Genomic DNA, 57,304 nt, shown 5'->3' with positions numbered 1-57,304 from the left:
GCGTTCCAGATCTGGCGGCGCGCTTCGATCCAGGCCGCCTCTTCCTCGAGCCCGCGCAGGCCGAGCCTGCAGGTCCGCACACGCCCGACCTTCTCCGTCGTAACCAGCCCCGCCTGCTCCAAGACGCCGACGTGCTTCTTCATGCCCGTGAGGGTCATGTGGAACTTCTCTGCAAGCTCCGTGATCGAAGCATCCGCACTCCCGAGCTGCTCCAGAACGCCGCGTCGAGTGGCGTCCGAGAGCGCGGCAAAGGAGGCATCAAGGCGAGCTGTCGAAAACTGAACCATCTAGTTCAGTGTCTAGCACACGGATCGGCGTCATGCAAGGGGGCCGAGATCGGCCGCCAGGTGATCGGCGAGCAGCAGACCTTCCAAACGTCCGCCGTGGGCGGCGAGGCGACGATTGTGATATCTTTCACCCGTCCATTAGGGACGTTGCGGCGGGAGGTGTGGCGGAGACTTCGTCATGGAAACCGTCGTAATGTGTACCCGGCATCCGTGGAACAAGGGCGTCCTTGTCGGTCAAAAGCCGCCACTCCTTAAAATGTCTGGTCGATCCGCGTTCGCCTTGAAATGAGCGGGGCGATCCGTGAGCTAACCCTCTTCAATCTCGCCATCGACAGCAAGCTTCGTGCGTGCGATCTCGTTAGGCTGCGGGTCGAAGACCCGTGGTCGGGAAGCTCAACTCGAGATCGCGCGACCATCATTCAGAAGAAAACAAAGCGGTCAGTGCAATTCGAGGTCACAGAGCAGACAAAGATTGCATCGGTGGCGTGGCTCCCGTTTGTCCGCAGGTGCGGAGGTAGCTACTTTTTTCCGAGTCGTCGCGAGAGATCGGAGCATCTGTCCACAAGGCAGTACGCCCGTATCGTCCATAGATGGGTCGCCAGCATTGGCCTAGATAGCAGTGCCTATCCTTGAACACGCGCTCACGGACCGTTCGCGTTACAGCATATGCGCCGACGAGACGCGGCCAGTCCTCGCCGAACGGGACTTCGGCCGTCTGGTCCGTCGTTGTCGCGAAACCATCGAGTGAGATATTGAGATCAACACGAACTGCCAGTGCAGTCCTCCTTGCGAGTGGTTGCACCATAACCGCCCCTACATTCAGGGATGAACACTAAGGCAAGTGCCTTTTTATCCTTGACCGGTGCCCTCGACTCAATTTACTAAGGCGTATGCCTTACCATTCAACTCCCCTCGACCTCGCCTTTCACGCCCTCAGCGATCCGACCCGCCGCGCTGTGGTGTCGCGGCTGGTCGAGGGCGAGTTGCCGGTCAGCACCCTGGCCGAGCCTTTCAACATGGCGCTGCCCTCCTTCGCCCAGCATCTCAAGGTGCTGGAAGATTGCGGGCTGATCGCCAGCGAGAAGCGCGGGCGCAGCCGCTGGTGCCGGCTGGTGCAGGCGCGGTTCGACGAGGCGGCGGACTGGATGGAAGCGGAGCGCCGGCGCTGGGCCGAGCGGTTGGATGGGCTGGAAGTCTACTTGGACAAGACGGAAGAGGAGGATGATGAAGATGGCAAACCTGTTTGACGCTTGGTCGCTTAATCGAGAAATCGTGCTGGTGAAGCTGCTGCATCACCCACGCGACAAGGTCTTTGCCGCCTGGATGGACCCCAGGGCGCTAGCCGAATGGTACGGTCCGGCCGGCCTTAGAATAGAGAGCCACGAGGCCGATATCCGCGAGGGTGGGGTCTGGCGGTTCGACATGGTGGGCGTGTTCGAGGGCCATGAGCAGCGCTTCCCGAACCTCATGCGCTTTCTGGAGATCGTGCCAAACGAGCGGATCGTGATGGACTATGGCACGCCCGATCCCGCCGACCCCGACCGTTTCCGCACTACGGTGACCTTCGATGAGCAGGCCAACGGCAAGACGGTCCTGACAATGCGCCAGCTCCATCCCAGCTCCGAGCGGCGTCAGGTCGTCATCGGCTTCGGCGCGGTCGAATACGGGCTGCAGACGCTGGATGGCCTCGCAGCCTGGCTGGACGGCTGAGCGTTGGCCAATCAGCGCCGTGCGCCCGCGCATTTCTCCGTTTGATGTTGTTGTGGGCTCCACCGAAGGCGCAATGACTTCAACGGGCTAAATCCGGCGAACGCCTGGGCGGCTTCGTGCCATGGGCGGACATTCTCGCTTTCCGCGAAGAAACCAGCTAAACGTGTAGCAACTAAATTGCAAGGTTGCGAGCGGTGGCAAGAAAAGCGGAGTACACTGTGTTCCGCCGGGTGCGAAAGCGATCGGCGACGAATTGCAACGCCGAACCGGCATTTGTCCCACAGTGATCGGTACCCCAGAGCCCGCCTTGAATACCGGGTGGCGCGAAGAGCTAGATGCGGCCCTGCCCTCGCTCAAAGAGGTGCAGTTTCGGATCGAAGAGGTGTTGGCTGGAGGCGCGGTATCGATCGCCGCCACCAGCCGGTGCGCTGTCTCGCTGGCGACACTCCCCGCCGTCGCGAAGCATCATCCCTCGGCCTGCATTGTGTGGTTCGATTCACATGGCGATCTAAACCCACCAGAGGCTAGCACTACCGGATATCTCGGCGGTCTGGCGTTTGCGGGACCGCTCGGCCTTTGGGATTCGGGGCTTGGTGCAGGTTTGAGCTTGGACCAGGTCGTTCTCGTCGGTCAGCGTGACCTTGATCCTTACGAGCTGAATCTGATCGCGAAACATGGTATTCCGCACATCAAGCCAGGTGTCGATCTCGCCATCGAGCTTAGGACCGCTATCGCTGGCCGTTCCGTCTATGCCCACCTCGACTGCGATGTTTTGGAGCCGGGCATTGTGCCGACAGACTACGAACACGAAGGCGGCTTGTCGCTGGATGATCTGCGCGTCTGCTGCAAGGTGATCGCAGAACACCACTTCGTCGGTATAGAAATTGCGGAGTTCCAGAACTCGTGGAAGGCTGACGGCCCGCCGGTATCGCCGAGCGCTCTACTCGATGCCATGGAGCCAGTTTTGACGATTGGCCCTAACTGAGTGAACGGCAGTTTTGGGCCCAAAAGCAGAGGGAGTGCTCCGGTTCGGGCCGACAGGCGACCAACTGCTCTTCAGCAATGCGCCATGTGTGGACGTATATGGACCCCGCCCGATTGCAACGGTTGACCAAGATCAGGATCGACGGTCACTGCGCTTTGACCTCATCCGGCCACTGCCGGCGAACCTCATGCCCGTTCTTCCCCGATCGTGAGAACCTCCAACGTACTCTCCATGGAGAAACGCCCTTTGCTCGTCCATGGAAAGCGGATCACCGATCAACGCGACAGGACAACGTGGGAGCAAGACACCGGTTACCGCTCTTCGCCATTTTAGGAGAACCTGTGCTCCTTGCTTTTGAACGGTGAGGCGAACAGCGTTTGGCCCACCGAAATCGAACGATCGCCTTCCGTACGTACGACAAGCGACGGGAGTTCCGGTAAGTCAAGATGGACAACCGTGTCCGCGCCCAGCCTTTCAATGTGCCGCACGACGCCGTGCCACTTTCCATCCGTCGTGGAAAGCGAAATGTGCTCAGGACGGATGCCATAGGTCTTGCAGCTCTCACGCTTGGCCGCCTCACCCTCGAAGAGGTTCATCTTGGGCGAGCCGATGAAGCCTGCAACGAACGGCGTGGCCGGATTGTTGTAGAGAGCCATCGGTGTTCCGACTTGCTCGATCGTTCCGCCGTTGAGCACGACAATCTTGTCGGCCATGGTCATCGCCTCGACCTGATCGTGCGTTACATAGATCATCGTTGCGCCAAGTTTGGCGTGCAGCTCAGTCAGCTCCATACGCATCTGCGCCCGCAACGAAGCGTCGAGGTTTGACAAGGGCTCATCGAACAAGAAGACCTTTGGATTGCGGATGATGGCGCGACCGATTGCGACGCGCTGCCGTTGTCCCCCCGAAAGCGCCTTGGGCTTTCGATCCAACAGATGGGAAAGCTGAAGAATGTCGGCGGTCTGCTTGACCTTTTCCGCGATCTCAGCCTTGGGCCGTTTGGCAAGCGACAGGCCGAAGCCGATATTCTCCGCCACGGTCAGATGAGGATAAAGGGCATAGGACTGGAAGACCATGGCGATGCCGCGCTGGGAGGGCTCGGCATCGGTAACGTCCTTGCCGTCGATGAATACCTTTCCCGAGCTCGACGTCTCAAGTCCTGAAATGATCCTCAGCAAAGTCGATTTTCCGCAACCTGAAGGACCGACGAAGACGCAGAATTCCCCCGCATCGATCGTGAGATCGACGCCCTTCATCACATCCAGGCTACCGAAGCTCTTGCGGACATTGTCAAGCACGACGCTGGTCATGGCCTATCCTTTCACTGCGCCGGCGGTCATCCCCGCCACGATCTGCCGGTTGAAGAACACAAAAACGATGAGAGGCGGAATGGTCACCAGCAGGATGTTCATGAACAAGAGGTTGAATTGGGTCTGGAACTGCCCCTGGAAATTATAGAGGGTGAGCTGGACCGTTACGTTTTCCCGGCCCGGCAGGTAGTAAAGCGGATTCGTGAAGTCGTTGAAGATGGCGATGGACTGCACGACGATGACGGTGACGGTCACCGGCTTCAATAGCGGGAGGACGACCCGGAAGAAAATCTGGAGCGGTTTGGCGCCGTCAATGATCGCCGCTTCATCGAGATCGCGCGGTATCGTCGCGATGAAGCTTCTAAACAGCAGCACCGTAAATGCGAGGCCATAAGCGACCTGGATCAGGATCATACCTGAGATCGACTTGAAAAGGCCAAGCGACTGCAGCACCCAGATGGTCGGCACGACTGCGGGCGGGATCATCAGCCCCGCTAGAACGCAACCATAGATCACCGTATTCCAACGCGAGGGGCGGCGTTGCAGAACGTATCCCACCATTGCACCGAACAGCACGAGAAGCGTGACCGCAACCACCGTGATAACGGTTGAATTGAAGTAGGCCAGCAGCAGCATGTAGTTGCGGGCCTGGAGCACCTCGATGAAGTTTTCCCAGAGGCGCCATTCAACAGGCAGGCTGAACCTCAACGACGCCGCGTCCTGCTTTGTCTTGGCGGCTGTAATGAAGATGAACAGGAAGGGGAGGACGAAGACCACGCCCGAAGCGGCAAGGGCTACGACCCCTGTGTAAAGTTGGCGACGCTTCACAGATCCACCTCTTTGCGATTGAACCAAGCTGTGAGGGGCAAAACGATCAGTCCGATAAGGACGAACAAGATGACGTTTCCGGCCGTCGACAGCCCGTAGAAGCCCGCCTGGTACTGCTTGTAGATGACGCTCGCCAGAACATCTGAGGAAAAGCCAGGTCCGCCGCGGGTCATTGCCCAGATCAGATCGAAGCTGCGCAGTCCGCCGATCAGCGATAGCGTCACGACCGTAACAGTTGCGGGCTTCACCAATGGGATGGTCACACGGAAGAACATCTGACGGCCGGTGGCGCCATCGATTCTGGCCGCCTCATAGTAGTCCGGACTGATGGATGCGAGCCCGGCGATATAGATGACCGTGGCGAGCCCTATGCCTTTCCAGAGATCGACGAAGACGATGGAATAGAGCGCCAGTGCCGGATCCGTCAGCCAGCCAGGACCATGAATGCCCACGGCGGCAAGCGCCACATTGATAAGACCCCGGGTGGGGTGCATGAGCATGGAAAAGGTGATGCCGACGCCGATGGTCGACACAAGAACTGGAAAGAAAATGACTGTGCGCAGGAAGCCCTGTGCCCACAGACCTGATGTCAACAGCACTGCCAGAAGCAAGCCAAGTACGGTCTTCGCGCCTGATGTCAGCACCGCGTAGATGACAGTATTGACGAGGCCCTGGACCAGGAACGGTTCACGGAAAAACTGCCGGTAATTTTCCAGACCAATGAACTGCGTGGTGAAGAGGTCCCACCGGGTGAGGCTGAACCAGAAAGAGGCAATCGTCGGCGCCAGAAAAAGGACGGTGAAAATCACAGCCGCTGGCAGGACGAACCAGTAGGGGTAAGGCGATCTGCGCGTAACCATGGGGGCTCCTTGAGCACCCCACCCGGACGAGCACCGGGTGGGGATTGGCTGGGAGGTTACTACCAGTTGGGCAGGCCGAGCTGCTTGGCCTGCTTTTCGACGTCCTGGTCGTAGAGAGCTGCTGCGTCGTTGGCGGACCGAATTCCCGTTCCGACTTCAACCGTGATCTGCTCGAGCGCCGGCCCCTTTACCGGCGAAAGAAACTCCAGCGCAGGCGCGGCGCGTCCTTCAATTTCGAAATAGGGCAACATGTCAGAAACGACCGGCGGAATGTCCTTCGGGAGCTCGCAACCCTTGACCAGATACGGGCCAGAGGGAACAGCCTTTGCCATGAGATCACACGCCTCCTTGGTGCCGATCCAGTCGAGAAACTTCTTGGCTTCCTCGACATGCTCTGACTTTGCCGAAACATAAAACGCAGAAGGCATCCACACCGTCAGCCCGTTCTTTGCCGCATCGGTGCCGGGTTGAGCGAAGAAGCCAAGATCTCTCAAATTGTCAGGAAAGTTCTGTTGAATGTTGCCGATGCCGAAGGTCAGATTGGGATAGTGTGCAGCCTCACCTGTGGCTACCATTCGCATTCCGTCGTCGAACGTCGCAGCACCGAAATCAGCATTGAGCAGGCCGGCTTTCGCAACCTCCTCAAGGTGCTCGAAGCCGCGCATGGCAGCCGGCGTGTTCGCATACTTGACCTTGTTGGCGGTATAGTCGGAAGCAAAATTCGGAACCTCCGCCTGGACATTGAAATAGTCGGCAAGGACGAAGAGCTGCGAAGTCCAAGTGGTGCCATACGTCTGCGCTACGGCCACCTTGCCGGCGGCCTTGATTTTCTCATTGTTGGCCATGAACTCCGCCCATGTCTTAGGTGGCGTGAGGCCGAGCTCTGCATAGATCTTTCGGTTGTAGAAAATGCCGCCACCCATGGCCGGGCCAAACGGCGTTCCACGCACGTGTCCATCGGGACTGGTGACCACTTTCTTGAAGCTGTCGAGGATTCCAGCCTGCGATGGGAGGTCAGAGAGATCTGCCAGCGTCTCTTGCGGCTTCAGTGCCTGAAAAAGCGAACCGCCATTGTACTGAAAGATGTCGGCCATCTCGCCCGTCGCGAGACGTGTCTTGATGATGTTGTCTCCTTCCGATCCTCCAGCACGCTGCTCCACGTCAAAGCTCACATCCGGATGCTTTTCCCTATAGGCCTTCGAGACGGCATCGAATGAGGCGATCGTTTCGGGATTGGTATCGATCAGGATGCTGAGCGTTACATCGGCGTGAGCAACGCCAGTGGCCAGCGACATGATGCTTGCGGCAAGGATGCTGCACTTCGTCATTCTCATAGTCATTTCCTCCTCCTGAAGACCGGAATGATTTGGGCTGCTGGCTTGCGGGCAAAGCCCGCAAGCGTTTCTATCAAATCGAAAACGTGATGGTGTGCTCTCCCTTGCCGAGCCTGACCTCCTGGCCCGGCGCGACCAGTTCACCGTGCGCAGTCAGCGCATCGCGATCCTCCCTGCCCTTAAGACGCGCAGTCACGCCTTCTGGCAAGGAAAGGAGGCAGGTGACGGCGCTCCCCTCCACACTCCATCCGGCCTCGATGCGTCCGAAGCGAGTGTCGTGCCAGGCCGAAACCGGCGAGAGCGCCGGAAGAATTGCGGGATCGAAGGCTATCTCCTCGAAGCCTGGCTTGTCTTCCAGCGGCTTTATGCCGGCGACATCTTCGAAGAGCCATTGGCACACAGCGCCGTAGGCATAGTGGTTATAGCTGTTCATGTCAGGATCGTAGATCGTGCCGTCTTCGGCGAGTGCATCCCATCGCTCCCAAATCGAGGTTGCACCGTGCTCCACCTGATACAGCCAGCCGGGGACCTTGCGGTTCAGAAACATCTTCTCCGCCAGGTCCATCATCCCAAGACGCGTAAGGGCGGGCAGCACGGCGGGTGTTCCAATGAAACCCGTGCCGATGACGCCATCGGTCTCTTCCGAGACCCGGCGGAAATATTCACGACCGGCCTCTTCATACTCCGGCGGTACGAGACCGTAGAGGAACGCCAAAGCCCAGGAGGTCTGATCGTTATGCGCTATGCGACCGGATGGCGAAAAGAATTCGTGCTTGAAGGCCGATCTGATTTCACCCGCGCGCGCATCAAGACGCGCCGCTTCGGTGCCCTTCCCGATTGTGCGGGCAATCTTTGCGGTCAATTGCGTCGAAATGAAATGGTAGAGCGTCGCGGCACAATCGTCCGCCACCGTCGGACGCGGCTTGCGGTTGTCGCCGACCGGCTGCAGCCAGTCGCCAAAGGTGAAACCATGATCCCCCCAAACCGCGGGAGGACGGATAATCGGTCCGTCGGAAATGCCCCAGAGATAGTCCAGCCAACGCAGCATGGCCGGGAAGCATTCCTCGAGAACAGAGGCGTCGCCATAATGCAGGTAGAGTTGCCACGGGATGATGACGATTGCGTCGCCCCAGCCTGTCGACCCCGCCCAATCCCCGCGCCCGTCGATTGGGTGAAGCCGAGTTGGGTCAGGCGAAAAGTGAGAAACCGCGCCGTCGGCGCGCTGGTCGTGCACCACGTCGCGAAGATATTTGACGAGGAATGAGCCGCTGTCGGCAAGCCAGCAAGCCGTGCCGGCAAAGACTTGCGCATCGCCCGTCCAGCCGAGCCGTTCGTCGCGCTGCGGGCAATCCGTCGGAACCTCGATGAAATTCGAGCGGTGCGACCAGATGGTGTTCTCGACGAGGCGATTGACCGCAGCAATGCCTGAGGTAAAGCCGCCCGTGCTTACTGGCACGGATGTAACAGGGATCATGGTGATGGCCACCAGTTCCGCCCGACCTGTCACGGTGATGCGAGCATATCGGAAGCCCATGAAAGTAAAGAGCGGTGCATAGACCTCTTCGTCTACTCCCTTGAGCGTGTAGCGCAGCTCGGCACGTGCGCTGCGATAATTGCGATTGTCAAAAAACCTGTCGGGTCCGAGCACTTCCGAATGCTCGACACGAATCTGCGCGCCCGCCTCTCCCTTTACATGGATGCGGATGTAGGCGCCGGCGTTTTGGCCGAAATCATAAACGGTTCGCCCGTCGGTCTCGGCCCAGCTTTCGACAGGGGAACGCCCATCAAGCTCCTTGACCGCCCTCGTCTCGTGCGGAACCAGCAATTGCTTATCGAAGGCCAGCACCTCCACGCCGTAGGCATCCTTCGGTTCGATGCGTGCGTCGTAATCCTCGCCGAAATAGATGCCGTTGCGGATAACTGGCGTGTAGCCGCTCTTCCAGCTCTCGTCCGTAGCTACCAGCGGCTTTCCAGCTGCGCTCAATTCAGCAATCGCCGCCGTTCGCTCGCCCCAGCAGTTAAATATCGGATTGGACGCCCACATGAGCTGGCTCCGGTACCAACCGTCACCCAGCCAGATCTCGATGCGATTGCGGCCCGACTTGAGCAGATCCGTGACATCATAGGCCTGAAATGCGATCCGGTCATCGTAGCAGGTCCAACCAGGCGTCAGGAGATCGTCCCCCACGCGGTGTCCATTGATGAAGGCACGGTAAAGCCCGAGCGCGGAAATGCGCAATTTCGCTCCGGCCGGTACAGCTTCCAGCGAAAATTCTCTGGAAATGAACGTGCCTGCGGTCGCCTGCCCGCCATCGCATGAGGGCGCAATCATCGATGCGGTAAACTGGAACTGTGAGCCCGCAAGGCTGTTGGCCACGGCGACGCCGTGGTCCGAGACAATCTTCATCATGCAACCTCCTCAACCGCCTGTCCTCCGGCGGACTAAATATCCTTGTGTATATCGTTCTATGTATATCATTCTACACTCTCGATTGCCGTGCAAGGGTTTTTATGCCTATAATTTCGGAAAAGCAGAAAACGAGACACTTTATAATGACAAATCAGTTAGTTGACGCGCCGCACGAGAGGATCACCATCCGCCATGTGGCAAAGGATGCGGGTGTATCCGTCGCGGCGGTCTCCAAAGTGCTACGCAACGCCTATGGCGTCAGCGACATTCTGCGGCACAAGGTCGAGACGTCGATCGAGAAGCTGAATTACCGCCCCTCTGTTGCCGCTCGAGGAATGCGCGGTCGCACGTACACGATCGGCGTTCTCGTGATAGAACTGTCCAACACGTTCCTGGCCGGCGTTATTGAAAGCGCCAACACGACGTTGTCGGAAAGCAGCTACAAATCGCTCATCGGGCTCGGGCGCTCAGCAAGCCCGATCGAGGCTTCGATGATCGAATCCATGATCGACAATCGGATGGATGGGGTGTTAATCGTAGCCCCGCGGATTTCTGGAAAGGTCCTCGAGCGCTACGCCCGTCAAATCCCCATCGTTGTGATCGCGCATCACGAGCCCCAGGCTGAAACCTACGACACCGTCAACTCCGACGATCGGAAGGGTGGATACCTGGCAGTCGAAGCTGCACTGCGCCAAGGTCATCGCGACATAGCCATGCTGAGCTATGATCTCCTGGACTCGCCTGCGTCGGTCGTCGCCGTTCAGCGCGAAATGGGCTATGTGGAAGCAATGAAGCAAGCCGGCCTGCAAAGCCGGATCATTCGGTTGCCGCCTGTTGCGACGGATCGAAAGGTCGCGATCAATAATTTCCTGTCAGCACAAGATCGCCCCCGCGCGGTATTCGTCTGGTCGGATCTTGATGCCGTCCCACTGCTCAACGCGGCCCGAACCAATGGCATACGCGTTCCCGAAGACCTCGCCATCGTCGGCTACGACAATTCTCCGTTCGCCGCCATACCTCTCGTCGGGCTGACCAGCGTAGACCAAAACGCCGCTCAACTGGGTCGCACGGCTGCGGAGACGCTCCTGAGCCGTATCGACGGCCGCGAAGATGTTCGACACGTGCTGATCGAACCTCACGTGGAGATACGCGGCAGTATATGATGCTTGGCAAATCCACACCAAGAGCGGTCGGTCGAGCCGGCCACAATTTCTCACCGAGAAAGAACGCGCACTTTTGCGTGGTTCGCTTGGACGGTGACACTCGAGACGGTAGCGGACAAACCGGCGTGCGACTTAGCCTCACGACTATTGCAGGGTGCTTCCACCGCGCATCCGGTTCTCGAACGAAGCAACGAGCGAGATCCCTTGCTCCAGGAGAATGGTCGCCGCTCTCAGCTCACGTGGCGAGAGATCGCTGACAAGTCCGCGGATCGTGTGCGCAAGACAGCTCGAATTGGCGGCATAGCGGATGTCACCAATTTCTTGTGCCTGTCCTGCAGTCTCTTCCAGCGCTTCTGCGACCATCGACATAATGTTCGATCGTTCCCGCAGCGTCATTTCGTCAAGTGTCTTGCCAGGTTCCTGCATCGAGAGCTCCCAAACGCACATAGCCGCCAAGCGGCCTTGCAGCCGCTACATAATCTTTCTCATTGGCGGGCATGTAAGGCGAGGATCGCCTGACCCTTAAATGGACACCGAGGCGCGTCGAGACAAGGCATGGCTTCCATGCAGCCGGCGCATTCAAAAACCACGATCACAGGCGAGATCGCCGCCATCGATGCCTGCCGCCTCCAGAAGCAGGTGAACCCGAGGAAGTTCGGCAGGACGAACCTTCGTTTCGATGCGAACCGCCGCCTGTGCGCAAGCGTATCGTGGGGCTTTCGAAAGCTCATTAAGACGCTATGCTGTCATCGAGGCGCCAGCGCGAGACTTTCATGATGGAACAACATCAAAGCCACCTGCAGGAACGGATAACGATCGTCGGCGACCTTGAGGCCGCTTCTTTCATTCCCTGGATTCGCCGTCACGCGGCAAAGCTTGGCCTGTCGCAGGCCATATCGCACACCAGTGCCAATCGGGTCGAACTGGAAGTCGCCGGGCCGGTAGAATTGATCGATATGATGGAGATGGGGTGCTCGCTCGGGCCCATTGATGTCTGGGTGGAAACGATACTCCGCACGCCGGTCGTGAACGACGAAAATCAGGGATAGCGGCGACCGTTTGATTTTCCACTGCCCCTTATTTAATCAGCGTTGCCAATGCGAAATTATTATGCAAACGTGATGGTCGCCTGCAACAAGCCAGGGATCTTGGCGTCGTGCCTGACGCAGGCAATATATTGATAATGCTAAGAAAGTTTAGCTATGCAATCCGATACGACGGGCATTTGGACGCCAGTCGCCCTTTCCGCGGATTTGCCGTCAGGAACGGTAATGCCGGCACGCACGTCAGCCGGATCGATCGCCCTCTGGAGAAGTGATTCGGGGCGCCCTGCAGCTTCGGCAGATCGCTGTCCTCATCGTGGCATGCGTCTCTCACATGGCTTTGTCCGCGGCGAGGCTCTGTCCTGCATCTATCATGGCTGGAGTTACGCACAGGCAGGAAACTGTCTGCGTATTCCGGCGCATCCCGGCCTTACGCCGCCGGAAACGATCCGCGTCGCAACACAACAGATCGAGGAAGCCGACGGGGTGATCTGGGTGGCCGTTGGAGAACCCACGGATCAACCGCCACGATTTGACGGCTTCGTTCCCCTACGCTCGTTGACAGCTCAGGCCGGCATTGCTGCTATCGAGGCTGCGGCCGGCGCAAAGAAGAATGCCAACGGCTTTCTTCGCCAGTCGCTTCATTCGGAAGAGATCGGTTTTTTGCTCGTCGAACAGGAGCCTGATCAGACGCTCGTTCATGTCTTTATCGGGGACAATGCTACTCCCTTGAACCGCATCTTAGCGTCACGCGCCGCGGAAGCCTTGCGCCGGAAAGCCGAGGGTGTCCAGACGAACGGGATCAGCGCATGACACAGGGAGCTATGCTCAACGAGTGGTACCCCGTCGGCCTCTTCAGCCAACTAAGCAAGAGTGCATACAAAACCGCCTTGATGGGCGAACCGATCGAGGTCTCGATCGCAGCCGACGGTAATGCAAAGGTGACGTCTCACACGGGGCGCGAGTTGCCTATCCGCGTTCGCTACGGACACGTTTGGTCGTCTCTTGGCGCTCCCCAGAAGGAGCTCTTCGCCATCCCCGAGGCCGACCAGCCGGGTCGCCGGTTTGTCGATGTCGGCGTCGTGCGGGTGCGCTGCTCACCGCTTCGCGCGGTCGAAAACTTTCTCGACATTGCGCATTTCCCGTTCGTGCACACGGATATCCTTGGCGCAGAGCCGCACACGGAGGTTCAGAACTACAAGGTCGAAATCCGGGACGTCGAGGACGAGGTCTGGGCAACCCAGGTGAAGTTCTATCAGCCGCAGGCAGCAAAGTCGGCAAGCGGCGGCATCACTACGGAATACATGTATCGTGTGCCAGCCCCGACCTGCTCGGTGCTCTACAAGACCTGCCCGCCCCGCCCCAGCGAGTGGGATGTCATCACCCTCTTTGTGCAACCCTTGGCAGAGGATCTATGCGACGTTTGGCCGTGGATGGCACTGTTTGACGACGACACGTCGATGACCGACCTCATTCACTTTCAGCAGACGATCTTCCTGCAGGACCGATCGATCCTGGAAAACCAGATCCCGCGTCTTCTACCGCTCGATCCCGGGATGGAGATCCCCACACGTGCCGACCTGACGTCGGTCGCGTATCGACGCTGGCTGAAACGGCACAACTACATCTATGGCGCACAGCTGGTGGCGCAATGAAGCTCTACGATTACATCCTTTCTCCCAGTTGCTACAAAGTGCGCCTGATGGCGGCACTCACAGGCGTTAAGCTCGATATCAGACCGGTGGATTTTCATCCGGGCGGCGAGCACCGCGGCCCCGAACTCATGGCGCTCAACCCTGCCGGCTCCATCCCGATCCTGGAAGACGGTAATCTTCTTCTGACAGAATCATCGGCGATGCTGGTTTATCTGGCCGCAAAAAGCGCGCCTGAATGGTTGGGTGGCGCAACAGCCGACGAAGCCGCGCGAGTGCAGCAGTGGCTTTCCTTCTCGCATCGGCTGACCGCGAGCCTTGGTGGCGCACGTCTTCATGAGATGTTGCGACGCCCGGGAAATATCGCGACGCTTCAGGCGCAGGGCATCGCGGCGCTGCGCGAACTGGAAGCGGGGCTCGTCGAACAGAGCCTGTGCGGCAAGCGGTTCCTCGCGTCAGATCGCCCGACAGTGGCCGACATCGCCTGCTTCCCCTATGTCGCGCTCGCGCCGGACGGTGGCGTTTCGCTCGATCCCTATCCCGCGATACGCCTCTGGTCCCGTGCCGTACGCGCGCTCGACGCGTTCATCGAGATGCCAGGCATACACCGGCTGCACGAGTTGAAGCCCGAGCCACAGATCGCACCGGGCGAGGAATAAGATGGCCGGCTACCTCTTAAAGAACTGTGCAGCCGTCATCGTCAACGACAACAGGGGGCCGACGGTCCATCGCAATGTCGATATTCTGACGACTGGCCCGGCGATAAAGGCCATCGGCGAAAATCTCGACCAGAGCGAACTGCCGTTCGGCACCACGGTTCAAGACGCCTCGGGCTGGTTCGTCTATCCAGGGCTCGTCAATACGCACCATCACTTCTTCCAGTGCTTCGTGCGCAACCGCGCAGATCTCGATTGGACAAAGCTTTCCGTCATCGAGTGGCTTGACCGCATCTATCCGATCTTCTCGCGGCTGAATGAGGATTGCTTCTATCATTCCTCGGTGACCGCGATGGCCGAGATGATCAAGCATGGCTGTACCACGGCCTTCGATCACCAGTATTGCTTCCCACGGCATGCCGGCAAGCGGCTGATCGACCGTCAGTTCGAGGCAGCAGATCTCCTGGGCATGCGTTTCCATGCCGGTCGTGGCGGCAACACCTTGCCGAAGTCCGAAGGCTCGACCATTCCGGATGCCATGCTGGAGACGACGGACGAGTTCATTGGTGATTGCGCACGCCTGATCGACACCTACCACGACGCCAGCCCCTTCAGCATGCGCCAGGTGGTGGTGGCACCCTGCCAGCCGGTCAATTGCTACCGTGAGACCTTCGTCGAGTCGGTCGCATTGGCACGCGATCGCGGCGTCCAGATGCATACGCATGTTGGCGAGGGCGAAAGTGCGGTCATCGCGGCCCGCCATGGAATGCGCACCGTCGATTATTGCGCGGAACTCGGCTTTGCCGGTCCGGATGCCTTCTACGCCCATTGCTGGGAGTTGACGCACGACGAACTTCACAAGATGGCAACAAGCGGCACCGGCGTCTCACATTGCCCTGAGCCGGTCTATCTGGTCGGTGCCGAGGTGACCGATATTCCCGCCATGGCGGCATTCGGCATGCGCGTCGGACTCGGTTGCGACGGAGCAGCCTCGAACGACAATTCAAACCTGATGCATTGCGTGCACTCTGCCTACATGCTGCAGTGCCTGACCGCATCAACGCGCCAGCATCCCGTTCCGCCTCCGGCCGATTTCCTCGGTTACGCAACAACTGGCGGGGCTGCCCTGCTCGGCCGTCGCGACATTGGTCGACTTGCGCCAGGTATGGCCGCTGACCTCTTTGCTATCGACACCCGGCGGATGGATTACGTCGGAACACGACACGATCCGCTGAGCCTGATTGCCAAGGTCGGCATCGGCATGCCGACGGATCTGACGATGATCAACGGCCGCATCGTCTGGCAGAAGGGCGAATTCGTGGGGCTTGATGAAGCTCGGCTGTTTGCCGAGGCCGAGGCAGCTCTCGCAACCGTGGAATTCTAGAACACCAAAAAGGGGAACCAAACCATGACACAGATCACTCGCAGAACATTGATGCAGGGAGCAGCAGCTGTCGGCCTCGCCGGTGCCTTTGGAGGTCGTTCGGCGCTGGCAGCCGATGAACCGCTCGGCATCACGCTTGTCGTCCCTTCGCCGATCGGCGACGTCGGCTGGGGGCACGCGCTTGCCGCCGGCCTTGAGCCGATCAAGGCCGCCTATGGCGACAAGGTCAAGGTGACTGTCGTTGAGAATATTCCGGAGGGCCCGGATGCCGACCGGATCATGAACAAGACGGTCGCAGACGGGAACAAATTCCTGATCGCAGGCTCCTTCGGATATCAGAACGGTGCCTTGCAGATCGCTCGTCGCAATCCTCAAGTCACCGTACTGCATGCATCGGGCTTCCAGGTGGCTCCCAACTTCTCACCCTTCGCGGCCAAGTATTTCCAAGGAACCTATCTGCTCGGCATGGCTGCTGCTGCGCTTTCCAAGACCGGCAAGCTCGGTTCGGTTTCCGCCTTCGCGATCCCCGAGTTGATCACCTCCATCAACGCGTTCACGCTGGGTGCTCAGGCAGTAAACCCCGATATCGAGGTTTCCGTCGTCTGGGTGAACTCCTGGTTCGACCCGGCCAAGGAGCAGGAAGCGGCCAAGGCCCTGATCGCACAAAAATGTGACGTGATCTTCTCCAATGCGCAGGACACACCTTCTGTTATTTCGGCATGTGAGGAAGCCGGCGTCTATTCCTTCAACCTCAACTCGTCGATGAAGAGCTACGCCCCGAAGACCTACCTCGGATGCGTTTCGACCGACTGGTCGCCGTTCTTCAAGGCCTCAGTCGATGCTCATCTCGCCGGCACATTCAAGGGCGCCAATACCTTCCTTGGTGTCGCGGACAAGGTTGTCGAGGTCGTTGACTGGAGCCCCTCGATCCCGGCCGATACGATGACCAAGATCAAGGCCGCAGAGACAAAGATCGCCGATGGAAGCCTTTCGCCTTTCACCGGGCCGATCACCAAGGCCGACGGCAGCGAAGTCGTGGCCTCCGGCAAAACCATGACGGAGGCCGAAATCGTCGCCATGGATTGGCACGTCAAGGGCGTGACCACGCCTCTGCCGAAGTAAGCCATGACGGCACCACTCCTATCGCTTCGCGGCATCTCGAAGAGCTATGGCCAGATTCATGCCAACCAGGGCATCGATCTGGACGTAGCACCGCGGTCGATCCATGCAGTTCTCGGGGAAAACGGGGCCGGCAAATCGACGCTGATGAAGATGATCTACGGCGTCGAGCAGCCAGACAGCGGAACCGTTGTCTGGGAGGGAGAGCCCTTGACCTTCGCCTCGCCTGCAGAGGCAAGGCGCAAGGGGATTGGCATGGTCTTCCAGCACTTTTCGCTGTTCGAGACGCTGACTGTCGTGGAAAACATTCAGCTGGTCGTTGCAGGCAAGAAAGCCGACCTCATAGAACGCATCCGCGCGTTGGGCCGTGACTTCGGCCTTCAGGTCGATCCACTCGCCCATGTGCATGTACTCTCCGTGGGCGAGCGGCAGCGCGTGGAGATCATCCGCAGCCTGATGACCAATCCACGGCTGCTGATCCTCGACGAGCCCACATCCGTTTTACCTCCACAGTTGGTCGAAAAGCTCTTCGATACCTTGCGCCGGCTGCGCGACGGCGGCGTATCGATCCTCTTCATTTCGCACAAACTCGAGGAGATCCGCGCCATCTGCGACAGGGCGACGATCCTGCGCGGCGGGCGTGTCACCGGACATGTCGATCCGCGCGAACACGACGCCCATGATCTTGCCCGGATGATGATCGGTCGCGACATGCCCGAACCGATGCCAGCGGTGCCGCTGTCTGGCGGCGAGAAGCGACTTGAGATCATCGGCCTGGACCATCGCCCCGACGATCCCTTCGCCGTGCCCCTGTCCGACATCACGCTTACGGTGCGTGCCGGCGAGATCATCGGCATTGCGGGCGTCTCGGGCAACGGGCAGAGCGAGCTCGCCTCGCTGATCTCCGGCGAGGCCGTTTTACCGAAAGAACAGCGCGACAGAATCTATATGATGGGGCAGGACGTGGGCAGGCTCGATGCAGCTGCCCGGCGCCAGCTCGGATTTGCATTCGTTCCGGAGGATCGGCTGGGGCGCGGTGCGGTCCCTGAAATGTCGCTCGTTCTCAACAGCTTGCTGACGGCTCACCCTTTGAACCTCTTGCGGCACGGCTTGATCGACAAGGGGAAGGCAACCGCCTTCACCAGTGATTGCATTCGCCAGTACGATGTCCGCACCCTCGGCCCGGATGCCGAAGCGGGTGCTCTTTCGGGCGGCAATCTGCAGAAGTTCATCGTCGGTCGGGAAATCATGCTGGCGCCCAAGCTGCTCTTCGTCGCGCAACCGACCTGGGGCGTCGATATCGGTGCCGCCTCCGCCGTGCGCCGGCGACTGGTCGCATTGCGCAACGAGGGCACGGCCATTCTCGTCATTTCCGAGGAACTTGAGGAGCTCTTCGAGCTCTGTGATTTCATCCAGGTTCTGTACCACGGCACGCTGAGCCCGCCGCTCGTAACGCGCGATACCCGGCCCGAGGACATTGGCCGCTACATGATCGGCGCACGGCCCGCCGCCGAGAAAGTCATCGCATGAGCGCCTTGTCCGCTACCTTTTTGCCCACGCTTGTCCGCCGGGAGCGCGCTTCGCTTGCGGCAACCTTGGCTGCACCCTTCATCGCCTTGTCGGTGACCACCGTGCTCAATCTTGGCCTCTACGTGCTGATGGGCCGCAATCCGGTCGATGTATTTTATGCAATGCTTCTCGAACCGTTCCTCTCCTGGGCATCGTTTTCGGAAGTGCTGTTGAAAGCCGGCCCACTTCTGCTCATCGCCCAGGGTCTGGCGATCGGCTTTCGCGCCAAGGTCTTCAACATCGGCGCCGAGGGCCAGTTCATTCTGGGCGCCATTTTCGCCTCCGCAATCCCCATCTGGTTTCCTGAGGCAACCGGGCAGTGGATATGGCCGCTGATGCTGATCCTCGGCGTGCTCGGCGGTGCCTTGTGGGCTTCTTTGACGGCATTCTGGCGCGTGAGGCTCAATGCAAACGAGATCCTCGTTTCGCTGATGCTCAGTCTCGTCGCCGCACAGCTTCTGAATTACCTGCTTCTGGGACCCTGGAAGGACCCGAACGGCTTCAACTTCCCTCAATCCGTGATGTTCCAGTATGACGCGATGGTGCCGATCCTGATTTCCGGGACGCGCGTCAATGTTTCCCTCTTGATCACCATCGCCCTTTCATTGGCTGCCTGGGTCTTCATGCAGAAGAGCTTTGCCGGATACAAGCTCCAGGTCGGCGGCCTGGCGCCGCGCGCGGCCGGCTATGCCGGGTTCAAGGAGAGCCGAGCAATATGGTTATCCCTGTTGATCGGCGGCTGCGCAGCGGGCCTTGCCGGCGCAGCCGAGGTCGCGGGCCCCCTGGGGCAGCTGCAGCGATCGATCTCGACCGGCTACGGCTATTCCGCCATCATCGTTGCCTACCTCGGCGGCCTGCATCCGATCGGCATTGTCGTCTCCGCCTTGTTCATGGCAGCGCTCTATATCGGCGGCGACAACGCCATGGTGTCGGCAAACCTGCCGATCGCTGCTGTGCGTGTTTTCCAGGGCAGCCTCCTGCTCGCCTATCTGGTTGCCATCGCCTTCGTTCGGTATCGTTTCGAGTGGCGGCGGGCCGCCTATCGGGGTCAGCCATGAACGCCATCGAGTTCATTCTTGCCGGCATGCTGGCGGCTGCGACGCCGTTTCTCCTCGCCGCGCTCGGCGAGTTGGTGGTCGAGCGTGCCGGGGTCCTCAACCTTGGCGTGGAAGGACTGATGGCTCTCGGGGCAGCGCTCGCGTTCATCGTCGTCTATCACGGTGGAGGGCATTTTCTGGGGTTCGTGGCTGCGGGACTTGGCAGCGCTGTCCTCGCCCTGATCTTCGCGGCCATCACTCTTGGCTTTCGCGCCAACCAGGTGGCAACGGGTCTGGCGATCGGCATCCTTGGCCAGGGTCTCTCCGCGCTGTTCGGAAAGACCTATGAGAGCCTGACGGTCAAAGGGCTCCCGAAACTCTCAATCCCTGGGCTGTCGGACATTCCAATTGTCGGCGGGCTCTTCGTTCAGGACATCGTCGTGTGGCTGTCGATTGCAGCAACAGTCACCATCTGGGCGATGTTTGCCTATTCGAAGATCGGCCTCGTTGTGCGCGCCGTCGGTGAAAATCCCAAGGCCGCCCACGCCATTGGCTATCACGTCATCGCCGTTCGATTTGCTGCCGTCGCCTTTGGCGGCGCGATGGCCGGCTTTGCTGGCGCCTATGCGGCAATTGTCTACACCCCGCTCTGGGCGGACGGGATGATCGCCGGACGTGGCTGGATCGCTATCGCACTCGTCGTCTTCGGAACCTGGCTTACCGGTCGGATTTTCCTCGGAGCATGCCTCTTTGGGGCCGTATCACTCATGAGCCTGGCGGCCCAGGCGACGGGGCTGAATGTTCCATCGCAGCTGTTGGCGAGCCTGCCCTATCTCGTCACCATCATCGTGCTCGGCATCATTTCGGCAGATCGTCGCCTGCTGAAGCTGAACGGCGTCGCCTCGCTCGGCGAACCCTTCGAACGTTAGGCATAACGCAAAGCCAGTTACAAAGTTGCGCGCCCTGAGAGGGATCAGCTGCGATGGAACTGCAGCAGTTCGGTGTCGGCCGAATAGATGTAGCGATCCTGCTCATGTCCGAGACGAAGTCGGCGCGAGAAGCGTCGGTTCGGGTGGACTTGTCGAAGACCCGAATATGCGGTGCGATCTTCTTGCCGACTGAGCCATAGGAGCTGTCAGCCACCAGACAGTGCGGCTTCAAGCCGAAGCGCCCCTTACGCCCCAAAGTCACTTCACCCACTTGGAATCGCTCGTGCCACTTGGTTCGGGCACCGCAGCAAACTTTGCAACAAAACCGATACAAGTGAAGATCGCTCCCGGGAAACTTGCAAAAAACGCGTCGGCTCGTTAGTCACATAGTTCGCGAGGAACATTGTCAATTTTGGTTGGTGAGAGGACAGAAATCGTGGCGCAGACAAAGATGGGAACCGGCGGTCGCAAAGCGCTTTGGGCCACCGTGGCAGTGATCGCGCTCGCAGCCGCCGGCGTGACCGCCGGCAAGTTCATGCTCGCAAGGGCGGCCGACAGGTTTCTTATCGAGCGCGGCGGCAAGGCGACTTCGGTCGAAGCGGATTTTCTCGGACGCATTCATATGCGCGACGTCACGCTGCCCTTCGCCAACGGCGGCAGTGTGCGCGTCGCTGCGATTGACGGTAGGCCGACGATCTTCTTCCTAAGCGGCAAGCTCGAGGTGAAAGGTCTGGAGCTCGACCTGGCGATGGGCAAGCTCTCCGTGCCGCAAGCGAGCGTCGAGGAACCCGATTTCGTCGCTGACGCCCTGGTCAAGACCGGCGATCAAACTAACTTGACGCCGCAAAAACGCATTGAACGTTTTGCCGCAAAGCGTGTCTTGGCGGCGGAGGTTGCAGTTAGCCAAGTGGCCGCCGGTTCCGAACAAAAGACCGTCTACAAGGACGTCGCTTTGGACGACATTGCCGGCGGTCGCGTGGCGCGCTATTCCGCCAGTGGGGCGAGCTTCGGGTTTGCGCTGGAGATCCCGGATGGCGAGGGCGCAACGAAGCGAGAGGAGATGAACGGCTCGATGGGTGCCGTGGCCGGCAAGGATTTTGACGCAGCCTTCCTCGCCCGGATGTACATGGAAAAAGCTGGTCCTGACGACAAGGAACCAAAACCGCTTTATGGCCCGATCTCGGTCAAGAATCTCGTCTTTTCGGACAGCAAGTCGCGTTTCGGCTACGACGAGGTGCGCAGCAACGGCTTGAGTGTCCGCATGCCGGCCGAGCCACTTCTTGAAACACTTCAGAAGCTGCAATCGGCCAATCCCGAGGCACTGCCGCCCGCCGAGCGCCAGGCATTTTTCAAACGCGTCCTTTCCCTTGCCGACATCATCGGCAAGGGCGACTTCGAGATGCTCGGTCTCAAGATGGAGGTGCCCGAAAAGGATGGCGGCAACGCGAGCAAGACGATCAAGCTCGCCATCGACAAGATGGCGTTCCAGCTCGATGGGCGCACCTTCGACGGCGCCATCCACGGCGTTTCCATGGGCGAAGGCGCCGATTACGCCAAGTTCTCAGAAGCGAGCATCAACGGCTTCTCCTGGGATCCAACCATGGAGGCGCTGACGAAGCTGGTGGGACTGGACGAAGAGCAGCTCGAGAACTTCCCTCTCACCACGCTCATGCCGGAATTCGGAACGATCCGGGTGGTGGGACTGGACGTCGACATGCCTGGTTCTAAGGTGGCAAGTGCGCCGGACAGTGTCGGCGAGGACGAACAAAGCGCAAACGGCAGCGAAACAGATCCATCTGCAAGCGCCGAGCCGTCGCCTGACGCAGATTCGGCGAACGAGGCCGACAACCAAGACGATCCACTGAACGAAGCACTGGCCGACCAAGCTGCTGTGCCTTCCATTCCCGAACGCATCCGGTTCACGCTCGACAGCTATGAACTGGCATTGGCCAAGCCACGCAACGGTATCCCGACGGATGTCCGCATCAGCTATCGGGACCTCGGCGTGCCGGTTCCGGCAGACACCCAGGACGAGGGTTCCAACGCGTTGCGCAAACTGGGCTTTGACAGGCTGGTCTTTTCTTCCAACGTAGAGCTAGCTTGGGATGAGCCGAATGAGAACCTCCTCGTCAAGGAGATCTCGTTGAGCGGCAAGGATATGGGCGGCTTTTCCTTCTCTGGACTAATGGGCGGTGCCACCAAGGACTTCTTCTCCGGCGACACGACCGCAGCTCAGATGGCACTCTTCGGCCTCACGGCCCGCGAGGCGACACTCAAGATCGAGGACAAGGGGATCATGGCCAAGGGCATCAAGCTCTATGCCGATGAGAACGGCATGACTGAAGACAGCGTGCGCGGCATCCTTGTCCTGATGACGACCGCCGGCTTGCAACAGTTTGCGTCCACTCAGCCGAAGTTGCAGGAGGTCGCGACCGCACTTTCGCAGTTCATCACCAAGCCGGGAACATTCACGCTGACGGTCAAGGCGAAGGACACCGCTGGTATCGGTGCGCTCGAATTGGCCGGCGCCGCAGAGAACCCCGCACTTCTTCTCGAGAAGGTCGATCTCGAAGCCACTGCGCAGTAAAACAACAACAGGCCAATCGGCCAAAGAGATCTGCCTTGCTCCCGCTTTTGGAGTCAGGGGCTCGGCGCGAAAACGCGCCGAGGCTCCCAACCAGCGACCTTGCGCCAAGGCGCTCACGCAAACATGTGTCCGGCAGCCAAAGCAGCTTATGAAACTGTGAGGCTCTTAGGCCCTGGCGTCGCCGGCTTTGGCAAGGTTGCCCGCACTGAGAGGCAATTTCGCAAAGGAGCTGCCGGTTTCGGTTCGAAACAGGTGAAAGCGCGCAGGTTCGACGACGAGAGCAAGCGATGAACGGTCTTTGATCGTAACATGATCCGGCAGGTGGACGATTGTGGCCGTCCTGCTACCCTCGACCATTCCATACACATAGGTGTCGGTGCCGATGCTTTCTGCATAATCGACGTCCAAGCGGATCGGATATCCGTCTGCGCCCTTGCCTTTAGCGAGTTCGAAATGACTCGGCCGGACGCCGAGGATCACAGCCTCGCCGACTGTCGCCGCCCCGAGCTCGGCTGGAATTTCCAGACGGCCAAAGCCCGGAACGTCGACTACGAGATGCCCCGAACCTGCGCCGGCAAGCGTTCCTTCGAAGAAATTCATCTGCGGCGAACCGATGAAGCCTGCGACGAACTTGTTGGCAGGAGCTTCGAAGAGCTCCAGCGGAGTGCCGACCTGCTCGACCCGTCCTGCATTGAGGACGACGATGCGGTCCGCCATGGTCATCGCTTCGATCTGATCATGCGTGACATAGACCATTGTTGCGCCGAGCCGCTTGTGAAGGCGGCTGATCTCCCCTCGTGTCTGCACGCGAAGCGCGGCATCCAAGTTGGACAGCGGCTCGTCGAAAAGAAACAACTTGGGGTTCCTGACAATCGCCCGACCGATCGCCACCCGTTGCCGCTGGCCGCCTGAGAGCTGCTTCGGCCGTCGGTCGAGAAGAGGCTCGATTGCCAGCATTCTTGCCGCTTCGATCACACGTTGGTCGATCTCGCCCCGACTCATCTTGAGGTTCTCGAGACCGAAGGAAAGGTTCTTCGCAACGGTCATGTGCGGGTAGAGAGCATAGGATTGAAATACCATCGCGATCCCGCGATCCCCGGGTGATGCCGCCGTCACATCGTTGTCGCCAATGATGACCTGGCCCGCGGACACGCTTTCGAGGCCGGCAATGAGGCGAAGCAACGTTGACTTGCCGCAACCGGAAGGACCGACGAGCACGACGAATTCGCCCTCGCCCACATCGAGATCCACACCATGAAGGATTGCGTGATGGCCGAAGCTCTTCTTGACGTCCTTCAACTTGAGACCGGCCATGAATTCATTCCTTTGTGCTGCATCTGGAGGCAACCACGGGCGCACCGAGCGGTCGAATGCCGTCCCTTCAGGTGGTGGCAGTTTGCGTGGAAGCAATTAGTTCGTCAAGATGACGAACGTAATTTTCTACGATACGGTCAGATCGGCTCTTCCCCCCGCAGATAGGATTTTCTCGGGCGAACCCTCATCCTGGACGGCTTGCGCCCGCTCCATCTGATCGTGGGGAGGTGTCGACTACCTTCATGTTCGTCGGCGCTTGTACCGTCATCACGCCGGCCTCGTCAGCTGGTACAACGAGTGTTTGCGACTGGCACGGAAGAGGCCTGAAAATCAGAGTGGCGGCGGTGGGAGACGCCGCTGCTCCGGCAGGGTCTGCGGCGAGAAGAGCAGATTGTGGACATGGTTCAGACCAATCGCCAACGCGCCCAGCAGTGTTGCCCTGCCACCGAGAACACTGGCCTTGACGTCGATGGCACGACGGCTGGCTTTCGTAATGCCTTGCCGAACACGTTCGGCAATCAGCGGATGGCGCCCGATGCTGCCGCCGAGAACGACGGTCTTCGGGTCGACGATCGCATTGACGGAAACGACGAGGAGCGCAGCGATGTCCGATACCTTGCCGATCACCTCGACGGCGCGCGGGTCGTCTTCTTCGGCAAGCGCCAGAATATCGCGCACCGAAGTATCCTTCGCGCCTCCCAAGCGGGCGTAGAGCGCGCTGATCCCTTGGGCCGCGATCGCGCATTCCAAGGCGCCGCGCTCAAGGCTGTCTTCGGCGTACGGGTCTGCGCCGAACGGTATGTAGGAGATTTCGCCTGCCGCGCCGCTCGCACCGCGCATCAGCTTGCCGTCCTGCAGGACGCCCAGTCCGATACCTGTCCCCAGCGATATGAAAGCGACGGAATCGATTGCGGTCGCGCATCCCTGCCAGGACTCCCCGATGACAGCTGCGTTGACATCGTTTTCAAGGACGACAGGACAGCCCAGCCTGTCGCTCAGCGTCCGGCCGATATCGATTCCACTGATATCGACCAGATTCGGCGCCATGGAGAGCGCGCCGGTGACCGGGTCGACAACACCCGGCGTCGCAATTGCCGTTACGAGCACACGCTCCCGGGCGATACCCATGTCCGCAAGCATTTTCGACAGCATCGCGTCCACCTGATCGATCAGGTAATAACCACCGCGGCGATCGGATGGGTAGTCGATTTCGCCGACAACGCTTCCGCCAATATTACCGAGCACGATACGCGTTGTCGTCGCCCCCATGTCGATACCGACGGCATATCCGGCGTCGCCATTGACCTCATAGGTAATGGCGGTGCGGCCAATGCGCCCGCTTGTGACGCCCTTTTCCCGGACCCACCCGCCTTCCTCCAGCGTCCGGATGACCTCGGACATCGTCTGCTTCGAGAGACCCGTAATCTTGGAGAGCTCCGCACGCGACGTGGGGCCGGCGTGAAGCAGAACATCCATGACGGCGCGGACAGAAATCTGCCGCAATACGGGAGGCGCGTTTTCGGTTAGTGCCATCGTCGAGCTATCCCGCCAGATCCGTCTTCATCGTTGTACCGGTGATTTGCTTCTTCCATGAAAGCCCGCCGATTTCAAACTGCTTGTTGACAGTCCTCCGACGCGGCAATAATAAATTCGTCAACCTGCCGAACAAATATCGCAGAGGACTGAGTTTGTCAAATATTTCAACCATTGCGTCTGGCTTGCGACAGGCACATCAGCCCTGCCGGGCAGACGGTGCGGGCGTCGTTGCCGGTGTCGATCTGGGTGGAACGAAAATCCTGGTGGGTCTAGCCGATCTTGAAGGGCGGATTTTGGCAAAGGCCGAAGAACCGACGGAACATGGTTCCGAGGCACCAGTCTTGAGGCAAATTCCACGGATGATCCTGTCTCTGCTGCAACAGCATCGGGAACCAGGCCCTCTGCTTAAGGCCGTGGTCGGCGTACCGAGCGCGGTATCGCCGTCGACAGGGCTCGCTTCACTTTCTCCCCATCTGGCAATTCCATCGGATCGGCCACTTGCCGTGCTCCTCGCGCAGGCACTGCCCTGCCCTGTCGTGGTCGAGAACGACGTCAACCTCGCAGCTTACGCTGAGGCCACTCTCGGCAAGGGACGCAATCGCGATTCCCTCGCATTCGTCGCCTTCGGAACCGGTGTCGGCATGGGGCTCGTCGTCGGTGGAATGCTTTTCCGCGGCCAACATGGACGGGCGGGGGAACTTGGCTTGCTGCCACTCGGTGCCAATCCGCACCAGACGGCACCGTACGCCCGCGCCGGCCTCTTTGAGGACCAGGTCGATTCGCCCGCAGTGCGCAGCCTCTATGGCGATGGCACCTTACCGGTGGCCGAGATCTTCGCTCGCGCCACAGCCGGAGATGCGCAAGCTGCCGCGGTCATCGAGACGCTCGCGAAATCCGCTTCGGTTGGCATAGCTTCCGTGCAAGCTCTCTTCGATCCCGCCCTCATCGTGCTGGGTGGCGGCATTGGCTCGCGACGGGAATTTGTCAGCGCTGTTACACGGCATGTATCGGTGTTGCTGCCATTTGCGACGCAGATAGAGGCAACTGGCGTTGGCCCGGAGGCCGGCATGCTCGGAGCTCTCATGCTCGGTCTCAACGACCTTGCAAGCATTGAAAATCTTGGACAACGGGAGGTCGTCCAATGAGCGCGCCACAACAAGTGAAGCAACAAGTTCTGGCGCCGCTCGCGGACGGACAGCTTCGTTCCACTGCGCCTGTGCTCGTCCCCTTCATGGCTCCGCGTCTGCAGGGCGATTGCCGCCCGGAAGGCAAGATCGAGCTTTCACTTTGGGGCGCCGGCAAACTGGCAAATCTGACTTTTACTGGATGGAGCGCCCCCTTTACCTATGCCCCGAACCGCGTTGAAACGCATGATGGGGGACTCTATGTGGCCCAATCGGCGCCAGCACTTTTCTTGAAGGGCGCAAAGCTGCGGACCTTTATCCCCGCCCGGCGCTGCGCCTGGTGGGGCAGTGTGGCAAGACGCGAACCGGTGGAGCGGACAGGCAGTCGCCGTATTGCCCGTACCGGTTGGGGCGTCGCCATCGCCGAGCAGAGATCCAGCGGGATATTCGTGACCGCCGGCGCGACGATGGAGGAGGCACTGGCAGCTCTCAAGCTGGAAGAGACACAACTGATCGCCGAGGCGAATGCCTATGTAACGCGCTGCGATGCTATGCCGGAAACGGATCCTTTGATGCGCAGCATGATCTCGCAGAGCCTGCATGCCGCCCTCTCCAGTATACGGCAGGACGAGCATGGCGCCTTTGCCGGCCTTGCGGCTGGCCAGGCCTATAGCGCGCCGGCTCGCACATACTATCGTGACGGTTATTGGACGCTCCAGGCCCTCCTCGACCGGGAACCTGAGGCGGTCCGCGCTCAGATCGACCTTCTTGCACGGGGCGTCCAGCCGAACGGAGAAGCGCCGAGCGGCGTCATCCTGACAGGTCCCGGACAGGCCGAAGAATGGGAGAAAGTACGGCAAACGCATCCAAGGATCAAAGAGGAGCACCTTCGGCCTGGCGATTGGTGGAGCGATCACTTCGACAGCCCGCTCTTCTTTGTCTTGGCGATCGGCGACTATGTCAGGACAACCGGTGACAGTTCCCCCCTTACCCTCTATTGGGACAAGGTGGTGACGATCTTCGATCGCTATTGCGGGTTCGACGCGGCAGGAAACGGCTTGCCGATAAAGCCACGCCACGATCGCGACTGGGCCGACAACGTTTATCGCCATGGCTATGTTGCCTATGATCTCGGCCTTTGGATCGGCGCGCTCGACGTCATCGCGCAGCATGGCGTGTCGCTTGATGAGGCGGTTGCATCGAGGGCGGCTGCCATGGCGCAAAAGGCACGCGCTTCGCTAGACCAGGCACTGTTGCAGCCCAGCGGCACCTACGCAGACTACGGGACAAAAACGGATTTTGTCGAAGATCACCTGACGCTTGACAGCCTGACGCTGCTTCGCTTCAAAGCGGTCTCTCCCGAAAGAGCAAAGAGCGTACTTGCCCGCGTCCAGCAGACCCTGGAAAGTCGCAATAACAACAAACAGCCCTACGGCGATTGGGGCGTGCTTTGCGCCTTCCCGCCATTCAAGCGTCCGAAAGATACGCGCGAGAAGTCCTATTTCGCTTACCGCTATCACAATGGTTCGGACTGGCCCTATCTTTCAGGCCTCTATGCGGAGCAACTCCTGGCCCATGGCTTGGACGGCGCCGACTACCCGCTCTTGCGGTGGTGGAAGACCTGCCTTGAGGAGGGTTGGATGGGCGCCGTCGAATATTTCTCGCCTCCTTGGGGTCGCGGCTCGCTGCTTCAGGGATGGAGCAGCATGCCGGCGGCCGCCGCACTTTTCTACAAGCACAAATTACCGGCGACAGTCGGTTAGGTTCCCCAACTGGCCGCCCTCACGGGCGGCCTTTTTTTGTTGTGGGAAGCGTCATACAGAAAAGCCGCCTTGAGGCGGCTTTTGAAGTTCAGTTGGTGTGGTGCAACCTTATTCCTTTGTCGCGCCTGCCATCAGACCGCTCATCAGCATGCGCTGCAACGCCGTAAACATCACAAGCACGGGCAGCACCGACAGCACCGACATGGACAGCAGCCGCGGCCAGTTGATGCCGAAGCGCCCGACAGTGTTGGCAAGCGCAACCTGAACGGTCCATTTATCCTGATCGCTGATGATGAGGAATGGCCAGAGATAGTCGTTCCAGCGCCACACCAAATTGAAGGCAAGCAACGTGCCGATCGCGGGTATGGCAAGCGGTACGATGATGCGCCACAGGATTCGCCACTCCGGCGTACCGTCAAGACGTGCCGCCTCCAGAAGGCTGTCAGGAATGTTGGTGATGTATTGCCGCATGAGGAAGACCCCGGTCGGGGTTGCCGCCGGCGCGATAATAATGCCTGCCAGCGTGTCGAGAAGATTGAGATCCCGCAGCACCAGAAAGACCGGGATCATGACGATCTGCAACGGCACCATCAACGACGACATGATCAGCAGGAAGAAAAGCGTATCTCCCTTAAATCTGAATTTCGCCAGCGCGTAGCCGGCCATCACGCTGATGGTGACGGAGAGAAACGCCGAGAGCACTGAGACAACAGCCGAATTGCGGAAGAAGACAAGAAACTTCGCGCGCGACACCGTGTCGATGAAGTTCTGCAGCGTCGGCTGCGCCGGAAAAATCGTCGGCGGCCACTGGAAGATCTCCTGCTGCGACTTCAGCGACGACAGGAACAGCCAGGCCGGCGGCATCACGAAGACGAACAGCGTCAGTGTGACGAAGATCAATCGCCAGGGAGTGTAGATGCGCGTCATTTTTCACCCCGCGATACACGTAGCTGGAAGATCGTCAAAAGTAACAGGATGATGAACAGCACCATTGATTGGGCGGCCGCGACACCGGCCTGCATGGGCTTCTGGAAGGCGGTGTCGTAGATTGTCTGAATGAGGTAGACCGTCGCCTTGCCCGGACCGCCGCCGGTCAGGGACACCACGAGTTCATAAACCTTGAAGGCCTCGATCGAGGACAGCACCAAGACGACTGCCAGCGTCGGCTTGAGGAGTGGGAGCGTGATATGGGTGAACTGCCGCCACTTGCTGGTGCCGTCGATCGAGGCGGCTTCGTAGTAGTCGATGGAAATTGCCGTCAAGCCGGCTATGAAAATCATCATATTGAAGCCGGCTTGCGCCCACACCCAGGCTATGACGACAGCGACTTGGGCCATCGTGTCCTGCTCCAGCCATGGCACCGGCGCAATTCCGACCAGAGAGAGCAGGTAGTTGACCAGGCCGTTGTTGAGGCCGAAGAGCCACCGCCAGGCAACACCGATGATCAGCAGGCTGATCATGGAAGGGAAAAAGACAATCGTGCGGACAACCGCAAACAGCTTGGTCTGAGGCGACAGAAGGAGAGCCAGCGCCAGCGAGACGACAATGTTCAGCGGAACTGCAATGACAACGAAAAGGACCGTCTTGAGCAATGAATTCTGAAAATCGGCATTGCTTAAGAGCCCAACGAAGTTTTCCAAGCCGATGTACTGCGGCAAGGTGCTTGGCACCTGTGGGACAACCACCACGCCCCGCTTGAAAAAGGCCATGAACAGGCCCTGGACCAGCGGATAGAGCGTAAAGGTGATGAGGAGTGCCATTGTGGGCAGCATGAGCAGGTAAGGCCAGCCGAGGCTGGCCAGACTGCCCCGCAGGCCTTTCGGCACCGGGTGGGGACCCAGTGCCGAACGACCATCTTCTAGCGTGACCGCCGTCACTTTCCGGCCTCAAGCGAGGCATCGGCTGCCTTCTTGATCTGCGAAATGGCCTCTGCGGATGAGATCTGGCCGGCAACAGCCTGAGTGACAGCCGTCTTCACGGTACCCCAGACAGCCTGCATTTGCGGCCAGGCCTGATCGGTTGCGGCGTAGGCCGGGCTGGCGTTCAGCTCGTTCTGCATTGCCTTGATCGCTTCGGTCGCGGCCGGATTGTCGTACTTGACTGCCGGCGCCTTCAGATTGGCCGGGATCATGCCGAAGGTCTTGGCATACTGCGCCTGGATGTCCGGCGAGGTGATCCATTTGATGAATTCAACCGCTTCCGGAAGATGCTGGCTCGTGTTGAAGGCCACGATATAGTCGCCCCCGTAGATTGACGACGCAACGGTGCCCCGTGGCGTCGGGCCGGCCTGCCATGCAAAATGTGCATTGTCGGCCAATCCGGCGATTTGCCAGCTCCCCGACATATAGGCGACAGCCTGACCGGCGGTGAAGATTTCCTTCGGATTATCCGAGCTCGCGCCGGACCAAAGGCCAGGCGGCATTGCGGCCTTGGTGATGTCGATGAACTTGTCGAGCGTGCTCGTCCACGCTGCCTCGTCCATGACGACCTTCACAGGCTCCTTTTCCGTATAGATGTGGTTGCCATACTGATACTCGTGAACGATCCAGCGGCTCGCCGAAACGTCCCATACCAGAGGATAGCGGGTTCCCGACTTTTCGGCGACTTCCTTGATCTTCGGAATGAATTCATCCCAGGTCCACCCGGTCGCCTGATCCGGGATCGCAACGCCGGCCTTCTTGAAGGCATCGGCGTTCAGAAAGATGCCCGTCGAGGTCACGCGCAGCGGCGCGGCGATCACCTTGTCGCCGAGCTTGGCGCCGTCGCCCCAGCCCTTGACGAAGTCATTGATCCATTCAGGGCCGATCTCTTTGTTGAGATCGACGAGGAAAGGACGGATGACCGGTTCCATCGATGACGTAAGTGACAAGTCCGGCATGATGCCGGAGGCCGCATACTGCTGGAATTTCTGGATCATCCCGTCATAAGGGGTGATTTCGAGATCGAACGTCGTGTCGGGATGCAGCTTCGTATACTGCTCGAGCAGGGCGCGCGTGTTCGCCTCTTCCTGATCGTTGTCAACGTACCAGACGATCTTTAGTTCGGATGCTGCCGCCAGCGAAATCGTCATCGCCATTGCAGCTGCTGTCATCATCAATGTCCTGAGCGGTTTCATAGGGTTCCCCTTCTTGGCTCCTCATTTTTCAAGAACTCTGCGAACGATCGACCCACTATACACTCCCTTGAGGTGGGCGTTTGTTCGTAACCATGACGAATTAAATACGAGTTTTCGGCGGTGTCAACATAAACAAGATCAACCGCATCTAATTAGTTCGTCCTGTTGACGAATAAATTCACGTGGCATAATTGTTGGGAAAGATGAGAGGAAACGCAATGGACATTTCCGTCGAACCAAATGGCGCCGATCTACAGCATTTCATCGACAGGCTGGCTGCCGTCGGCGGGGGAACTCTTCTGTTGCAGGCGGGACGGCACATATCGGGGCCGATCCGGCTTTGTAGCGGTGTAACTCTATCGATCGAGATAGGTGCGACGCTGGAATTCGTTCCCGACTACGAGCTTTATGCGAGAAATTCGGTGAGTGTGATCGCCGAGGGATCCAATCGCGCCTACATCGTAGCACAGGACGCACATGACGTCGCGATATCAGGCAAAGGTAAAATTGTTGCCTCAGGTGGCGCCTTCAACACCGGCTTCGATGGGGCCGTCGGCACCTACACACCGAGCGAGAGGCGCCCGAGAGTCATTGTGTTCGAGGACTGCAGCAACGTCAGGCTTGAAGGCTTTGTCATCGAGGATTCCCCGATGTGGACGGTTCACCTCGTCCGCTGCAACGCTGTGATCATCAACGGCATGAAAGTGTTCAACAATCGGCAGCTTCCGAACACGGACGGAATTGTCATCGATAGCTGCGTAGACGTTGCGGTGAGCGAAGTCGTCATCAGCACCGCTGACGACGGTATCTGCCTCAAAACCAGTCGGAGCGAACACGGCATCGGACATTGCCAAAATATCGACGTTTCAGATTGCGTCGTCGAGAGCAACAGCTGTGCTTTGAAGATAGGCACAGAGAGTTTTGGCGACATCCGCGACGTTCGGTTCATGCGCTCCAAAGTGCGGCGCTCGAATCGAGCCCTCGGTATTTTCTCGCGCGATGGCGGAGCCATCGAAAGTGTCTTCTTCTCGGATATCGAGATCGACTGCCACGAGACAGCCGACGGCTTCTGGGGTTCGGGTGAACCGCTAACGATAACGCAGCTTGATCGTCGCCCGGAGGTGCCCGCTGGCCTCGTCAGCAATGTCCGCGTCGAGAACGTCACCGGCCGCTGCCACGGCCCTATCAATCTCTTCGCAGAGCGAAGCGGTGGGATCGCCGGAACAACCCTTTGCAACGTCCAATTGACGATGCAGGAGGGGCCCTTGGGAACAGCCAAGCAATATGACCTCCGCCCCACAAACGTCGACCTATCCCCACCCAAGGACGTCGAGGGTCGCGGTAATGCCTGGCTGCGCGGCGCCGATGGAAAGATTATCGGTCTTGTCGACTATCCGGGAGGCATGCCGGCCGTCTTTGCGCACAACACTGCCGACCTCATACTCGACAATGTTGAAGTCCAGCGTCCGGATCCCCTTCCGCCTGGCTGGAACCGCATAGCCCTCTGCATTGAGGACTGATCGCCTGTCGCCGGTCACTAGAAAAGCATAAGGTTCATAAGTAGTGATGGCGAGGTGGTGCGGTCGTGGCGGTAGAAGGACTTGGTGTCATCGAACGTTCTGAATGGAGCCTCCTCGAAGACATCCGTGCGGGCCGGGCTGATCCGGCTGCTTGAAGACTGGTCGCTTCCTGACGCCGACGTGGTCGCCATCCTCAATCCCAAGTCCATTCGCACCGCCCGCGTCGACGCATTCCTGAGCCATTTGGCGATCGTGGCGAGAGATCTATGTGACGAGCGCTGAAGCTCGAAGTTGTCAAGCCTGCGCAGCGTAGCGCTCGATGTTCCGGTTCAGGAGATCAATCAGTGTGTCTCTGGTGGGATCCCGCACAGCCTTCATCCACGCTGCTGCCAACGGCAACTTCTCCATCGGCGCATCGGAAGTTGGTGCCAACGGAACGTAGCAGACGCCGGCAACCGCGAGTTTGGACGTCCAGCGTGGTACGATCGCGGAGCCGATCCCGGCAGCCACCAGATTTATAATCGTCTGCTTCTCGTCAGCAATCTGCGCAATCCTCGGACGCATGCCCACGTCGGAGAACAGGGTCATGGTGAGATCGTGACTGTGGGGGCGTGACCGCCGCTCGGGTACGATCAGAGGTTCGTTTGAGAGATCGCTGATTGTCACCGTCTCGTTCGAGGCAAGTCGGCTGTCGCCGGGAACAGCGACGACGGCGGTCTCGTGAAAAAGCGGCTGCACCACCAGACTCCTGCTGATCCCTTCTCTCGGTCGTATAACTATGAGGTCAAGCCGTCCTGCGAGCAGTTTCGGGATCAACCGGACTGACTTGTCTTCGACGAGTTGGGTTACGGTTTCCGGCGCGATCTCCCGGAAATCCTGTAGCAGCAAGGGGATGAGCCCGGCCGCCGCACTGTCGATCGCGCCGATCCGAAGAATGGCTGCGGGCTTGTGCCGCGCTTCCAGAAACGTCTCGGCGACATGCTCCAATCGGGCCAGGATCGGCTTGACTTCCTGCAAGAGCAGCACGCCATCCTCGGTAAGGCTAACACTGCGTGTCGTTCTGTTGAGAAGCTGTGCGCCAAGCGACTCTTCCAACAACCTGACGTGTCGCCCGAGCGACGCCGGCAGCATCCCCGTCTTTTGGGCAGCTCTTCCGAAGTGAAGTTCCTCCGCCACAGCGACGAAACACCTTAGCTGTTCGAGTTCCACGACAGCCTCCAATATTGTATCAAATAATTATATAATTATCCGATTGTTAATTCCAGGGAAAGGGAGAACTAGAGTCCCGGATCAGCGCGAGAGGACGCGCATGTCTCGAACATAGGGAGGAGCTTGCTGTGACAAGCGATCTGGAAACGCGCGTACTACGCAAGATCACATGGCGCATCGTGCCATTCATCATGGTTCTTTATCTCATCGCGTTCATCGACCGTGTGAACATCGGCTTCGCGTCGCTTACGATGAACCAGGACCTCGGTTTTACATCGACAGTCTTCGGCGTCGGCGCTGGTATCTTCTTTCTGGGCTACTTCCTGTTTGAGGTCCCATCCAACTTGATCCTTAACAAGGTCGGGGCTCGTATCTGGATCGCCCGCGTCATGATCACGTGGGGCCTTGTTTCCGGAGCCATGGCGCTCGTACAGGGGACGACAAGCTTCTACGTCCTACGATTTCTGCTCGGCGTGGCCGAAGCGGGCTTCTTCCCCGGCATCATCCTTTACCTGAGCTACTGGTTTCCGGCCCGCCGCCGGGCGGCTGTAACGGCGATGTTCATGGCTGCAGCACCGCTTGCGACCGCCATTGGCTCTCCGATCTCCGGCGCGCTTCTGGAAATGCATGGGATCTGGGGCTTGGCCGGCTGGCAGTGGATGTTCGCGATCGAAGCAATCCCGGCGTTGGTGCTGGGCGTCGTTGTGCTGTTCGTCCTGACGGACCGCCCGGAAAAGGCGAAGTGGCTCTCCGATGACGAACGCGCATGGCTCGTTAAGACGATGGAGCAGGAACAAGCTGGTAAACCCAAGGCAAGTCATAGCATCTGGGCGGGTCTGACCGACGTTCGCGTCCTTGCCTTGTCCCTGGTCTATTTCGGCACCTCTGCGGGCCTCTATACTCTCGGAATTTGGGCTCCCCAAATCATCAAAAGCTTTGGCCTTTCTTCGTTGCAGGTCGGCTTCGTGAATGCGATCCCGGCTGTCTTCGCGGTCGTGGGAATGATCCTTTGGGCGCGAAACTCCGACAAGAAGGCTGAGCGTACGTGGCACGTCGTGGGAGCATGTCTGCTCGCCGCCGCCGGACTCGCCTTCGCAAGCGGTGCCACCACAGTTTTCGCAGTCCTATTGGCACTGACGCTCGTCAACATCGGGATCAGCGCCTCCAAGCCACCGCTGTGGAGCATGCCAACACTCTTCTTGTCAGGCCCAGCGGCCGCCGCAGGGATCGCGACGATCAACTCGATCGGCAACCTCGGCGGTTTCGTGGGGCCCTCCATGATCGGCTGGATAAAAGACCTTACCGGCAGTTTCGCAGGTGGCCTGTATTTCGTCGCTGCACTCCTCGTAGTCTCGGCCCTGACCACCCTGCTCCTGGCCAGGAGCGCAGCGCGCCAGCCCGGGCAAGCAACCTCGGTCCAACACTAATATTCCAAGCTGGAGAGAAACAAATGCGTGAATACAAGATTGCCGCCATTCCCGCCGATGGTATCGGTCCGGAAGTTATCGCAGCTGGCCTGCAGGTTCTGGAGGCGCTCGAGAAGCGCAGCGGAGACTTCAAGATCCAGTCGGAAACGTTCGATTGGGGTTCGGATTACTACAAGAAGCATGGCGTGATGATGCCAGCGGACGGTCTGGAGACGCTGAAGAAATTCGACGCAATCTACTTCGGCGCAGTTGGAGCGCCCGACGTTCCTGACCACATCACCCTCTGGGGCCTTCGCCTCCCCATCTGCCAGGGCTTCGACCAGTACGCGAACGTACGACCGACAAAGATTCTCCCTGGCATCACTCCGCCGCTGCGCAACTGCGGTCCTGGAGATCTCGATTGGGTCATCGTTCGTGAGAATTCGGAAGGCGAATATTCCGGCCATGGAGGCCGCGCCCACAAGGGCCTTCCAGAAGAGGTAGGAACCGAGGTCGCCATTTTCACACGGGTCGGAGTGACACGCATCATGCGCTACGCGTTCAAGCTCGCACAATCTCGTCCACGCAAGCTGCTCACCGTCGTCACTAAGTCCAACGCGCAGCGACATGGCATGGTCATGTGGGACGAGATCGCGGCAGAAGTCTCCAAGGAATTTCCGGACGTGACCTGGGACAAGATGCTGGTCGACGCCATGACTGTCCGAATGACACTGAAGCCACAGAGCCTCGATACGATCGTCGCGACGAACCTGCATGCCGACATCCTCTCGGATCTTGCTGGCGCACTTGCGGGCTCGCTCGGCGTCGCTCCGACCGGAAACATTGATCCGGAGCGTCGATTTCCGTCGATGTTCGAACCGATCCACGGCTCGGCTTTCGACATCACGGGAAAGGGCATCGCAAACCCGATCGCCACTTTCTGGACGGCAGCGCAGATGCTCGAACATCTTGGAGAACCCGGGGCGGCGGCACGGTTGATGAGCGCGGTCGAACGCGTGACCGACGCGGGCATCCTCACACCTGACGTCGGCGGCACGGCCACCACGAAGCAGGTGACCGACGCGGTCTGCGAAGCCATCGCCGGATCCAACATCCTGAAGATGGCAGCGGCCGAATGAGCTGGAACGACGCTTCAGCCCGCCGGGTGCTGCGCCGCATGTTCGACGCAGCAGTAGCAAGTGCGGATCCGAGCAAGGTGGTCGCCCAGCATCTTCCGGATCGCCCTCGCAGCCGATGCGTCGTAGTCGGAGCGGGCAAGGCATCCGCCGCCATGGCGGCTGCCTTGGAAGCCGCCTGGAGCGACGTCGAACTGAGTGGCGTGGTAGTGACGCGTTATGGCCACGCGGTGCCCGCCGGGCGTATCGAGATCATCGAGGCGGCACATCCGGTTCCTGACGAAATGAGCGTGAGGGCAGCCGATCGTATTCTGACGAGCCTTCGTGGGCTCGGTCCCGACGATCTTGTCGTGGCCCTGATATCGGGCGGCGGGTCCTCGCTCCTCGTCTCGCCCGCAGACGGCATGACGCTCGCAGACAAGCAGGCCGTCAACCGGATGCTCCTCGCAAGCGGCGCGACGATCTCGGAAATGAATATCGTCCGGAAGCAACTTTCCGGAATCAAAGGAGGACGCCTTGCTGCTGCCGCCTACCCGGCGCGAGTTGTCACCTTGGTCATTTCGGATGTTCCTGGCGACGAACCGTCGCAGATCGCTTCCGGCCCGACCGTGGCGGACGGGACCACCGTCGACGATGCGAGGGAGATCATTTCGCGTTACCGGCTCACTGCCGCCGGCTGCTCGAGCGGTTCTGGACAGGGGTGGCTCTGCCCTTCTCAAAATGCCCACCGACCTGGAGGTCAGACTTATCGCGTCGCCGTCCATGGCGCTGGATGCTGCCACGCAGGTTGCCCGCGAAGAAGGAATCGCGCCCATCATCCTGGGCGACGCGCTTCAGGGCGAGGCAAGAGAAGTCGGCACGGTTCTCTCCGGCATTGCGATCTCGGCGAAGACAAAAGGACATCCGATCAACGGTCCGGCGGTCATTCTGTCCGGCGGAGAAACATCGGTCTCACTTCCAAAGGATTCGACCGGGCGCGGCGGCAGGAACACCGAGTTCCTTTTGAGCCTGGCGATAGGACTGGACGGCGTAAAGGGCGTCTGGGCGATCGCCGGCGATACCGACGGAATCGACGGAGCAGAGGATGCCGCTGGCGCAATCGTCACGCCCGACACTCTCACACGCATCGCGGCTTCGGGCGTCGCTCCTCGTTCGGTTCTTGCCAGGCACGACAGCTACAGCGCCTTTTCGGCGATCGGTGACCTCGTGGTCACAGGTCCAACCCTCACCAATGTCAACGACATCCGCGCAATCCTTATAGGGTAAAGGCATCATGTTTATCCGAAGCAATCGCCGAGCGAAGATAGTCGCGGCGGCATGGTATCGTGCCGACGCCGACTCGTGCGGAGGCTTCCGATGTCGCGGGAGCGATTTATGACGGTGCCGACGCCGTGATGCTCTCGGCCGAATCTGCAACCGGCTCCTATCCGATGGAAACAGTGGCGATGATGGATCCCATTATCGAAAAGACGGAGAAGCACAAACCTTATCGTCCGATTCTGGAAGCGACCGAGCCTGGTGTCGACGCGACACCTTCCCACGCGGTGGCTGCTGCAGCCGCTAGTGTTGCGGCCTCGATCGGAGCACCGGTCATCGTTCCGTTCGTTGGAGCCGCTGCACGCATGCATGGGATCAGGGTCTGGATAACGAGGGCGAAACGTCCGCTCCTTCCGGGCCCGTGGAAGAACCTCACACGCCTCGATCTGTTCGCCCACAAAGGAGCTAACGGGATATCGCCACACAGCTCCTCGATTGTTGCGACCGGAGGCATCTAGTGGAGGGGTAGTCCAGAGGCCCGAAGTTGAGTTGGCGTTTGGCCGAATATGCGCTTGAAAGTGCGAGTGAAGTGGGAGGCGTTCTCGTATCCAACATCGAGCGCGACTTCGATCAGGGACGCCTTCGATTGCAGAAGCAGGGCCTTTGCCCTCTCCATCCTTACGCGCGTGTAGGCTTTTGCAGGAGACATGCCCGCCTTTTCCAAAAACAACCGTTCGAGTTGACGCCGCGACAGGCGAACGGAAGCCGCGAGCTTGAGAATGGTCATGCCGCCTTCGACATGCTGCTCCATCAGGATCATCGCCGCTTTGACCCGGTTATCTTCGTATTCGTCGTGCAAAGGGCGCCGTGGCTGAATGTCGCCGGCGGAGCGCGCCTTTTCGATCTGTAGAACTTCCAAGGCATTTCTCTCAGCCTCGCGGCTGATATACCGCCGCACAAGGACCGCCGCGATATCGGCTGCGCTGCTGCCGCCGGCACAGGAACCGCGTTGCCGGTCCAGGTTGAATATCCTGTCCGATCGTACAGCAAGATCAGGAAAGCGCTCGCGAAACTCCTTGTAGTGGAGCCAGCTAACGCATGTCTCATGGTTTCTCATTAAGCCAGCATCGGCAAGGATGAACGAGCCGGTACAAAGACCAATCAAGGGTACCCTGGCGGCATCCGCGCGCTTGAGAAATGTGATCGTGTCGTGATCGACAGGGTTTTCCGCTGTGAGAAGGCCTCCGACAACGACAATGTAATCGAACCTCGTCGGATCCACGAAATCCGACGTCGGTGCCACCTGGATCCCACAGCTTGACGCAATCAGATGCCGCGTACTTCCGAGCACTTGCCAGTCCGCCAGTACTCGTCCGGAACGATCATGCTCGTCGCTCGCAAGCCGCAACGTATCCGCGAAAAGCGCGAATGCTGAAAGCGTGAAGGATCGAGCAAGCACAAATCCAACCTTTAGACGGCCAGCGGATTTGCCGACGGCGTCTCCTTGCCGATAGTCTTCTGGTCGCATCTCAATCTCCTTGATACTGGACGTTTGCAGCCCTCACTCACCTTATCTGAAAGCCGTGTGCCAGCGGGTCTCGATCATCCACGAAGATCGTGTTGTGGCCGATGACGCGCGCCCAGCCGCCTATGCTCGGAAGGATGCCCTTATACTCACCAATGTCGGCATTGGCCTCCACCCTGCCCTGAAACACCGTCCCGATCAGGCTCTCATGCCGGTAAGAAGAGCCGACAGCAAGCCTTCCCTTTCCGTGCAATTGCGCCATACGTGCCGAGGTGCCGGTTCCGCCGGGCGACCGATCTATCGCCTTGTCTCCGTAAAACACAGCACATCGGCCATCCGACTGGTCGTTGATCGGATGGTCGCACCAAATCGCGTGATGGACGCCGCGAATTCTTCCATCGTCTGGATGGACTGGGTCGCACAGGTCCGCCAGAGCCTCTCGGAGTCCCCGGCTGAAGCCGACAATCTCGGCCGCGGTCATACCGGCAAGTCCGGCCCAGTTCTCCTGTGGCTCGACAACGGCGTAGTAGTTGCCACCATAGGAAATATCGACATTCAGGCGCCCCATTCCAGGCACATCCACGGCGACGTCCGCTTCGTGCAGATAGCTGGGCACATTGTAGAGGCGAACCGAGTCCACATACCCATTCTTTTCCTCGTAGGCGACGTCGACCCGTCCCGCCGGCGTTTCGATGGAAACACGCCCCGGCCTGCGTGGGGTCACCAGCCCCTCCTCGATCGCGGCCGTCACGACGCCGATCGTTCCAGCACCGCACATCGGAAGGCAACCGCTTACCTCGATGAAGAGGACCGCAAAGTCACAGTCGTCACGATAGGCGGGATAGATAATTGCTCCCGACATGATGTCGTGTCCTCTGGGCTCGAACATCAAGGCTTGTCGGATCCAGTCATGGTCGCGGACGAAGAGTTCGCGCCTCTCGCCGACGGGAACATGTGGCAAGAGCGGCCCGCCGCCGGCAACGACACGCACCGGATTTCCACAGGTGTGGGCGTCGATGCATAAGAAGCTTTTTCTCATATCTTTCCTCGAGTCACGCTGCCCGAGGCGTGCTGTCGCGATCGAGAAGACCGCGGCTTAACCGGTCAAGCAGCAGCGCGACTGCCACGATTGCGAGGCCTGCGCGCAAACCCAGCCCCATTTCCATGCGGGTCAGACCGCGCGTCACCTCGGCGCCAAGACCACCTGCTCCAACAAGGCCCGCCAGGACGACCATGGCCAGCGAGAGGAGAATGCATTGGTTCAGGCCGACCAACAGCGTCTGCTTGGCCAACGGAATTTCGATCTTCCAGAGCACTGAACGAGGATGGGCACCAATCGCACTGCCAAGCTCCACGAACTCGCGCGGCACCTGGTTGAACGCCAAAGTGGTCAGTCGCAGCATCGGCGGGATGCCGTAGACGATCGTGGCAATGATGGCTGGTACGCGCCCCAGGCTGAAGATCATTACCGCGGGGATCAGGTAAACCCACGGCGGCACGGTTTGCATGACGTCGAGGACTGGTCGCACGATCGCTTCAAGGGTCTTGTAACGCGAGCAGAGGACGCCAATGGGAAACGCGATGAGCACGGAGATCAGGACGGCGACGGTCACAAGTGCAACCGTCTGCATTGACGCCGTCCAGAACCCGACGATCAGGCAGAACCCCAGGCAGAGACCTGCCAGGATTGCCGCTCGCACATTCACAGCAAGAAAGGCTGCGACGACGACGATAGCAATAAGGGCAACAGGCGGCACGAATAGAAGTGCGGCCTCGATTGCCGACAGCACGGCCTCCACCAAATAGCTGATCGCGGCGAACAGCGGATGCAGGTTGGTGTTCAGCCAGTCAACCGCCGGAGCCAGAAAAGCGCCCGGCGAAAACTGCAAAACCGACGGGTTCATGACTGCCTCCCTGTTCCAAGCCGGGCCGCGCTCTGTGTTATGCGGTCGAGCACCATAGTCAGGACGACGATCGCGATTGCCCCGTTGATGGACGTCGCGATGTCGAGCGTTCGGATCGCGCCGTAGATCGTCTCTCCAAGACCGCCGGAGCCGACGATGCCGGCGATCACGACCATGCCAAATGCCATCATCAGGCTCTGGTTGATCCCAGCCATGATGCTGGGAAGAGCAAACGGCAGGCGGATTTTGAAGAACATCTGGGCCGGCCTCATTCCGCTTGCCTCTCCAAGTTCGACGAACTCGCTTGGCGTCATGCGGATGCCAAGCGCGGTCAGCCGGATTGCCGGCGGCATGGCAACGACAATGGTGGCGATAAGCGCCGTCGCTGGACCGTAGCCCAGCAGGGCAATCGCCGGCAGCAGATAGATGTATGGCGGAAGCGTCTGGATCAGATCGAGGCCCGGCTCCATGAACCGGTCGAGAGCCGTAAAGAAACCTGCCGCGATCCCGACAGGGATACCGATCGCCAGCGCGAGCGCCGTCGCCGTCAAGACCAGTGCCAAGGTGCTCATCGTTTCGGACCAGAGTCCCATGGAAAAGCACAGCAGAAGCGCAACGCCGCCAAGGATCGCGAACCAGGCGTTCACCAGCCGCCATCCCACCAGCGCGACCATGATTGCGACGACATAGAATGGTGAAAGCGCCAGCAGCCAGAGGATCCCATCGTAGAGCCCCTCGAGAACCCATCTGACGTAGTCGAAAAGGGTCTCTCCATTGTCGCTTACCCATTCGAGCGCGGTGTCCGTCCATTCGTCGAAGGTGTCAGTGAAGCTTGAAATGTCCATGTCACTCAGCTCCCGTTCAGCGGTCAGGCCGCCGCGCGATCGTTGTTGGAGGTACCCTTGACGCCCATGAGGAGACTGCGCGGCGTGACCACGCCGACGACCTCATCGTTGTCGACGACGGCAATGGCGTCACGGTCCGTCTGCATGGTCAGCGTGATCAGCTCGTCGATGTCGGCATCTGGAGTGGTGCGCAGCAGCGACGAGATATCGGAATGTGGCTCGCTGCGCTGAAACTCGCTAACGCTGTGCATCACGGAATGCGCCTTGATCAGATGGAGTCGCGATATGCCCGCCACGAACTCGGCGACATAATCATCCGCTGGATTGAGGATGATCTCCTCGGCAGTACCAGTCTGGATAATGACGCCGTCCTTCATGATGGCGATGCGATCACCGATGCGGATCGCCTCGTCGAGATCGTGCGTGATGAAGACGGCAGACTTGCCGAGCGACTTCGTGAGCTGGCGGAACTCGTCCTGAAGCTGGCGCCGGATCAGCGGATCGAGCGCGCTGAAGGGCTCGTCCATCAGGATGATTTCCGGATCGGAGGCAAGCGCGCGGGCAAGGCCGACACGCTGCTGCATGCCGCCCGACAATTCCCTCGGGTAGCGGTCAACCCAGTCTGCCAGGCCCACTGTTTCCAATGCGGCCTTGGCGATCTTGTTGCGCTCGAGCTTGGGGACGCCCTGGACTTCCAGTCCGAAGCCGGCGTTTTCGAGCACCGTGCGGTGCGGAAGCAGCGCAACGCTTTGGAACACCATGCCGATGTTCTTGGCACGCATCTGGCGGAGCTCGACGGGGGAGAGCGCGGCAATGTCCCTGCCCTTCACAAGGACCTTTCCGGCGCTTGGTGTAATCAGCTTGTTGAGCAGCCGGATAAGCGTCGATTTTCCACTGCCAGACAGGCCCATGATACAGAAGATCTCGCCGCGCCGTACCTGCAGGCTGGCGTTCGAGACGCCAACGACGCAGTTGAACTCCTTCAGCACGTCCTTCTTGCCCAGTCCCTGCTCGGCAATCGATTTCATGGCGGCGGCGGATTTGTCTCCAAAGACCTTCCAGAGGGATTGGCAGTCAATCAGGACTTCATTGGTATCGGCATTTGCGGCTTTCATAGCGATCCCCTTGAGCCAATTGGTGCTGGCTTTTCTCATTGGGCTTCAAGGGCCGCCCGACCGGATCGGACGGCCCTGCACGGTTAGTTCTTCTTGATGTTTTCCCAACGCTTGACCAGGTCGGCATGCGCCGCAATCCAGCCCTGCACAGCCTGATCCATCGTCTTGCCGTCCTTGACCTCGCCGTTGATGGCGGTGATGTCGGCGATCGGAACATAGACGCTGGCCATGACTTCACGGGCGTGCGGGTTTTCTTCGGAGAAACCTTTCTTGCCGATCCAGTAGTAGCTCTGCGGCGGCGGGAAGACGCTCTTCGGGTCCTTGAGGTACTTTACCTCGTATTTCTGGACCATCCACGACGGCTCCCAGATCGTAACGGCGATCCACTCCTTGCGGTCATAGGCCGACTTGAGGGCCGCCGTCATCGCAGCCGTGCTGCCTTCGACGAGTTGCAGCTTGATATCGTAGTCCTTGACGGCGTTGGAAGAGTCACGCATCAGCCCGGCGCCCGGTTCAATACCGATGATCTTGCCGCCGAACTTGTCCGCGTTTTCATTGAGCTGTTCCAGCGAGTCGATCGCAACGTACTTCGGAACCGCGATGCCCTGGTAAAGGCCGTGCGAAACCGGCGAAATCTTCTCGAGACGGTTCTTGTTCTTGTTCCAGTAGTCCTGGGCGACATAATCTGTCTGCGAGGCGAGAACCTGGATGTCGCCCTTGGCAAGAGCGGCATAGGCGATGCCCCATTCGGAGAACTCGGTCACCTTGACGGTGAAGCCGGCGTCTTCGAGAACCTTCTTGGTGATACCGGTGATGGGCGTCAGGTCTTCCCATGACATCGTGCCCATGGTGATCGTCTTTTCTTCCGCGCGAGCAGGAAGCATGCTGATCCCGACCATGGCGGCGGCGCAGAGCGCTTTCCACAAAGTCTTCATTGTTCTTACTCCTAGTTTTCGTTCCCATTCTCGTTGAAGACTTGCGGTGGGCTCAGTCTTCACATTGCGCGGCAAGGGATCATCCCTCGCGGCCTGCACGCAATTCCTGCAACCGGATCACCGAATTGATCCCCAGCCACGCAAACGGCTCTGGCGGCAGTCTCGTGGGCATCGGATGATCCATGTATTTGTCGAGTTGTCCGGAGCCGGTTCCGGTCGCCAACTCGGCGGCCAGCACACCGGCAAGCGTGCTCTTCACGGTCCCGAGGCCATTTTCGCAGCACGCCGAGAACAAGCCCTCGTCGATTTCGCCAAAGGCCGGCACGTGATTGCGACTGAGGCAAAGGCGGCCGGCCCAACTGTATTGGAACGGCAAATCCGTCAATTTCGGAAAGCGTGCATCAAGCGACCGGCGATGAGCGGCCGCCAGCTTTTCCAGGCGTTTGTCGGTGACAGTGATCGTCCTGTCGTAGGTGTATCTTGTGCGAAGGACGATGCGTGAAAGGCCGTTCGACGTGATCTTGCGAACCGTTGCGCCCATGGCATCGGCCGGGAGCAGCGCCCACCGGTCCTGCCCGGAGACAGCGTGGGCGACATCATCCGCCGGAAAGGGAGCCGTCATCGATGCGTAGGCGAATATATGGATCAGCCGACCGCGAAAATGACCGAAGTCCTCTATATGCCCGTTGACCCCCAGGATGACCTTCGGGGCGGTTACTGCGCCCCGTGTCGATTTGGCCGTCCAAGTCCCACCCTCACGCCGTAGCTCCGTGACAGGCGAGCGCTCGAAGATGGTCACAGTCTGCCCAACCCCTGCCGCAAGGCCACGGACATAGTCCGCAGGTTGGATCATCACCGCACCGGGCGTATATAAGCCGCCGAGGTAATAGTCCGTTCCTGTCAGCTCGCGCATTTGCGATCTATCGAGGAACACATGCTTTTCGCCGATGCGCCGAAGCGACTCGCCATAGCTGACGTTCAGCTTCACTCCACGCGCCGTTGCAGCCGCATTGATCTTGCCTGACGGATCGAATGTCTCCCGGGACATTCCGTATTCGTCCGCAGCGCTTTTCGCGAAATCGATCGCAAAGCGGTTTTGTGCAATCTCAAGGGCGGTTGCCGCTTCACTGGCGCCTGAATACTCGCCCGCTGAGAGATTGTGGGGAACATCGATCATATAGCCGGAGTTTCGGCCAGCCGTGCTCTTGGCTACCTCTCCGGCTTCCATGACGACGATCTTGTCGCCCGGCCGGATCTGCGAGAGCCGTCGGGCTGCAGACAATCCCGCAAACCCGGCACCGACGATCAGCCAGTCGGCCGCCACACTGCCTTCCAGCGTACGAATGGGGGCGACGCGTCTGCTGATCGCCTCCCAGCCTGAGACGCCAGATTCAGCGGGAAGCCGCTTGACGACGGTCCTGGTCATCGGATCGTCTCGTCGACCGAGCGATCGGAGACATCGATCCAGATCGTCTTCAGTTCGCAGTAGTTGTCGTGGGAGAAGATGGACTTGTCCCGACCGCCGAAGCCGGACTCCTTGTAGCCGCCGAACGGCGTGCTGGCGTCACCCTCACCAAAGCAGTTGACGGTCACGAGGCCCGCCCGGATGTCGCGCGACAGCCGGATGGCGTTGCGCAGGCTGCCCGTGTACACGGAGGCGGTCAAGCCGTAGTTGGTGTCGTTGGCAAGGGCGACGGCTTCGGGAAGGTTCTCGAATGTGGTTACCGAAAGGATCGGTCCAAAGATCTCCTCTTGGAACAGCCGGCTCTTCGCCGTGACCCCATCGACCACGGTCGGCTCAATGAAGGCACCCTTATGCGTCGCGCCGCCGTGGGCGAGCGAAAGGTTCTCCGTCTTGATGTCGTCGAGAAACGACTTCACCTTCTCGAAATGGCTCTGACTGACGAGGGCGCCAATACGGTTTTCCGGATCGAGCGGGTCGCCTGTCTTCCATTCCCGCATATATGCGCCGATCCGCTTCAGCAGTTCTTCCTTGATGCTGGAGTGAACGATCAGGCGGGATGTGGCCGAACAATTCTCGCCCATATTCCAGAAGGCGCCGTTGACCACCTGTTCGGCAACGAGGTCGAGATCTTCCGCGTCCGGAAGAACGACCGCGGGATTCTTGCCGCCACATTCGAGGACCACCTTCTTCAAATTGGAATCCGCCGCGTAGCGTAGGAAGCGGCGTCCCGTTGGCGTCGAGCCGGTAAATGCAACCATATCAACGTCCATGTGGAGACCAATCGGCTCACCGACGTCCCTGCCGCTGCCGGTCACGACGTTGAACACACCTGCTGGAATACCTGCCTCATGGGCGAGTTCGGCGACACGTAGCGTCGTCAACGTCGTTTCCTGTGCGGGCTTGACGATGACCGAGCATCCGGCAGCCAGAGCCGGGCCGATCTTCCAGGCCAGCATCAGCAATGGGAAGTTCCACGGCAGCACGCAGCCGACGACGCCGATAGGTTCGCGGACCACCATGGCCAAGGCATTCGGTCCGACATTGTTGGTATTGTCGTAAAGCTTGTCGATCAGTTCCGCATGCCAGCGGATCGTATGGATCGTGTCAGGAATATCGACGGTCTGGCATTCACGGACCGGCTTGCCGCTGTCGAGGCTCTCCATGACCGCAAGTTCGTGCCGGTTGCGTTCGATGAGCTTGGCGAGCTTGAGGAGGATCTCCTTTCGCTCACCAGGCGAAAGCAAACGCCAGCGCCCGTCGTCAAAGGCCTCCTTTGCCTTGGCCACCGCATAGTCGACATCACTTGTATCGCATGCGGCAATCTCGGTGAGCGTTTCGCCCGTCGCCGGATTCGTAGACTTGAACGTGTTGCCGGAGATTGCCGGACGAAACGAGCCATCGATGAATGCATTTGTTGGCAACTGAATATCAGCAGCGATCGCCTTGTATTCGGCAGCGGTCAAGGGTTCATGCATGGTTGGCTCCCGACGTGATGTTGGCGACAGTGCGCTTCAAGGTGGCAACGACGGTCTGCAGTGTTCGCTTTTCTTCGGAATTGAGGGGCCGCAGCGGCGCGCGCACGGATCCGGTTTTGAGCCCGATGATCTCGCAGCCGTGTTTGATCGACTGGACGAACTTGCCGCATTCGAGGAAGTCCATCAGCGGCAGCATCGCGGTCATGATCGCGCGGCCCTTGTCGAAGTTCTTCTCGCGAACGCATGCCTCGTACAGGGCGACGTGTTCGCGCGGGAGAAAGTTGGATCCGGCGCAAACCCAGCTTTTGGCGCCCCATGCGAAGAACTCGAGTGCCTGGTCGTCCCAGCCACAGGAAAGCGCAATGTGCGGGAACTTCCTGGCGAGCAGATGAAGGTTGCCCATGTCGCCGGAACTTTCCTTGATGGCGACGACATTCTTCGACTTGCCGACGCGCGAGAAATATTCCTCGCCCATCATCACACCCATGCGGGCCGGGTAGTTGTAGAGCATGATCGGCAGATTGGCCGCGCGGTCGACGGTGAGCGCGTGAACCGCATTTTCCCGCCCCGTCGGAAGCGCATAGGGAGGTGTGGAAACGAGGATCGCATCAGCGCCGATTTCCTTGGCAGCCTTCGCGTATTCGACCGAATCCTCAGTCCGTGTGGCGCCCGTTCCGATGATAAGCGGCAAGCGGCTCCCGATGACGTCCTTCGCGTAAGAAGCGAGGTCAAAACGCTCCTGGTTTGTCTGAGCGTAATACTCGCCCGTTGACCCGCCAACGATAATGCCGTGGACGCCCGCCTCGATCAGCGATTCCAGCACGGCAGCGAATGCCTTCCGGTCGATCTGTCCACTCTCATCAAGCGGAGTGACGGCCGGGGTATAGATCCCCTCGAATTTCACTATGATTTCTCCAATGTTTTGGCAGCCGGACCGCCGATGAAGACGTCCGCCTTCAGTCCCTGCGGCGCGATGAACATCTCCATGTTCTCGCGGGACAATTCCCAATGTTCAAAGACGAGATCGACGACGGCATCCTCGTCATGCGCTGCCAGCGCTTCGATGAAGGCGTCATGGTGTTCGACGGCCAACTGCAAGCGCCGCTTCATGTCGTCGTTTCTCGGCCGGAAGAAAGTGTGGCCGATCCGGGCATGGTCGATGAGCAGACGGCCGAGGCTGGGCTGCAAATAGACGTTTGCCGACATCTCGCCGAAGATCTCATGGAAGCGGTTGTTCTGAAGGACCATGTCCAGCGCATTCTGGTTTTCGCTGGCCCTGCGAAAGCGCTCTTGCGTCTGCTTCAAGTCCGCAAGTTGTGATGATTTGAAGTTCTGGACCGCCAATCGACCGATGGCGGCATAGATCATCGGCGCGACCAGAAAGAAGTTTCGCAGCGTGGCATGGTTCATCGGGATGACGCGCGCGCCGCGGTTTTCGCGAATATCGACATAGCCCTCGCCTGCCAATCGACGAAAGATGTCTCGGACCGGCGTTCGGGAGAGGCCATAGCGCTCACTCAGGCTGGCTTCGTCTAGATCGGCGTCGGGGTCGAGCTCCATTGTCAGAATTTGACGTTTCAAGTCTTCGTACAGGTTGCTCTTCACGGTCTTAGCCATGCGTCACTCCACGCCGTTGGTTGCGCCACGGCTGAAACATGGCACGCATCTAATATGCTGTCAATAAATTGTGTACTTTGCGTACACAATAAAAGTTCTTACAGAATACAATTTGAAGATTCTATCAGCTAACATACGGAAATAACGAGCGAATCATTCACGACGATTTCGCTTCGCGTCACTGCGGATCAGGGTTGGATGAGGAAGATCGGAGGCAGAACTCGGCATTGGACGAGTTGAGTAGTCACAAGCGCTGGCCACAGGCGGCTATCGGCCACAGGCATGTACACCGCCGTCTTAAAGGCGAACCCCTGCGCTCACTCGGCTCCCGCGCGCCATTCACGATATGCGAGGTGAACCTTCGCGCCGATCGGCTGCGGTGGCAATGCTGTCGGCGCAGCCAGTCGTGCGTAGACCCGGCCGAGTTCAGAGTCATGCCCAAGGGCCAATTCTGCAGCCGCGATCCCGGATGCTGTCGAGTTCGAGGCTCCGAGGCCATTGCAGCCGCATGCGGCGAATGCTCCGATGCTTGGCTTGCTGTCCCAAAAGAATGGCTCGAGACCCGCCGCCTTCACTTGGATTGAATTGCCCAGCTCGAAGCAAAAGGCCGTTATCCTGTTCCCCGCAGTTTCCCGGAATTCCTAAGCCTAAGAAACGTTCAGCCGGGCGCTGGGCGGGCTGCAGGGTATACCCGAACGACCTTGCTCTTCGCTGGAGATCGGCGAGGACGCGTCGACGGCAAGTCTCCTCGTAGTGGGAGGCTGCCGGATCGCTGTATTCCATACCGTGCCGCAGGGTATTGTAGAACAAGACGGCAATTTTGCGGGCCGTGGCAGTGACCGCCTTGGCCTTGCCGACGCATGCCAACAGACGCCGATGGAATGCCCTCAACGCGGTCTGAGTGCGCCCAACCGCAACCGCGGCAAGTCGCAATAGCGCCCCGGCTGAATGTTTCTTAGGAATTCCGAAGTTTCCGCTGGCGCCCTCTGACTTCCGGCCATCGATTTAGCGGTGGCGTAACGTACATTTTGCTTCACTTCTAACATACATTCTGCTGATTACCAAACATACGTTTCGCTAGATATCAAATAAGCATAACGCTTGCCTCAAACGAACATTTCGCGGCGATCCTAACAGACATTTTTTTGACACCGTAGCAGACATTTCGCTTAAACTATAACATACATTTTGCTGAATATTGATTGACCCATCCACGGACAGTAAGTTATTGTATGTACTAACTATTTTTATCGAGGAAGATCGTACGATGAACAAAATCCTATATCAACGCCATTTGAAGTCAGAACTGAATGAGGCATTGGAGAATGCCCGCGTTATCAACCTCATCGGACCAAGGCAAGTCGGCAAGACGACGCTGGTCCGAGATATGTTGGAGCACGGCGTATTCGCGACGTTGGACGACGACAACGTTCTTCAGGCACTCGAAACCGAGGCACAGGGCCAAGTCCAACTCCTGTTCGACAGAGCCGCGGGAAGACCGGTTGTCATCGACGAAGTTCAGCGGTCGAAACAGATCGCCCTCGCTATAAAGAGGATTGTCGACACAAATCGGCAGATGGGACAATTCATCTTGACTGGCTCCTCGAATATCTTCGTGTCGGCAGACGTTATGGATTCGCTCGCTGGAAGAGTTCAGACATTGAGAATGCTTCCACTAAGTTCTGCGGAAATCGGCTCGTCAGGGCCTTGTCGTCTGCTTGATTGGGCGAAAGAGAGCGGCGAAGTGAAAGCACTGCCCGAGTGTGTTTCGGTTTCCAGGGAAGAAACGATCGATCGGATCATTCGGGGTGGCTTTCCGGAAATTCGGCCATTGGCCGAAAGACCACGGCAACGGCGCTACAGGGAATATGTCGATGCTATCGTCGACAAAGATGTCGCTGATGTCACGAAGATCAGACGTCCGGATTCTATGCGGCGACTGATCAATCAATTGGCCACCAGGACCAGCAACGAGCTGAACACGGTTGAACTTGGTGAGAAGGTGGGAATTCAGCGACAGACAGTCAGCGAGTATCTCGATATTCTGGAGCGCCTGTCGATTGTGTATCGATTGCCCGCTTGGACATCGGGCGAAGCTGGCCGAGACGTCCGACACCCCAAGTACCACCTTATTGATACAGGGGTTGCCGCGGCTTTGCGTGGAATAACCGCCGACGACTATACGCTCGGAAAAGACCAGACATCATTGGGTTCATTGTTCGAAAACTACATCCTCACAGAACTCCTGAAATCTCTTCCGCTTCAGCGCCAAGAGTGGCGTCTATTCCATTGGCGAGATCGCAACGGACCAGAAATCGACATTCTCGCGGAGAATGGAAATCTATTGGTAGGCTTCGAAATGAAGGCCTCATCGGCGGTGTCGTTCAGCGATTTCAAAAATTTCCAAACTTTCAAGAATGGACCAGGAAAAAACTGGGACGTTATCGGCTTAGTGATCTATACGGGCGACCAAATCTTAGTGTTTGGAGACAAGCTTTTCGCCCTGCCAGCATCGATCTTCCAGTCGTTTCCGGTAAGATAAGCAATCGACTGGAAGAAGCTTTCCGCCGATGTTTCACATGGCCTGAAAGAAGGACGTCTTTTGCGCTTCCAGACGAGCGCTTCCGCTTTGATCTCCTCAAGTCTGGCTTCCAGTTCAGCCAGCTTTCCCTTCAGTTCTTCGACGACCGACACTATGCAATCCAACTCCATCGACAGAGCCGGAGGTAGCAATTTTTGCGGTCAAAATCTTGTGACATTTGCTTATATGAGCAGGGTCAAGACGGAACTTTCGTCAGGGTGACATTTCGCACTCCGTCCTACCGAATTCCGCAGTTTCCCGAAGGGAAGACGATCATTTGTGAAGCGCGGCAGTGAGCCATGACGAAGCCCGGTCGATAGCCACCGTCCTTCTGGATTTCAACGGCAGTAAAACGTTGTATCGGCCTTCCGGCGATAGTCTGGTCTCATCGAGAGCAACCAGCGTGCCGTCATCGAGGAACGTCTGAACAAGGTTGCCCCAGCCCAGGGCAACTCCCTGACCCGCGCGTGCGGCGAATATGGTCTCAGTGTAATGGCTGAAGCGAAGAGAGGGCGTGACCTCGAAGTGCACGCCAAGTTCTGCGAGCCATTGGCCCCAGGAAAGCCACGATCGGTCCTCGGCGTCAGTCTCGATGAACTCGTCGGCCGTGGACAATGGACCCTTGTCGCGCCGGTTGAGGTATTCTGGCGAGCAGACGAGCATTATCACGTCCCCGCGGGAGGCAATAACCGTTCCGTCGCTGAAGGGAGGCAGCCCGAACCGGATGGCAAGATCGACCGCCCCGCTGTCCAAATCGATCTTCTGATCCTGGGACACGACGCGAATCTGAATGCCGGGATTCTGGGCGCGAAAATCGGCGAGGCGGGGAAGCAGCCAGAAAGACGAAAAAGCCACGGTCGCGCCGATGGTGACCACATCCTGGGCGGCCCCCTTGATGGCATCGATTGCGTCGGAAATGTTGGAGAAGCTCTGCGCCAGGGAGGCGCCCAGCACCAGACATGCGGCAGTCGGCTCGATTGCGCGGTGCTTGCGCACGAACATCGGCTGACCGAGCTCTTCCTCCAGCAACGCAATTTGCCGGCTTACGGCCGCCTGGGTAACCCCGAGCTCGCCCGCAGCGATGGTGAAGCTCTTACGACGAAGGACCGCCTCCAGCATGATCAGAGCCGTCATCGACGGCAAGCGCCTGCGAAACTGCATTCCATGCCCCGTCACATTACTCACCGTTATGCGAGCGTGATAATTAATGCCGTTGAAGAGGCTCAGTAGCAAGGGCAGTCTATGCGAATACAGGCATAAGGGGCTCTCATGCTAAACAAACTTCCCTCCTCCATCTCCGCCCTTCTCGACGCTCGCACGAACGGACACTCGCTGCCCGCCGGCCTCTACACGCGTGAAGACGTCTTCGACGCGGACATCGATGTTTTCTTCCACAAACACTGGATATGCATCGGTCTCGACTGCGATGTTCCGGAAGCTGGCGATGCCACTGTCATCGACATTGGCAAGACAAGCCTCATCCTGCTGCGAGATGACGACGGCAAAATTCGTGTGCTGCACAACGTCTGTCGCCACCGCGGCGCTCGCCTGCTGGACGAAGGAAAAACGATCGTCTCAAAGCTTGTCTGTCCCTATCACACCTGGACCTATGAGCTTACCGGAGAACTCAGTTACGCTCCTCATATGGGCAAGGACTTTGACAAGGATTGTCACGGACTGAAACCCGTGACCTTCAAGTCGATTGGTGGGCTGATCTATGCCTGTCTCTCTGACAACCCTCCCCACGACATTGACGTCCTCGAGCACACAATGGTTGAACGCCTTGCTCCCTACGACATCCGCAATGCGAAGGTCGCCCATCAGACGGATGTGATCGAGGATGGCAACTGGAAGCTGACGATGGAGAACAATCGTGAGTGCTACCACTGTTCCGCGAACCATCCCGAGCTCTGTGTATCCTTCGTCGATCTCGACTTCGGCTTCGATCCGGAAACCTTGAGCCCGGAGGACCGCGCGCAGGCGCAAGAGCATTTTCGGCTCTATGAAGACAAGACCAAGGCCTGGGAGGCCGACGGCTTCCCATCGGCCGCCGTCGAGCAACTCTCCGACTGCGCCACGAACTTCCGCACGCAAAGACTGATCATCGCTGGCGCGGGCGAATCCCAGACGCATGACGCCACGGCCGCATCATCTAAGCTGCTCGGCCACATGACGCGGAAGGACTTAGGCGATACCCATCTTTGGGGCCACAACTCCTGGAACCACTTCATGGGCGACCATGCTGTGGTCGCCATCGTCATCCCCCTGTCGGCAGGCAAGACCCTGGTCCGGACGAAGTGGCTGGTGCACAAGGATGCGGTTGAGGGTGTCGACTACGATTACGACAAGCTGACGGACGTCTGGATTGCGACGACCGACCAGGACGCTGACCTGGTGGCACGCTCCCATGCAGGTGCGCTCGATCCTGCCTACCGGCCCGGCCCCTACTCGCAATTCTCGGAGACCAACCTCGACAAGTTTGCAACGTGGTACATCGATCGGATGCGCGCAAATGGATATTGATTTCGCACAGAAGCAGGGCGGCTCAGCGCTGCGCGACACATGGGATCCCGAGCAAGACGACACCTTGGTGTGCTTGGACGTTCATCAGGAAACCCACGACGTCAAGAGCTTCACCTTTGCGTCACCGCAAGGCAAGCGCTTCACCTTCGAGGGCGGACAATACTTCCTCTTCGACTTCCCGATTGGCGATGATGCCGAGGCACGCTGCTACAGCATCTCCTCGTCACCGCACCGTGCAAACGCCTTCACCGTGACGGTTAAGCGGGTCGTGAACGGAAGAATATCGAATTGGCTTCATGACAACATGCAAAGCGGCATGACCGTGAAGGCTCAGGGGCCGCTCGGCCGTTTTGTCTGTCCGCGCGTCGCCGCCCCGAAGCTTCTGCTTCTTTCTGGCGGCTCCGGCATTACGCCCGTGATGTCTATTCTGCGTGGCCTGGCGGATCGCTACGAGCCCGCAGATGTCGTATTTCTTCATGCGGCTCGCTCGCCGGTCGACCTGATTTTTCGCAACGAGCTGGCCTGTCTTGCCGCACGAATGAAAGGCCTTCGCCTGCAGTTTCTGCCTGAGAGCGTCGATGGGGAGCCATCCTGGCCCGGGCTGACAGGCCGGATTTCGCCCGAGTTCCTGAAGCTCGCCGTGCCCGACATTGCGGAGAGAACCGTAATGTGCTGCGGCCCGGCGCCATTCATGGCCGCGGCACGCTCGATCACCGCGCAGCTCGGAGTGCCCGCGAACAGCTACATCGAGGAAAGCTTCGATGCAGCGATTATCGAGGAACCAGCCGTCACCGGCGAGGCCTCGATACCAAACAAGGCTTTTCAGGTCGAATTCGCCAAGCAATCCAGAAAGATAGAGGTCGCCGACGACCAGACGGTGCTTGCCTGCGCGAAGAAGTCGGGCGTGCGCATCCCCTCCTCCTGCTCCAATGGCGTATGCGGCACATGCAAGTCGAAGCTGGTTTCTGGCGCGGTCGACATGAACCACAATGGCGGGATACGGCAACGAGAGATCGACGCTGGATTGTTCCTGCCTTGCTGCTCCAAGCCTCTCAGCGACCTGGTGATTGATCGCTAACGGCTGGGCACGCGCCCGCACGACCTATCCTTTGGCGACAAAAGGGATCGACCATGCTGCTTAGAGACAGGATCTCCGACCAAGGCTCCACGGTGTTCAAGGACGAGCGCAAGCAGGCCTATCTCAATCCGGCAGGAGCCGATCGGCCGCTCATAAGTCCTCTTCCCTTGCAAACCCTCGATTCCGTGCGGCGGTATCGGCTGGACCGCCTACGGTTGCAAATGAAAGAACGGAACTGTTCGGCGTTGCTGTTGTATGATCCGGTCAACATACGCTACGCATTCGACTCGTCGAACATGGCCATCTGGACGATGCATAATCCCTCTCGATATGCGCTCGTTGTCGCTGACGGTCCCGCCATCATGTTTGAATTCGAGGGATCGGAGCACGTCAATGACGGGCTTCCCGGTATCGATGAAATCCGCACGTCAAAATCTTACCTGTTCTTCACCTCCGGTAACCTTGTCGAGCACCGAATGAGGGACTGGGCCGATGAGATCGCAGACGTCATGAAGTCCCACGGGCGCAACAAGAGACTTGCCGTCGACAGGCTCGAGCCGGCGCCGGCATCGGAGCTTTTAAAGCGCGGCCTGGAACTGCTGGACGGCCAGGAGCTGGCCGAACGAGCACGCTCGATCAAAAGTCCCGAAGAAATCGAACTCATGCGGTGGACGATCCGGGTGTGCGAAGCCGGCATGGCCCGCATGTACGAGGTTTCCGAGCCCGGACGAACGGAGCGCGAAATTTGGGCTGAGCTGCATTTCGAGAACGCCCGCAGTGGCGGCGAATGGCTTGAGACGAAGCTTTTGACGGCCGGCCCACGAACCAATCCCTGGTATCAGGAGTGCTCTGACTACGTCATAAAGCGCGGCGAGATGATCTCCTTCGATACGGACATGATCGGGCCCTATGGATATTGCGCCGACCTGTCGCGCTCATGGACCTGCGGTCATGTGGCAATGAGCGACAAGCAAAGCGAGCTCTATTCGGCGGCGTTGGATCAGATCGAGCACAACCTGTCGATCATTCGTCCTGGCATGACATTCGTTGACTTCAACGAAAAGAGCTGGCGCATTCCTGAAAAGTACCTGCCTTATCGCTATACTCTGGCAGTGCATGGGACGGGAATGGCCGACGAATGGCCCGGCATTCTGCTCCACCCCGATTTCGACCAGAACTTCAGCGGCGTCATTGAAGAGAACATGGTTCTAAATGTTGAAAGTTTGATTGCGCAGGCAGGGTCGGAGAGCATCAAGCTGGAAACGCAAGTTCTTGTTACGTCTCGAGGAGCGGAGCGCCTGGACACTTTCCCATGGGAGGAGATCTGAAACGCCTCTGGACGCGCGAAAGCCCGCAACGCGTTAGGATTGGCCGGTGAATGGAGACGGCGGATGAGCGACTTCACCATCTCTTCTGCACTATTTTCAAGATGTAACTGCTATCGATACCTGCTGGAGCGACAGTGGGATCCCTCAAGGGAGACTGTCGCGTTCCTGATGCTCAATCCATCCACTGCGGACGCCTTCAGCACCGATCCAACGCTGCGTCGATGCATCGCCTTTGCGAGGTCGTGGGGGTTTGGCGGTCTCGTCGTTGGGAATCTCTTCGCCCTTCGATCGTCCAGTCCGGGACGGCTCTATGAGCAAGCGGACCCGGTTGGGCCTGAAAACGATCGGTACTTACGCAAGATGTCCGAAAGCTGCGACAGGATCGTGTGTGGCTGGGGTAGGCATGGTGCCTATCGTGATCGAGCTTTTGAGGTTTGTCGAATGCTCGCGACGTCAAAGCTCTACGCACTCAAATTCACGTCGGATGGCCACCCCTGCCACCCGCTCTATATTTCAGGCACAGCCGAGCCGAAGCTATTCCAATGGTGAACTCGCTATCGCCGGTGCCGCGTCCGGTCGCAAGGCCGAGGCGTTGCGCAGCCTCGGTTTTTCGCTGGTTTCATGTGTGGCTAGAGAGACCGCTCTAGCTCCGGCAGGACATCGAAGAGGT

Annotated in this window: 50 protein-coding genes and 6 pseudogenes (1 of these 56 cut by a window edge); 28 read left to right on the top strand and 28 right to left on the bottom strand. The window is 59.1% G+C overall.

Annotation, left to right across the window (positions count from 1 at the left end; translation table 11 throughout):
• Positions 1-287 carry the 5' portion of an ArsR/SmtB family transcription factor gene (locus PMI09_RS25995; RefSeq protein ID WP_007801402.1) on the bottom strand. The gene continues 76 nt to the left of window position 1, outside the view, so 287 of the gene's 363 nt are visible here — the first part of the coding sequence; it begins with the start codon at positions 285-287; its stop codon lies beyond the left edge, outside the window.
• 285 nt (positions 288-572) lie between these two features.
• Here PMI09_RS25995 and PMI09_RS32890 point away from each other — a divergent pair, with 285 nt between their 5' ends.
• Complete coding sequence (locus PMI09_RS32890; RefSeq protein ID WP_007801401.1) at positions 573-920, top strand: tyrosine-type recombinase/integrase; 348 nt, start codon at positions 573-575, stop codon at positions 918-920.
• On the opposite strand, the pseudogene PMI09_RS32685 reads toward PMI09_RS32890, so the two are convergent.
• A pseudogene (locus tag PMI09_RS32685) lies at positions 913-1,062 on the bottom strand (dihydrofolate reductase family protein); the annotation flags it as partial. The gene PMI09_RS32890 and the pseudogene PMI09_RS32685 sit on opposite strands and share 8 nt — an antisense overlap.
• Positions 1,063-1,177: 115 nt before the next feature.
• On the opposite strand from PMI09_RS32685, the gene PMI09_RS25990 reads away from it, so the two are divergent.
• The 3 genes from PMI09_RS25990 (at position 1,178) to PMI09_RS25980 (ending at position 2,982) form a co-directional block, all read left to right on the top strand.
• Positions 1,178-1,534, top strand: a complete 357-nt coding sequence (locus PMI09_RS25990; RefSeq protein ID WP_007801400.1) for an ArsR/SmtB family transcription factor — start codon at positions 1,178-1,180, stop codon at positions 1,532-1,534.
• Positions 1,509-1,997 (top strand): SRPBCC family protein, encoded by a 489-nt coding sequence (locus tag PMI09_RS25985; RefSeq protein ID WP_193385424.1) that lies wholly within the window; start codon positions 1,509-1,511, stop codon positions 1,995-1,997. Before PMI09_RS25990 ends, PMI09_RS25985 begins: the two co-directional genes overlap by 26 nt.
• A gap of 307 nt (positions 1,998-2,304) precedes the next feature.
• Positions 2,305-2,982 carry an arginase family protein gene (locus PMI09_RS25980; RefSeq protein ID WP_007801398.1) on the top strand — a complete coding sequence of 226 codons (678 nt, stop codon included), beginning with the start codon at positions 2,305-2,307 and terminating at the stop codon, positions 2,980-2,982.
• Positions 2,983-3,311: 329 nt separating this feature from the next.
• On the opposite strand, the gene PMI09_RS25975 is transcribed toward PMI09_RS25980, so the two are convergent.
• From PMI09_RS25975 to PMI09_RS25955, 5 genes are all read right to left on the bottom strand, one after another.
• The gene (locus PMI09_RS25975) at positions 3,312-4,292 is read right to left on the bottom strand and encodes an ABC transporter ATP-binding protein (protein WP_007801397.1); all 981 of its coding nucleotides are present in this window, start codon (positions 4,290-4,292) and stop codon (positions 3,312-3,314) included.
• A 3-nt stretch (positions 4,293-4,295) separates the two neighbouring features.
• Positions 4,296-5,120 carry a carbohydrate ABC transporter permease gene (locus tag PMI09_RS25970; protein ID WP_007801396.1) on the bottom strand — a complete coding sequence of 275 codons (825 nt, stop codon included), beginning with the start codon at positions 5,118-5,120 and terminating at the stop codon, positions 4,296-4,298.
• Complete coding sequence (locus tag PMI09_RS25965; RefSeq protein WP_007801395.1) at positions 5,117-5,980, bottom strand: carbohydrate ABC transporter permease; 864 nt, start codon at positions 5,978-5,980, stop codon at positions 5,117-5,119. Before PMI09_RS25965 ends, PMI09_RS25970 begins: the two co-directional genes overlap by 4 nt.
• Positions 5,981-6,039: 59 nt before the next feature.
• A complete protein-coding gene (locus PMI09_RS25960; protein ID WP_443216207.1) occupies positions 6,040-7,320 on the bottom strand; it encodes an ABC transporter substrate-binding protein in 1,281 nt (426 codons plus the stop codon).
• Between the two features lie 67 nt (positions 7,321-7,387).
• A complete protein-coding gene (locus PMI09_RS25955; protein WP_037084183.1) occupies positions 7,388-9,721 on the bottom strand; it encodes an alpha-L-rhamnosidase in 2,334 nt (777 codons plus the stop codon).
• A gap of 146 nt (positions 9,722-9,867) precedes the next feature.
• On the opposite strand from PMI09_RS25955, the gene PMI09_RS25950 reads away from it, so the two are divergent.
• A complete protein-coding gene (locus tag PMI09_RS25950; RefSeq protein ID WP_007801392.1) occupies positions 9,868-10,887 on the top strand; it encodes a LacI family DNA-binding transcriptional regulator in 1,020 nt (339 codons plus the stop codon).
• A 144-nt stretch (positions 10,888-11,031) separates the two neighbouring features.
• Here PMI09_RS25950 and PMI09_RS25945 read toward each other — a convergent pair whose 3' ends face one another.
• Positions 11,032-11,313 (bottom strand): hypothetical protein, encoded by a 282-nt coding sequence (locus PMI09_RS25945; RefSeq protein ID WP_007801391.1) that lies wholly within the window; start codon positions 11,311-11,313, stop codon positions 11,032-11,034.
• Between the two features lie 347 nt (positions 11,314-11,660).
• On the opposite strand from PMI09_RS25945, the gene PMI09_RS25935 reads away from it, so the two are divergent.
• The 9 genes from PMI09_RS25935 to PMI09_RS25895 all read left to right on the top strand — a co-directional run bounded on the left by PMI09_RS25935 (position 11,661) and on the right by PMI09_RS25895 (position 20,276).
• Positions 11,661-11,936, top strand: coding sequence for a hypothetical protein (locus PMI09_RS25935; protein ID WP_007801390.1), 276 nt, complete (start codon positions 11,661-11,663; stop codon positions 11,934-11,936).
• Positions 11,937-12,089: 153 nt separating this feature from the next.
• Positions 12,090-12,743 carry a Rieske 2Fe-2S domain-containing protein gene (locus tag PMI09_RS25930; RefSeq protein ID WP_037084157.1) on the top strand — a complete coding sequence of 218 codons (654 nt, stop codon included), beginning with the start codon at positions 12,090-12,092 and terminating at the stop codon, positions 12,741-12,743.
• Positions 12,740-13,585 (top strand): aromatic ring-hydroxylating oxygenase subunit alpha, encoded by an 846-nt coding sequence (locus PMI09_RS25925; RefSeq protein ID WP_007801388.1) that lies wholly within the window; start codon positions 12,740-12,742, stop codon positions 13,583-13,585. The genes PMI09_RS25930 and PMI09_RS25925 overlap by 4 nt, the downstream gene beginning before the upstream one ends.
• A complete protein-coding gene (locus PMI09_RS25920) occupies positions 13,582-14,241 on the top strand; it encodes a glutathione S-transferase family protein (protein WP_007801387.1) in 660 nt (219 codons plus the stop codon). Before PMI09_RS25925 ends, PMI09_RS25920 begins: the two co-directional genes overlap by 4 nt.
• Position 14,242: 1 nt before the next feature.
• Positions 14,243-15,622: an amidohydrolase gene (locus tag PMI09_RS25915; protein WP_007801386.1), complete on the top strand. Its 1,380-nt coding sequence runs from the start codon at positions 14,243-14,245 to the stop codon at positions 15,620-15,622.
• Between the two features lie 24 nt (positions 15,623-15,646).
• Positions 15,647-16,744, top strand: a complete 1,098-nt coding sequence (locus PMI09_RS25910; RefSeq protein ID WP_007801385.1) for a BMP family ABC transporter substrate-binding protein — start codon at positions 15,647-15,649, stop codon at positions 16,742-16,744.
• A gap of 3 nt (positions 16,745-16,747) precedes the next feature.
• Complete coding sequence (locus tag PMI09_RS25905; RefSeq protein ID WP_007801384.1) at positions 16,748-18,271, top strand: ABC transporter ATP-binding protein; 1,524 nt, start codon at positions 16,748-16,750, stop codon at positions 18,269-18,271.
• Positions 18,268-19,368 carry an ABC transporter permease gene (locus PMI09_RS25900; protein WP_007801383.1) on the top strand — a complete coding sequence of 367 codons (1,101 nt, stop codon included), beginning with the start codon at positions 18,268-18,270 and terminating at the stop codon, positions 19,366-19,368. Before PMI09_RS25905 ends, PMI09_RS25900 begins: the two co-directional genes overlap by 4 nt.
• The gene (locus PMI09_RS25895) at positions 19,365-20,276 is read left to right on the top strand and encodes an ABC transporter permease (protein ID WP_007801382.1); all 912 of its coding nucleotides are present in this window, start codon (positions 19,365-19,367) and stop codon (positions 20,274-20,276) included. The genes PMI09_RS25900 and PMI09_RS25895 overlap by 4 nt, the downstream gene beginning before the upstream one ends.
• 47 nt (positions 20,277-20,323) lie before the next feature.
• Here the strand turns inward: PMI09_RS25895 and PMI09_RS32885 are convergent.
• A pseudogene (locus tag PMI09_RS32885) lies at positions 20,324-20,523 on the bottom strand (IS5/IS1182 family transposase); the annotation flags it as partial.
• A gap of 189 nt (positions 20,524-20,712) precedes the next feature.
• Here PMI09_RS32885 and PMI09_RS25890 point away from each other — a divergent pair.
• Positions 20,713-22,863, top strand: coding sequence for a hypothetical protein (locus PMI09_RS25890; RefSeq protein ID WP_007801380.1), 2,151 nt, complete (start codon positions 20,713-20,715; stop codon positions 22,861-22,863).
• A gap of 165 nt (positions 22,864-23,028) precedes the next feature.
• Here PMI09_RS25890 and PMI09_RS25885 read toward each other — a convergent pair whose 3' ends face one another.
• Positions 23,029-24,177, bottom strand: a complete 1,149-nt coding sequence (locus PMI09_RS25885) for an ABC transporter ATP-binding protein (protein ID WP_007801379.1) — start codon at positions 24,175-24,177, stop codon at positions 23,029-23,031.
• A gap of 330 nt (positions 24,178-24,507) precedes the next feature.
• The gene (locus PMI09_RS25880) at positions 24,508-25,710 is read right to left on the bottom strand and encodes an ROK family transcriptional regulator (protein WP_007801378.1); all 1,203 of its coding nucleotides are present in this window, start codon (positions 25,708-25,710) and stop codon (positions 24,508-24,510) included.
• Positions 25,711-25,865: 155 nt separating this feature from the next.
• On the opposite strand from PMI09_RS25880, the gene PMI09_RS25875 reads away from it, so the two are divergent.
• Positions 25,866-26,858, top strand: a complete 993-nt coding sequence (locus tag PMI09_RS25875; RefSeq protein ID WP_193385423.1) for an ROK family protein — start codon at positions 25,866-25,868, stop codon at positions 26,856-26,858.
• The gene (locus PMI09_RS25870; protein ID WP_007801376.1) at positions 26,855-28,600 is read left to right on the top strand and encodes a GH116 family glycosyl hydrolase; all 1,746 of its coding nucleotides are present in this window, start codon (positions 26,855-26,857) and stop codon (positions 28,598-28,600) included. Before PMI09_RS25875 ends, PMI09_RS25870 begins: the two co-directional genes overlap by 4 nt.
• A gap of 108 nt (positions 28,601-28,708) precedes the next feature.
• Here PMI09_RS25870 and PMI09_RS25865 read toward each other — a convergent pair whose 3' ends face one another.
• From PMI09_RS25865 to PMI09_RS25855, 3 genes are read right to left on the bottom strand one after another with little or no spacing between them, the layout of a single operon-like run.
• On the bottom strand, positions 28,709-29,527 hold the full coding sequence (locus PMI09_RS25865; protein WP_007801375.1) for a carbohydrate ABC transporter permease: 819 nt from the start codon (positions 29,525-29,527) through the stop codon (positions 28,709-28,711).
• Positions 29,524-30,477 (bottom strand): carbohydrate ABC transporter permease, encoded by a 954-nt coding sequence (locus PMI09_RS25860; RefSeq protein ID WP_007801374.1) that lies wholly within the window; start codon positions 30,475-30,477, stop codon positions 29,524-29,526. The genes PMI09_RS25865 and PMI09_RS25860 overlap by 4 nt, the downstream gene beginning before the upstream one ends.
• Positions 30,474-31,691 carry an ABC transporter substrate-binding protein gene (locus tag PMI09_RS25855; protein ID WP_244423826.1) on the bottom strand — a complete coding sequence of 406 codons (1,218 nt, stop codon included), beginning with the start codon at positions 31,689-31,691 and terminating at the stop codon, positions 30,474-30,476. The genes PMI09_RS25860 and PMI09_RS25855 overlap by 4 nt, the downstream gene beginning before the upstream one ends.
• Positions 31,692-31,933: 242 nt before the next feature.
• On the opposite strand from PMI09_RS25855, the gene pglB reads away from it, so the two are divergent.
• Entirely contained in the window at positions 31,934-33,235 is a 1,302-nt protein-coding gene (gene pglB, locus PMI09_RS25850) for a polygalacturonase PglB (RefSeq protein WP_007801372.1), read from the top strand.
• A gap of 84 nt (positions 33,236-33,319) precedes the next feature.
• Complete coding sequence (locus PMI09_RS25845) at positions 33,320-33,517, top strand: hypothetical protein (protein WP_007801371.1); 198 nt, start codon at positions 33,320-33,322, stop codon at positions 33,515-33,517.
• A gap of 12 nt (positions 33,518-33,529) precedes the next feature.
• Here the strand turns inward: PMI09_RS25845 and PMI09_RS25840 are convergent, their stop codons facing one another.
• Entirely contained in the window at positions 33,530-34,444 is a 915-nt protein-coding gene (locus tag PMI09_RS25840; protein ID WP_007801370.1) for a LysR family transcriptional regulator, read from the bottom strand.
• Positions 34,445-34,572: 128 nt separating this feature from the next.
• Between PMI09_RS25840 and PMI09_RS25835 the strand changes: the two genes are divergently transcribed.
• From PMI09_RS25835 to PMI09_RS32420, 4 genes and pseudogenes are all read left to right on the top strand, one after another.
• Positions 34,573-35,871 (top strand): MFS transporter, encoded by a 1,299-nt coding sequence (locus tag PMI09_RS25835; RefSeq protein WP_007801369.1) that lies wholly within the window; start codon positions 34,573-34,575, stop codon positions 35,869-35,871.
• Positions 35,872-35,894: 23 nt separating this feature from the next.
• Complete coding sequence (locus PMI09_RS25830; protein ID WP_007801368.1) at positions 35,895-36,989, top strand: tartrate dehydrogenase; 1,095 nt, start codon at positions 35,895-35,897, stop codon at positions 36,987-36,989.
• A pseudogene (locus PMI09_RS25825) lies at positions 36,986-38,252 on the top strand (glycerate kinase type-2 family protein). Before PMI09_RS25830 ends, PMI09_RS25825 begins: the two are co-directional and overlap by 4 nt.
• A gap of 62 nt (positions 38,253-38,314) precedes the next feature.
• Positions 38,315-38,653, top strand: a pseudogene (locus PMI09_RS32420) (pyruvate kinase); the annotation flags it as partial.
• A 104-nt stretch (positions 38,654-38,757) separates the two neighbouring features.
• Here PMI09_RS32420 and PMI09_RS25815 read toward each other — a convergent pair.
• From PMI09_RS25815 to PMI09_RS32880, 12 genes and pseudogenes are all read right to left on the bottom strand, one after another.
• The gene (locus tag PMI09_RS25815; protein ID WP_007801364.1) at positions 38,758-39,771 is read right to left on the bottom strand and encodes a GlxA family transcriptional regulator; all 1,014 of its coding nucleotides are present in this window, start codon (positions 39,769-39,771) and stop codon (positions 38,758-38,760) included.
• 37 nt (positions 39,772-39,808) lie between these two features.
• Positions 39,809-40,807, bottom strand: coding sequence for a 4-hydroxyproline epimerase (locus PMI09_RS25810; protein WP_007801363.1), 999 nt, complete (start codon positions 40,805-40,807; stop codon positions 39,809-39,811).
• A 13-nt stretch (positions 40,808-40,820) separates the two neighbouring features.
• Positions 40,821-41,672, bottom strand: a complete 852-nt coding sequence (locus PMI09_RS25805) for an ABC transporter permease (protein ID WP_007801362.1) — start codon at positions 41,670-41,672, stop codon at positions 40,821-40,823.
• Positions 41,669-42,517 carry an ABC transporter permease gene (locus tag PMI09_RS25800; protein WP_007801361.1) on the bottom strand — a complete coding sequence of 283 codons (849 nt, stop codon included), beginning with the start codon at positions 42,515-42,517 and terminating at the stop codon, positions 41,669-41,671. The genes PMI09_RS25805 and PMI09_RS25800 overlap by 4 nt, the downstream gene beginning before the upstream one ends.
• 23 nt (positions 42,518-42,540) lie before the next feature.
• The gene (locus PMI09_RS25795; protein WP_007801360.1) at positions 42,541-43,632 is read right to left on the bottom strand and encodes a quaternary amine ABC transporter ATP-binding protein; all 1,092 of its coding nucleotides are present in this window, start codon (positions 43,630-43,632) and stop codon (positions 42,541-42,543) included.
• A gap of 83 nt (positions 43,633-43,715) precedes the next feature.
• Positions 43,716-44,567, bottom strand: a complete 852-nt coding sequence (locus tag PMI09_RS25790) for a glycine betaine ABC transporter substrate-binding protein (RefSeq protein ID WP_007801359.1) — start codon at positions 44,565-44,567, stop codon at positions 43,716-43,718.
• Between the two features lie 79 nt (positions 44,568-44,646).
• Positions 44,647-45,993: an NAD(P)/FAD-dependent oxidoreductase gene (locus PMI09_RS25785; protein WP_007801358.1), complete on the bottom strand. Its 1,347-nt coding sequence runs from the start codon at positions 45,991-45,993 to the stop codon at positions 44,647-44,649.
• The gene (locus PMI09_RS25780) at positions 45,990-47,507 is read right to left on the bottom strand and encodes an aldehyde dehydrogenase (protein WP_007801357.1); all 1,518 of its coding nucleotides are present in this window, start codon (positions 47,505-47,507) and stop codon (positions 45,990-45,992) included. The genes PMI09_RS25785 and PMI09_RS25780 overlap by 4 nt, the downstream gene beginning before the upstream one ends.
• Positions 47,500-48,411 carry a dihydrodipicolinate synthase family protein gene (locus PMI09_RS25775; RefSeq protein WP_007801356.1) on the bottom strand — a complete coding sequence of 304 codons (912 nt, stop codon included), beginning with the start codon at positions 48,409-48,411 and terminating at the stop codon, positions 47,500-47,502. Before PMI09_RS25775 ends, PMI09_RS25780 begins: the two co-directional genes overlap by 8 nt.
• A complete protein-coding gene (locus tag PMI09_RS25770) occupies positions 48,411-49,124 on the bottom strand; it encodes a GntR family transcriptional regulator (RefSeq protein ID WP_007801355.1) in 714 nt (237 codons plus the stop codon). The genes PMI09_RS25775 and PMI09_RS25770 overlap by 1 nt, the downstream gene beginning before the upstream one ends.
• Before the next feature lie 317 nt (positions 49,125-49,441).
• A pseudogene (locus PMI09_RS32415) lies at positions 49,442-49,648 on the bottom strand (FAD-dependent oxidoreductase); the annotation flags it as partial.
• Between the two features lie 151 nt (positions 49,649-49,799).
• A pseudogene (locus PMI09_RS32880) lies at positions 49,800-50,069 on the bottom strand (IS110 family transposase); the annotation flags it as partial.
• 322 nt (positions 50,070-50,391) lie between these two features.
• On the opposite strand from PMI09_RS32880, the gene PMI09_RS25760 reads away from it, so the two are divergent.
• Positions 50,392-51,666, top strand: a complete 1,275-nt coding sequence (locus PMI09_RS25760; RefSeq protein WP_007801354.1) for an ATP-binding protein — start codon at positions 50,392-50,394, stop codon at positions 51,664-51,666.
• 312 nt (positions 51,667-51,978) lie between these two features.
• Here PMI09_RS25760 and PMI09_RS25755 read toward each other — a convergent pair whose 3' ends face one another.
• Positions 51,979-52,866, bottom strand: coding sequence for a LysR substrate-binding domain-containing protein (locus PMI09_RS25755; RefSeq protein WP_037084138.1), 888 nt, complete (start codon positions 52,864-52,866; stop codon positions 51,979-51,981).
• Positions 52,867-52,974: 108 nt separating this feature from the next.
• Here PMI09_RS25755 and PMI09_RS25750 point away from each other — a divergent pair, with 108 nt between their 5' ends.
• The 4 genes from PMI09_RS25750 to PMI09_RS30720 all read left to right on the top strand — a co-directional run bounded on the left by PMI09_RS25750 (position 52,975) and on the right by PMI09_RS30720 (position 57,183).
• Positions 52,975-54,228, top strand: coding sequence for an aromatic ring-hydroxylating oxygenase subunit alpha (locus tag PMI09_RS25750; RefSeq protein WP_007801352.1), 1,254 nt, complete (start codon positions 52,975-52,977; stop codon positions 54,226-54,228).
• Positions 54,218-55,306, top strand: coding sequence for a hybrid-cluster NAD(P)-dependent oxidoreductase (locus PMI09_RS25745; protein ID WP_007801351.1), 1,089 nt, complete (start codon positions 54,218-54,220; stop codon positions 55,304-55,306). The genes PMI09_RS25750 and PMI09_RS25745 overlap by 11 nt, the downstream gene beginning before the upstream one ends.
• A 53-nt stretch (positions 55,307-55,359) precedes the next feature.
• Positions 55,360-56,634 carry a M24 family metallopeptidase gene (locus PMI09_RS25740; RefSeq protein ID WP_007801350.1) on the top strand — a complete coding sequence of 425 codons (1,275 nt, stop codon included), beginning with the start codon at positions 55,360-55,362 and terminating at the stop codon, positions 56,632-56,634.
• Between the two features lie 63 nt (positions 56,635-56,697).
• Positions 56,698-57,183: a DUF1643 domain-containing protein gene (locus PMI09_RS30720; RefSeq protein ID WP_037084135.1), complete on the top strand. Its 486-nt coding sequence runs from the start codon at positions 56,698-56,700 to the stop codon at positions 57,181-57,183.
• The last annotated feature ends 121 nt before the right edge of the window (positions 57,184-57,304 follow it).

Origin of the sequence: Rhizobium sp. CF122 (assembly GCF_000282035.1) — a bacterium.
In the GTDB taxonomy this organism is placed as follows: Bacteria; Pseudomonadota; Alphaproteobacteria; order Rhizobiales; family Rhizobiaceae; genus Rhizobium.
The sequence above is the reverse complement of the archived record's forward strand: the minus strand, read 5'-3'. Positions and strand labels throughout refer to the sequence as shown.

What these genes read in the sequence shown, in the direction of transcription:
- PMI09_RS25750 (WP_007801352.1), top strand. Translation starts at nt 52,975, where the DNA reads ATGCTAAACAAACTTCCCTCCTCCATCTCCGCCCTTCTCGACGCTCGC.
- pglB (WP_007801372.1), top strand. Translation starts at nt 31,934, where the DNA reads ATGGACATTTCCGTCGAACCAAATGGCGCCGATCTACAGCATTTCATC.
- PMI09_RS25915 (WP_007801386.1), top strand. Translation starts at nt 14,243, where the DNA reads ATGGCCGGCTACCTCTTAAAGAACTGTGCAGCCGTCATCGTCAACGAC.
- PMI09_RS25895 (WP_007801382.1), top strand. Translation starts at nt 19,365, where the DNA reads ATGAACGCCATCGAGTTCATTCTTGCCGGCATGCTGGCGGCTGCGACG.
- PMI09_RS25990 (WP_007801400.1), top strand. Translation starts at nt 1,178, where the DNA reads ATGCCTTACCATTCAACTCCCCTCGACCTCGCCTTTCACGCCCTCAGC.
- PMI09_RS25950 (WP_007801392.1), top strand. Translation starts at nt 9,868, where the DNA reads ATGACAAATCAGTTAGTTGACGCGCCGCACGAGAGGATCACCATCCGC.
- PMI09_RS25955 (WP_037084183.1), bottom strand. Translation starts at nt 9,721, where the DNA reads ATGAAGATTGTCTCGGACCACGGCGTCGCCGTGGCCAACAGCCTTGCG.
- PMI09_RS25945 (WP_007801391.1), bottom strand. Translation starts at nt 11,313, where the DNA reads ATGCAGGAACCTGGCAAGACACTTGACGAAATGACGCTGCGGGAACGA.
- PMI09_RS32890 (WP_007801401.1), top strand. Translation starts at nt 573, where the DNA reads ATGAGCGGGGCGATCCGTGAGCTAACCCTCTTCAATCTCGCCATCGAC.
- PMI09_RS25810 (WP_007801363.1), bottom strand. Translation starts at nt 40,807, where the DNA reads ATGAGAAAAAGCTTCTTATGCATCGACGCCCACACCTGTGGAAATCCG.
- PMI09_RS25985 (WP_193385424.1), top strand. Translation starts at nt 1,509, where the DNA reads ATGATGAAGATGGCAAACCTGTTTGACGCTTGGTCGCTTAATCGAGAA.
- PMI09_RS25780 (WP_007801357.1), bottom strand. Translation starts at nt 47,507, where the DNA reads ATGCATGAACCCTTGACCGCTGCCGAATACAAGGCGATCGCTGCTGAT.
- PMI09_RS25900 (WP_007801383.1), top strand. Translation starts at nt 18,268, where the DNA reads ATGAGCGCCTTGTCCGCTACCTTTTTGCCCACGCTTGTCCGCCGGGAG.
- PMI09_RS25925 (WP_007801388.1), top strand. Translation starts at nt 12,740, where the DNA reads ATGACACAGGGAGCTATGCTCAACGAGTGGTACCCCGTCGGCCTCTTC.
- PMI09_RS25755 (WP_037084138.1), bottom strand. Translation starts at nt 52,866, where the DNA reads ATGCAGTTTCGCAGGCGCTTGCCGTCGATGACGGCTCTGATCATGCTG.
- PMI09_RS25760 (WP_007801354.1), top strand. Translation starts at nt 50,392, where the DNA reads ATGAACAAAATCCTATATCAACGCCATTTGAAGTCAGAACTGAATGAG.
- PMI09_RS25905 (WP_007801384.1), top strand. Translation starts at nt 16,748, where the DNA reads ATGACGGCACCACTCCTATCGCTTCGCGGCATCTCGAAGAGCTATGGC.
- PMI09_RS25935 (WP_007801390.1), top strand. Translation starts at nt 11,661, where the DNA reads ATGATGGAACAACATCAAAGCCACCTGCAGGAACGGATAACGATCGTC.
- PMI09_RS25745 (WP_007801351.1), top strand. Translation starts at nt 54,218, where the DNA reads ATGGATATTGATTTCGCACAGAAGCAGGGCGGCTCAGCGCTGCGCGAC.
- PMI09_RS25870 (WP_007801376.1), top strand. Translation starts at nt 26,855, where the DNA reads ATGAGCGCGCCACAACAAGTGAAGCAACAAGTTCTGGCGCCGCTCGCG.
- PMI09_RS25770 (WP_007801355.1), bottom strand. Translation starts at nt 49,124, where the DNA reads ATGGCTAAGACCGTGAAGAGCAACCTGTACGAAGACTTGAAACGTCAA.
- PMI09_RS30720 (WP_037084135.1), top strand. Translation starts at nt 56,698, where the DNA reads ATGAGCGACTTCACCATCTCTTCTGCACTATTTTCAAGATGTAACTGC.
- PMI09_RS25960 (WP_443216207.1), bottom strand. Translation starts at nt 7,320, where the DNA reads ATGACTATGAGAATGACGAAGTGCAGCATCCTTGCCGCAAGCATCATG.
- PMI09_RS25785 (WP_007801358.1), bottom strand. Translation starts at nt 45,993, where the DNA reads ATGACCAGGACCGTCGTCAAGCGGCTTCCCGCTGAATCTGGCGTCTCA.
- PMI09_RS25740 (WP_007801350.1), top strand. Translation starts at nt 55,360, where the DNA reads ATGCTGCTTAGAGACAGGATCTCCGACCAAGGCTCCACGGTGTTCAAG.
- PMI09_RS25830 (WP_007801368.1), top strand. Translation starts at nt 35,895, where the DNA reads ATGCGTGAATACAAGATTGCCGCCATTCCCGCCGATGGTATCGGTCCG.
- PMI09_RS25965 (WP_007801395.1), bottom strand. Translation starts at nt 5,980, where the DNA reads ATGGTTACGCGCAGATCGCCTTACCCCTACTGGTTCGTCCTGCCAGCG.
- PMI09_RS25855 (WP_244423826.1), bottom strand. Translation starts at nt 31,691, where the DNA reads ATGACAGCAGCTGCAATGGCGATGACGATTTCGCTGGCGGCAGCATCC.
- PMI09_RS25880 (WP_007801378.1), bottom strand. Translation starts at nt 25,710, where the DNA reads ATGGCACTAACCGAAAACGCGCCTCCCGTATTGCGGCAGATTTCTGTC.
- PMI09_RS25790 (WP_007801359.1), bottom strand. Translation starts at nt 44,567, where the DNA reads ATGAAGACTTTGTGGAAAGCGCTCTGCGCCGCCGCCATGGTCGGGATC.
- PMI09_RS25805 (WP_007801362.1), bottom strand. Translation starts at nt 41,672, where the DNA reads ATGAACCCGTCGGTTTTGCAGTTTTCGCCGGGCGCTTTTCTGGCTCCG.
- PMI09_RS25975 (WP_007801397.1), bottom strand. Translation starts at nt 4,292, where the DNA reads ATGACCAGCGTCGTGCTTGACAATGTCCGCAAGAGCTTCGGTAGCCTG.
- PMI09_RS25865 (WP_007801375.1), bottom strand. Translation starts at nt 29,527, where the DNA reads ATGACGCGCATCTACACTCCCTGGCGATTGATCTTCGTCACACTGACG.
- PMI09_RS25800 (WP_007801361.1), bottom strand. Translation starts at nt 42,517, where the DNA reads ATGGACATTTCAAGCTTCACTGACACCTTCGACGAATGGACGGACACC.
- PMI09_RS25815 (WP_007801364.1), bottom strand. Translation starts at nt 39,771, where the DNA reads ATGCGACCAGAAGACTATCGGCAAGGAGACGCCGTCGGCAAATCCGCT.
- PMI09_RS25795 (WP_007801360.1), bottom strand. Translation starts at nt 43,632, where the DNA reads ATGAAAGCCGCAAATGCCGATACCAATGAAGTCCTGATTGACTGCCAA.
- PMI09_RS25920 (WP_007801387.1), top strand. Translation starts at nt 13,582, where the DNA reads ATGAAGCTCTACGATTACATCCTTTCTCCCAGTTGCTACAAAGTGCGC.
- PMI09_RS25885 (WP_007801379.1), bottom strand. Translation starts at nt 24,177, where the DNA reads ATGGCCGGTCTCAAGTTGAAGGACGTCAAGAAGAGCTTCGGCCATCAC.
- PMI09_RS25930 (WP_037084157.1), top strand. Translation starts at nt 12,090, where the DNA reads ATGCAATCCGATACGACGGGCATTTGGACGCCAGTCGCCCTTTCCGCG.
- PMI09_RS25910 (WP_007801385.1), top strand. Translation starts at nt 15,647, where the DNA reads ATGACACAGATCACTCGCAGAACATTGATGCAGGGAGCAGCAGCTGTC.